Below are 56,205 nucleotides of genomic sequence, written 5' to 3' on the forward strand. Positions count from 1 at the left end.
CAGCCGTTCGACGCCGTCTTTGGACTGAATGACGCCCTGGCCCTGGGCGCGATGCACGAACTGCTGCTCCGCGGGGTCAGGGTGCCCGAGGAAGCGGCCGTGGCCGGGTTCGACGATATCGATGAGGCGCGGTTCTCGTCCCCGTCGCTGACCACTGTTGCTCCCGGCATGAACGAGATCGCCGAGCGGTGCGTGCAGCTGCTGATCGACCGGATCGAGGGGAACGAGAAGGCCGCTTCCGGCGTTCATGTGGAAGCAGAATTTGAACTGAGGATCCGTGCCTCGGCCCCCGCAGCCCGGGTTTCGCAGTTGCCGCAAACGGGTACCTCACCTACACCGACACCGACACCGGCAGCGGAAGGAAAGGTGGACCCATGATTGCCCTGCTCATCATCGACATGCAGAACGCGTATTTCGAAGCGCCGGAACTGGCAGCCCAGCGGGAGCGGCTGGTCGCCTCCTGCAACAGACTGCTGGAGGGCTTCAACTCCAGCGGACACAAAGCGCTGCTGGTTGGCACCGAGCACGAGCGGGACAAGTCAACGTGGACGCTAAGCATGCTGGATGACGACCAGGGCTTCATTTTCCGCGGCAGCAAGCAGGCGGAGGCTGTGCCCGGCCTCGCCACCGACGGCCTGCCGCAGCTGAGCAAGACGCGGGACAGCGCCTTTATTGGCACCAACCTGCTGTCCCGGCTGCGGAACTGGGGCGCCGACGAAGTGGTGCTCGCCGGGGTCTCCACGCACAACTGCATCGCCCAAACCGGAGCGGACGCTTTCGCCCACAACATCCGGGTTACGTACGCGGAAGACGCCATGGCGTCGGAGGACAACCAGGATGCCACGGACATGCTGCGCATCCTGTCCACCACGTATCGCCAGCCAGTCCAGTCGAGCGATGAGATCCTCGCCCGGCTCGGCGGCGGGCTTAGCGGAGGCCGTTGAGGGCCGGTCCTGCCGCTCCTGAGCCGGATCTGCTCTCCTGAAACGTGGTGGAAACGTGCGGCGCCTAGTCTAGGTCCCACGCCGACCCACAGGCCATTGAAGGGATCCTCATGCATCTGCTGCCTCGTGAGCAGGAAAAGCTCATGATCGTGGTCGCCGCCGACCTCGCCCGCAGGCGCCAGGGGCGCGGGCTCAAACTCAACTACCCGGAAGCTGTGGCCATCATCAGCTATGAGCTGATCGAGGGTGCCCGGGACGGCCGCACCGTGGCCGAGCTCATGAGCTACGGCACCACGCTGCTCAGCCGCGACGACGTCATGGAGGGCGTGCCGGAGATGATCCACGATGTCCAGATCGAGGCCACCTTTCCTGATGGCACCAAGCTCGTCACCGTCCACAATCCCATCCGATAGGGGTGCCATGATTCCCGGAGAGTATGTCCTGCGTCCTGAACCGCTGGTGATTAACGCGGGCCGCGAGGCTGTCGACGTCGTTGTCCTCAACACCGGTGACCGTCCCGTGCAGGTGGGCTCGCACTACCACTTCGCGGAGTCGAACCCGGCGCTGGAATTCAACCGCGACGCCGCCTATGGGCGGCGTCTGGACATTCCCGCCGGCACCGCAGCACGGTTCGAACCGGGCGACGGAAAGACTGTCCGGCTGATCAGGCTGGCCGGCAGCCGGGAGGTCTACGGCCTGAGTAACGCGGTGAATGGCAGCCTAGACGATGGCGCTGGCCAGGGCGGCACTGACCCGGACGGGGGAGACCGATGAGTTTCGAGTTGTCCCGCAGGCAGTACGCGGACCTTTACGGTCCGACGACGGGCGACGCCATTCGTCTCGCCGACACGGATCTGTTCCTCGAGATTGAAAGGGACCTCACGAACTACGGCGAGGAAGTGGTCTTCGGCGGCGGCAAGGTCATCCGGGATGGCATGGGCCAGAACGGCCAGGCCACACGTGATGAGGGCGTGCCGGACACCGTCATCACCAACGTGGTGGTGCTGGACTATACCGGCATCTACAAGGCGGACGTCGCACTGAAGGACGGCCACATCTTTCGGATCGGCAAGGCCGGAAACCCGCAGATTGCCGACGGCGTGGACATCGTCATCGGCGCCAGCACAGAGATCATCGCGGGGGAACGCAAGATCCTCACTGCCGGGGGAGTGGACACTCACATCCACTTCATCTCCGCAGACCAGGTGGCCACGGCCCTCTGCAGCGGGGTGACCACCATGGTCGGCGGCGGCACCGGACCGGCCGAAGGCACCAAGGCCACCACCGTCACCCCGGGCAAATGGCACATCCACCGCATGCTGCAGGCCGCCGAGGGTTTTCCCGTCAACATCGGCCTGTTCGGCAAGGGGCACGCTTCCGCCGTCGAGCCGTTGGCCGAGCAGATCCGTGCTGGAGCGGTGGGCCTGAAGGTCCACGAGGACTGGGGTTCCACCACCTCCTCGATCGACACCTCACTGAAGGTGGCGGACGAGTATGACGTCCAGGTGGCCATCCACACGGACACGCTGAACGAGTGCGGCTTCGTGGAGGACACCATCCGGGCTATCGACGGGCGTGTCATCCACACGTTCCACACCGAGGGCGCCGGGGGAGGGCACGCGCCGGACATCATCAAGATCGCCGGCCTGCCGAACGTGCTTCCCGCCTCCACGAACCCCACGCTGCCCTACACACGGAACACCATCGAAGAGCACCTGGACATGCTCATGGTGTGCCACCACCTCAATCCGGACATCCCTGAGGACGTGGCTTTCGCCGATTCCCGCATCCGTGCCGAGACCATCGCGGCGGAGGACGTCCTTCAGGACATGGGCATCTTCGCCATCACCTCCTCCGACTCGCAGGCCATGGGGCGCGTGGGCGAGGTGATCACCCGCACCTGGCAGGTGGCGGACAAGATGAAGAAGCAGCGCGGCGTCCTGACGGACCCTGCCGGTGAAACCCACGGTTCTTCTGACAGCGACAACTTTCGGCTGAAGCGGTACGTGGCGAAGTACACCATCAACCCGGCCGTTGCCCAGGGCATGGCTGATTCCATCGGCTCCGTGGAGGAGGGCAAGTTCGCCGACCTGGTGCTCTGGGACCCGGCCTTCTTCGGCGTGAAGCCCGAGCTGGTCCTCAAGGGAGGCCAGATTGCCTACGCCCTGATGGGCGACGCCAACGCCTCCATCCCCACGCCCCAGCCGCGCACCATGCGGCCCATGTTCGGCGCCCAAGGCAAGGCCCTGCAACAGTCGTCCATCACCTTCCTCTCCCAGGCGGCCATTGACGCCGGTGTGCCGGAGGAGCTGGGCCTGGAGAAGGTCATCCGGCCGGTCTCCGGCATCCGGACGCTGACCAAGGCGGACCTGAAGTACAACGACGCCACGCCGGACATCCAGGTGGACCCGGAAACTTACGCGGTGACTGTGGACGGCGAAGAAATCACCTGCGAACCGTCGGACGTACTGCCCATGGCGCAGCGGTACTTCCTCTTCTAGGAGTTTCAGATGATTATCGAAAAAGTCCTCGGCAACCTTCAGGACCAGCCTGCCGAGTTTTACTCCGGCCTGCACCGCGAGAAGGTGGTGCTGCCCAGCGCCCAGCTCGTTAAGCGGATCCAGCGCGTCACCACCGACCACGGCAATGAGATTGGCATCAGGCTTCCTGCCGGATCGGCCGATCTCCGCGACGGCGACGTGCTGCACGTTGCCGACACCAACATGATCGTCGTTTCCGTGCTGCCCACCGATGTCCTGGTGATCGCACCACGGACCATCCACGAGATGGGGATTGTGGCGCACTCCCTCGGCAACCGGCACCTGCAGGCGCAGTTCTTCGACGCGTCGTCCGAGTACGGCGCCGAGGTCATGGTGTGCCAGTACGACCACACCGTCGAGGACTACCTCAAGCACGTTGGAGTGCCCTACCACTGCCAGGAGCGCGTCATGCCAGTGCCTTTCCGCCATGCTGAACACGCGCACTGACGAGCCCGCTGGTCGAGCTGAACCCGCTGGTCGAGCTGAACCCGCTGGGCGAGCTGAATCCGCTGGTCGAGCTTGTCGAGACCAAGGTGCCGGGGTTTCGACAGGCTCAACCACCGGGGAAGGATCCGCTGGTCGAGCTGAACCCGCTGGTCGAGCTGAACCCGCTGGTCGAGCTTGTCGAGACCAGGGTGCGGGGGTTTCGACCGGCTCAACCACCGGGGAGGGATCCGCTGGTCGAGCTTGTCGAGACCAAGGTGCCGGGGTTTCGACCGGCTCAACCACCGGGGGATATCAGCTGGCGCTTCGGCAGCTTACTGATTCGTCGCTTCCTACTGGGGCTTTTGCGCACTCGTTGGGGTTTGAGACGTATATCGAGCGGGGGGTCGTTCATGATGAGGAGTCCTTTGGGATTTGGCTGACTGCGTTTTTGGGGCAGCAGCTGACTTATTCAGATGCCTTGGCCATTCGGTTCGTCTACGAAGGGATTTCTGTCCTTGAGCTGGATGGGCTGCTTTCTGCGCAGCTTTTGCCGCGGCAGGTTCGGGAGGCCAGCGTCAAGATGGGGAACCGGATGCTGGAGATCGGCGCCGAAGTGTTTCCCTCGCCCGAATTGTCGGCGTACCGGGCGCTGGTGAGCGGGGGCCGGGCCGCCGGCCATCAGCCGCTGGCGTTCGCCGTCGTCGCCCGTTCGCTGGGGGTTCCGCAGGCGGAGGCGACCGCCGCCTACCTTTTCGCCGCCGTCACGTCCCTCACGCAGAACGCCGTCCGGGCCATCCCGCTCGGGCAGAGTGCCGGCCAGCGGGTGCTGCGGAACGCGCACGACGCCGTTGCTGCCGCCGTCGAGCGGGCGGCCCGCCTGACGCCGGACGACTTCGGGGCCGTCAGCCCCGGACTGGAAATTTCGCAGATGAGGCACGAGCGCCAACGTGCCCGCATGTTCATGAGCTAGCAGGAGGACAGCATGACTGAACCAATCAAGATCGGCATCGGCGGCCCCGTCGGCGCCGGAAAGACCCAGCTGGTGGAACGGATCACGCGCCACATGAGCGCAGAGATCTCCATGGCCGCCATCACCAACGACATCTACACGATCGAGGACGCCAAGATCCTGGCCGCCAACGGCATCCTGCCCGAGGACCGCATCATCGGCGTCGAAACCGGCGGCTGCCCGCACACCGCCATCCGCGAGGACACGTCCATGAACACCGCGGCCATCGAGGAGCTCAAGCAGCGGCACCCTGACCTGCAGGTGATCTTCGTGGAATCCGGCGGCGACAACCTCTCTGCCACCTTCAGCCCCGAGTTGGTGGACTTCTCGATCTACATCATCGACGTTGCGCAGGGCGAGAAGATCCCCCGCAAGGCCGGCCAGGGCATGATCAAGTCCGACCTCTTCATCATCAACAAGACAGACCTCGCCCCGCACGTCGGCGCAGACCTCGCCGTCATGGAACGCGACTCCAAGGAATTCCGCGGTGCCAAGCCGTTCTGCTTCACGAACCTCAAAACGGACGAAGGCCTGGAGCACGTCATCGAATGGATCCGGCGCGATGTCCTGATGCTCGACCTGGCGCAGTGAGCACGCCGGACGGTCCGCTGGTCGAGCTTGTCGAGACCGAGAGGCCGGGATTTCGACAAGCTCAATCACCGGCGCCGATGGGGGAGCTTGAGCTTCGCATCGCCGCGCGCGCAGGGAAGTCCTTTGCGTCGCACCAGTATCATCGGGGTGCCTTGCGGGTTTTGCGTCCGCACTATCTGGATGAGTCCGGCCAGGTTTGCTACGTCGTCGTCAATCCTGGCGGAGCGTATTTGGGAGCAGACCTTTACGTCCTGGACGTGGAGGTGGGGGACGGGGCTGACCTGCTGCTCACCACGCAGTCCGCGACGAAGATCTACCGGACTCCGGGATCGTTTGCCGAGCAGCGGATGACCGTCCGGCTGGGGGAGGGTTCGCGGCTGGAGCTGGCGCCGGACCAGGTCATCGCCTACCGGGAGGCCAGCTACCGGCAGAACACGAACATCACGGTGCGGCCGACGTCGAGCCTGGTAATGGCTGAGGTGATCACGCCGGGGTGGTCGCCGGACGGTGCCTCCTTCCGGTACGAGGAGCTGCGGCTCCGCAACGAGATCCACGTGGAGACGGACGGCGGCACCCGGCTGCTCGCCCTCGACAATCTGCTGATCCGCCCGCCGCTCGACGACGTCACCGGCACGGGCTTCATGGAGGGCTACAGCCACCTGGGTTCGCTGGTGGTGGTGGACGCCCGGGTGGACCACGCGCTTGCCGACGAACTGCACCAACTGGCCGAAGAGTTCGACGCCTACACAGGGGTCTCGCTCAGTGCCACAATGGACGGCATCACGGCACTGGTGCTCCGGTCCCTGTCCAACAGCACCGAAAAACTCAATACGCTACTGGGTGGCTGCAGTGGCCTTCTCCGTGAACGCTGGTACGGCCAGGCGCCCCTGAATCTGAGGAAGTACTGATGACTACCTTGACCCAGTTCGCCGCCATGTACCGCGAGCGGGAGCAGTTGCCGCTCGGGACGCGCATACTGGCCACCTTTTCCGCGGTGGGCATCCTGCACCTTGCCGCCGTCGTGCTCCTCGTTGCCGGCACGGCGGCGTCGGGGCAGCCCCTGGCGCTCGGACTGGTGCTTACGGCGTACCTGGCCGGCATCAAGCACAGCTACGACTGGGACCACATCGCCGCGATCGACAACTCTACCCGGAAGTTCGTGGCGCAGAGGCAGGATCCCACCAGTGTGGGATTCGCCTTCAGCCTGGGGCACAGTTCGGTGGTGATCCTGGCCGGGGCCCTGGTGGTTTCGGGGGTGTCGCTGGTGGGCAGGTTCATGACCGAGGGCAGCACCGGAAACCTCGTCCTTGGGCTGATTGGCAGCGGGGTTTCCGGCCTGTTCCTGCTGGCCATGGGGCTCTTCAACGGGTCGGCGTTTCTCGGTGCCGCCCGGTCCTACCGCAGGGTCCGCGGCGGCGGAACTGTGCTGCCGGAGGAGCTGGAAGCCAAGGGCTTTGTGGCCCGCCTTCTGGCCCGGCCGCTGTCAAAGGTGCGGCGGCCCAGGAACGTGTACGTGATCGGCTTCCTGTTCGGGCTCGGTTTTGATACCGCCACTACCATTGGGCTCCTGGTGATGACGACGGCGGCCTCCTTGGCGGGCGTTTCGCCTGCCGCGCTGCTGGCGCTTCCGCTCGCGTTCGCCGCCGCCATGACCCTGTGCGACACGACCAACGGCCTTGCCATGATGCGGATGTACAAGTCGGCCATCCACGATCCCCTGCGCAAACTTGGATTCAACGCCGTCATTACCGGGCTCTCGGCCCTCTCCGCGCTTTTCGTTGCCTTGATAACCCTCGTCGGGTTCTTCAACGCGGCGTTCGGGCTGAAGGACCCGCTCACCGCCTGGCTGGGCGCCATCGATCTGGACGATGCCGGGCTGCTGCTGGTGGCTGCATTCCTGGCGCTGTGGGGTGCGGCGTCGTTGCGCGGGCGCCGGAGGGCCCGGGCCTAGCCGCCCAGCGTCTTCCTAGCCGTCCAGCTTCGCCCGAAGCCCGCCGATGACCACGTCCAGGCCGAAGTCGAAGGCATGCCCAGCGCGTTCCTCCGATGGCCCGGCATTGCCGAGCGCGCGCTTCAGCGTGGGATAGCCCTCCGCCGGCGGGTCCCACACCACGTCCGGCGCCGCGAGGTCCAGGGCCGCGCCGAGGGCGAAGCTGTCGATGGTGGAGATGGCGGCCACGACGTCACGCCCGCGGAATCCCGCGCCCTCCAGGGCCAGGGCCAGGTCCTCGTAGAGGCCGATGGCCGCCGGGTCCATGATGGACTGCAGCACCAGCAGCGGAGCCAGCCGCGGATGGCGGGCAAAGGCGTCCCGGTACGCGCGGATCAGGACACGAAGGGCGGCCTCCCAGTCACTGTGGTCCACGGGAGCGTACGGCTCCTCGGTGATGATCCGGTGGCGCAGCAGTTCCAGGATCTCGTCCCGGCCGCTGACGTGGTTGTAGATGGAGGACTGGCTCACGCCGATCTTTTTAGCCAGCTTCGGAAAGCTGAAGTCGCCGCTCTCATCGACCAGTTCCAGCGCGGCCGTGGTCAGGGCCTCCACGGATATCAGCGGGAGGAGTGGGCGCCCCATGGAATCTCCTGTCTGCAGCATTGGAACATCGGAACCCAGCCTAGTCTCCGGCACCTGAAGCGGGCGCTTCAAACAATCCTATTGTGCTCCGCGCCACACGCCCTCATACTAAAACGAAAGCCTTTCGTTTTGTCGGGCTTTTCAGAAAGGACGGACCAGTGCCGGATACCCAAACCAGACCTCCGGCGTCCTCTGCGGACGGCGCCCTCAAGCGCAATGCCCTGGGCACAGGCGGCATTGCCTTCCTCGTCATTTCGGCGGCAGCGCCGCTGACCGTCATGGCGGGTGTTGCCCCGGTGGCCATCAGCGTCGGCGGCATCGGTGCCCCGGCCGGCTACCTCCTGGCAGGGATCGTGCTTACGCTCTTCGCCGTCGGCTTCATGGCCATGACCCGGCACGTGAAGGCGGCCGGCGGCTTCTACACCTACATTTCGCTGGCCATGGGCAAGACCGTGGGACTTGCCTCGGCCGTCCTGGCGATCGTCTCCTACAACTGCCTCCAGATCGGCGTCTACGGACTCTTCGCCGTCCAGACCCACGACATGCTCATGGTGGTCTTCGGGCTCGAGGTGCCCTGGCCGGCGATTGCCCTGGCCGCCGTGGCCGCCGTCTGGTTCCTCGGCTACCGGGGCATTGACGTCGGCGCCAAAGTGCTCGGGGTGCTCCTCGTGGCCGAGACCGGCATCCTCGCCCTGATGGGGGCGGGCATCCTTGGCAGCGGCGGAGCGCACGGAATCAGCGTGGGCTCCTTCAGCCCGGAGCACGCGTTCGGGCCGGGCGTCCTGGCCATCCTCGGCATCTGCTTCGCCGCATTCATGGGCTTCGAGTCCACCGTGCTGTACCGCTCGGAGGCCCGTGACCCGGACAGGTCGGTGCCCCGGGCCACGTACATCGCCGTCGGCTTCATGTCAGTGTTCTACGCCTTCATCGTCTGGGCCGTGGTGCAGGCCTACGGCGAAGACCGTGCCGTGGAAGCCGCCGGGCAGCTGGCCGGCGGGATGTTCTTCCAAACCATCAACCACTATGTGGGTCCGTGGGCCGAGGTGGCAATGTACTTCCTGATTGTCACCAGCGTCTACGCTTCCCAGCTGGCCTTCCACAACGCGATCAACCGATACGTCTACATGCTGGCGCGCGACGGCGTGCTGCCGAACTTCCTGGGGCAGACCCACCCGAAGTTCAAATCACCGCACCGGGCCGGCCAGCTGCAGACGGTCCTCGCCGCCGTCGTCATCACCGTCTGCGCCCTCCTGAACGCCGATCCGTACCAGCAGCTGCTGATTTGGGTGAACACCCCGGGGATCTTCGGCATCGTCGGACTGCAGGGTCTGGTGTCGGTGGCGGCCTTCCTCTACCTGCGCCGGAACCCCGACGCCGTCACGCACCGGCTGATGGTCCCGCTCAGTTTGGCGTCGGCCATCCTGCTCTTCGGCGTGGTGCTGCTGATCGGGTTCAACATCGAACTGCTCACCTTCGCCGACGCACTGACCAACACCATCCTCATCCTGGTGACGCCCCTCGTCTTTATCGCCGGACTCCTGGCCGCCCGCGGGGTGCGCCGCCACAGGCCGGAAACCTTCGCCCAGATTGGAAGCTTTGAAACCCATGAATCCTGATGTGATCATCCTCGCCGGCACCATCCACACGATGGGCGGTCAGCCCTCCGGGGGCCCGGAGCCGCAGGCCGTTGCCGTCCGGAACGGGGTGATCGCCGCCGTCGGAAGCCGTGCGGATGCGGCCGGGTGGCCTGCCGCGGAGGTCATCGACTTCGGTGACGCCGTGCTGACCCCCGGCCTGGTGGACTGCCACATCCATCCAGTTTTTGGGCTGGAACTGACGCGCGGCTGCGACCTGTCCGGCGCCGCGGACCTGGCTGCGGTGCGCGCACTTCTGCGTGCGGAGACGGCGGCGACGGCGCCCGGCGGGTGGGTGCGCGGCTGGGGCCTGGACCCCAACGTGTTCGGATCCGCTGCCGCACACCGCGGGCTGATTGACGACGCCGTCTCCGGACGGCCGTGCCTTCTGCGCCTGTTTGACGGGCACTCCGCGCTGGCCAGTTCCCAGGCCCTTGAGATCGCGGGAGTCACCGGTCCACGCTCCTTCGACCAGGCCGCAGAGGTGGTCTGCGACGGTAGCGGCAGGCCCACAGGGCTCCTGCTGGAGGCGGCCGCCGTCGAACTCGTTGCCCGGGTGATGCCTGCCGAGTCCTTCGCCGAACGGAAGGTGCGGCTGGCGGAACTGCTCAGGCAGTTCTCACGGTCCGGGCTGACCGGGGCGCACGTGATGGACTGCAACGACGATTCGCTGGAGCTTTACCGGGAGCTCGAAGAAGAGACCGACGGCGGCCTTCCGCTGCGGCTGCGGATCTCGCCGTGGTGCATGCCCGGCAGCGGTGAGCCTGACTGGCGCGGGCTGGCCGGGCAGATCTGTGTCGGCGGACGGCGCTGGGAGGTGGCCGGCATCAAGCTGTTCGTGGACGGCACGATAGACAACGGCACTGCCTGGCTGTTTGAGCCCGATGCCTATGGTGAGTCGGTGGCACCGTTCTGGCCCCGGCCCGAGGAATATGCCGAGGCCGTGCGCTATTTCGCCGGCCGCGGTATTCCTACAGCCACGCACGCAATCGGCGACGCCGGGGTGGCCGCGGTCCTGGACGCCTTCGAGTCCCTGCCTCCGGGCACACCGCCCGGCGTGCACCGGATCGAACACCTCGAGACCGTTCCGGACGAACTGGTCGGAAGGTTCTCCCGTTCCGGCCTGATCGCGAGCATGCAGCCGACCCACTGCACGCACTACTCCCGCGCCGACCACTCGGACAACTGGTCCACCCGGCTCGGCACGGAAAGGGCCAACAACGCCTGGCGGTGCGCAGACCTCCGTGCTGCGGGAACCATCCTGGGGCTCGGCTCCGACTGGCCGATCGCCCCGTTCGAACCGCTGCCCATCCTGGGGGACGCGCAATTACGACGGCGGTCGAACCGCCCGGGTGAGCAGCCGATTGTTCCCGGCCAGGCCCTCACGGCCCGTCAGGCGCTCGAAGGCTACACCTCGCACGCCGCCAGGGCCGCGGGGGAGTGGGACGTCTCCGGCTCCATCACCGTGGGCAAGCGCGCAGACTTCACGGTGTTCGATGTGGATCCGCTGGCGGCTGCGCCAGATGACCTTGCTGTTGCCCGGGTTCTGGCCACATTCCTCGACGGGCAGGCCCAGCACTCGGCGGTGCAGTACTCGGCGGCGCGGAGCGGGAGGTCACCGCTGTCCTAGGCGACAGTTGTCTTACGCCCCAGCTGTCTTAGGCCCGGTCCCTCAGGCGACCGCGGCGGGCGCCAGATCCTCGGGCGTCGCCGCTTCCTCCGGCAGGTCCGCCAGGAGTTCGGCCGCCGTGGGCGGGTTGGCGCCGGGGCGGCGCACTGTGATCGCGGCGGCCTTCGAGGCAGTGCGTCCCAGTGTTTCCAGCACTGCCGGTGCCAGGCCGTCCGCTCCGCGCGCCAGCAGCCCGTAGATCAGCGCCGCCATGTACGAATCCCCGGCGCCGATGGTGTCGGCCACTGCGGACCGGACGGCCGGCACCACCAGCTGCAGCTCCGGAGTGGCCAGCAGCGACCCCTCGGAGCCGCGGGTGACCACCGCTAGCTCCGCACCCAGCTGGAGGATCCGTGCCGCGGTGTCCTCGAGCTGGAGGTCCGGGTACAGCCAGCGGGCATCCTCGTCGCTCAGCTTGACCACGTCGGTGAGCGGGACCAGCTCCTCGAAGATGGTCCGGGCCTCGGCGTGGCTGCCGAGGAGTGCCGGGCGGATATTGGGATCGTAGGTCACCACGCATTCGCGGTGCGACTGCTCCAGGAGGGTCCTGACAGCTGCTGCGCCCGGAGCCAGGAAGGTTGCGATGGAGCCGGTGTGGAGCACCTTGGGAAGGGATGCCGGTGCCACCGGCGGCAGTTCCCAGCGGATGTCGAAGTCGTAGGTGGCGGAGCCGTCTGCAGCCAGCGTTGCCGTGGCCGTCGCCGTCCTGCCCGGTGTCCTCGAACCGGGCAGGAGCGCGACGCCGGCACGCTGCAGGTGCGCCTCGATGGCCCGCCCACGGTCGTCGTCGCCGATCGAGGTGAGGAGCGCGGTCCGGATGCCGAGCCGGCCCAGCCCGTAGGCAACGTTCGACGGCGATCCGCCGGGGTGCTCGACGGTTCCGTCTGCGGACGCAACGACGTCCACCAGCGCTTCACCGATGACGATGACTTCCGGCGTTGCCGCGCGGGCTTCTGAGCTGGCAGAACCTGCGTTCACGGTGCCGGTGTTCGCGGTGCCTGTGCCGGGGGTGGAGGTTGGATTCACGGTGGGGCCTTTCATGGAGCCGTCCGCGGGCCGGCTTCGGCCCGCGGACGGATGTGGAGAGTGCTGCGCTGCTGGTGGTGCTGGTTCTGGATGGAGCGCCCGGTCAGGCCGTGGCGGCGCCCGTCATGATTGCCACGGCGTCGGTCATGCTGTGCGACTGCGGCGTGATGGTCGCCGCGCACTTTCCGAGCCGCTGGATGTGGATCCGGTCCGCCACGTCAAACACATGGGGCATGTTGTGACTGATCAGGATCACCGGAAGGCCCCTGTCGCGCAGGTCGCGGACCAACTGCAGGACCTGGTTCGATTCCCGGACGCCGAGTGCCGCCGTCGGCTCATCGAGGACAACCACCTTGGAGCCGAACGCCGCGGCGCGGGCCACGGCCACAGCCTGGCGCTGGCCGCCGGACAGGTTCTCCACCGGCACTGTCACGTCCTGGAGTGTAGAGATGCCCAGCCGGGTCAGTTCCTCCTTGGCCTTGCGGCGCATGCCCTTGGTGTCCAGGACACGGAAGAGCTTGCCCAGCGGCCCGGCAAGCCGTTCTTCCCGTCCCAGGAACAGGTTGGAGGCGACGTCCAGCGCCGGTGACACCGCCAGGTTCTGGTAGACGGTTTCGATGCCGTGGGCCCGTGCGTCCTGCGGCCGCTTGAAGTGCACGGTCTGCCCGGAGACTTTCAGCTCGCCGGAGTCCGGCACCTCGGCGCCGGTGAGGCACTTGATCAGGGTGGATTTGCCTGCCCCGTTGTCGCCGATGACCGCCAGGACTTCACCCGGGTAAAGGTCCAGGCTGACGCCATCGAGTCCCACAACGCGTCCGAAGGTCTTGACGAGGTTCCTGGCCTGCAGGATCGGTTGCCGCACCGCCGTGCCGGACGGCTGCAATTCAGTGGCGGTCATGATTTAACCTTTCGGATCCACTGGTCGATGGACACAGCGAGGATGATGAGGACGCCCACGGCGAGGGTCTGGTACAGCACGTCGAGTCCCGCCAGGGACAGGCCGTTGCGGAATACGCCCACGATCAGCGCGCCGAGGAGGGATCCCCAGACGGAGCCGCGGCCGCCGAAGAGGCTGGTTCCGCCAATCACGACGGCGGTGATGGAGTCGAGGTTGAGGTCCACACCGGCGTTGGGGCTGGCTGCGTTGGTGCGGCCGATCTGGAGCCAGGCGCCCATGGCCAGGACAGCCCCGGCGGCGAGGTAAACACTCATGAGGACGCGGTTGACGGGAATGCCGGCCAGACGGGCGGCTTCCTTGTCATCCCCGACGGCGTAGACGTGCCGGCCCCAGGCTGTCTTGCCCAGGATGAATGCCACGACGCCGTAGAGCAGGAGCATCATGATCACGCCGGTGGAGATGCGCACGGGGCCTAGCGGGAACGTGCTTCCGGTCCAGGTGAGCAGGCCCGGCATGCTGGAACCGCGGACGGTGGAACCGCCGGAGTACAGCAGCGTGACGGCGATGAAGATGTTCAGGGTTCCGAGCGTGACGATGAACGGCGGAAGTTTGAACCGGGTGACGAGGAAGCCGTTGAGGGCGCCCGCCCCGAGGCCCACCACGAGGCCGGCCAGCAAGGCCAGCGGGCCGGGAATGCCGCTGCCCACGGCCAGTTGCGCCACCACCATGGACGAGAGGATCATGACGGCACCGACGGACAAGTCGATTCCCGCGGTGAGGATGATGAGCGTCTGCGCAATCGCCAGGGTTCCCACCACTGAGACCTGCTGGGTGATGAGCGATAGGTTTTCGAACCGCAGGAACCGGTCGTTGAGGAGCCCGAAGACCACCACCGCCACGAGCAGCACAATCGCCGGGCTGAGCGCTGGGTACCGGTGGAGGATGTTGCGGATGCGGCTGAGCGGGGTCTGGCGGTCGAGGAATTCCCCGGCCAGGTCGGCGTGCCCGGTGGCGGGCGGGCCGGCTGTCTGTTGCTGGGTCATGTTTGCTCCTGTCATGTCCGGTTACTTGCCCCAGCAGATCTGGGAGGCGTCCGACGTCGTGATGCTCTTGACGCCGTCGGCTGCCTTGTCCGTTACCAGCTCCACGCCGGTGTTGAAGAAGTCCAGGCCCTCGGAGTTGGCCGGCTTCTGGCCGGTCTTGGCGAGGTCGACGATCGCCTTGACGCCGAGCTCGGCCATCTTGACCGGGTACTGCTGGGCGGTGGCGCCGATGATGCCGGACTTGACGTTGTCGACGCCGGTGCAGCCGCCGTCCACCGAAACCACCAGGACGTCCTTTTCCTTGCCGGCGGACTTCAGCGCCTCGAAGGCACCCGCAGCTGCCGGTTCGTTGATGGTGTAAACGACGTTGATGTTCGGGTTCTTGGCGAGCAAGGGTCTCCATGGCCGTGCGTCCGCCGTCCTCCGCGCCCTGGGAGGCCTGGCTGCCGACGATTTCGTAATCGCCGCCCTTGCCGCCCGTGTACTTGCCGGTCTTGGCCTCGTCGCCGTTCTTCTTCTTGTCTGCGGTGTCGATGCCGAGCCCGGTGAGGAACCCCTGGTCGCGGTTGTAGTCCACCGAGACCACCTTGTCGTCGAACAGGTCAACCAGCGCGATGGTGGCCTTCTTGCCGTCCAGCTGGGCGGCCGTCCACTTGCCGATCAGTTCACCGGCGGCGAAGTTGTCCGTTGCGAAAGTGATGTCCGCGGCGTCTGCCGGGTCCGGCGGAGTGTCGAGCGCAATGACGAACAGGCCTGCGTCCTTGGCCTTCTTCAGGGCGTCAACCACGGACGGGCCGTTGGGGGTGATCAGAATGCCTTTATCGCCCTTGGAGATGGCGTTTTCGATGGCCTGGATCTGGGTGTCCTCATCGCCGTCGGCCTTGCCTGCCGCGAGCTTCAGATCGACGCCGCCGGCCTCGGCAGCCTTCTTGGCTCCGTCCTGCATGGACACGAAGAAGGGGTTGGACGTGGTCTTTACGATCAGCGAGACGCCGACCTTTTCGGACGAGGAGCCTCCGGTGGCGGAGGTGGCGGTGGAATTTCCGCCGCAGGCGGTGAGGCTGAGCGTGCCGAGGGTCAGGACTGCACCGATGGCGAGCAGGCGGTGGGTGACTGTCCGCGGGGCTTTGGAACTCAACATTGAATCTCCTGGGTTTCAGGGCATCTAGTGTGCCTGACAACGATGTCAGGCCTCATGTAATCAACGTCACAGGGTAGAGTCAAGGCAAATGCAAAGATGAAGGACGGATTTATGACAACGATGTCTAATCGTTACCAGGCTGAGGGGTCAAAGAGCCGGCCCACCATGCGCCACGTCGCGGCGCTGGCGGGCGTGGGGATCAAGACGGTGTCGCGCGTCATGAACGACGAGCCCGGCGTCTCGGAGGCGACAAGGCAGCGTGTACTTGGCGCCTCGCAGCAGCTGAACTACCAGTTGGACATGGCGGCGGGCAGCCTTAGGCGCGCCGGCCGGCAGACGCTTTCCATTGGGCTCCTGCTGCCGAGTGTCGCCAACCCGTTCAGCAGCGAGATCCACCGCGCCATGGAGGACGCCCTGGCGGCCCGCGGAATCGCGGTGTTCGCAGCCAGCCTGGACGACGACGCCGAGCGGGAGAAAGCCCTGGTGACGGCCTTCCTGGGCAGGCGCGTGGACGGAATGGTCCTCACGCCCATCGCCAAGAGCCAGGCATACGTCATTCCCGAACATTCCCGGGACCTGCCCATCGTGTTCATTGACCGCGAGCCCGTGGGCATCGAGGCGGACGCGGTGGTGACGGACAACGCCGTCGGCGCTGCAAAGGCGGCGGCCCACCTGATAGAGCATGGCCACGCCCGGATCGCGTACATGGGTGACCGCACTGACATCCAGACGGCCCGCGAACGGCGCCGCGGGTTCGTCGAGGAACTTGGCCGGGCGGGCATATCCACATCCACGGTCCCTTTCCGCGAAGGGCTTCACGACGAGGAGTCGGCGCGCCTGGCCACCCTGGAGCTGCTCCGGGCCGAAGACCCGCCCACGGCCATTTTCTCGAGCCAGAACCTGGTGACCTTCGGCGTCATGCGAGCCCTAAAGGAACTGGGCATGAACAAGCGCGTCGCCCTCGTGGGCTTCGACGACTTCACCCTGGCGGACATGATGGAACCGGGCGTGACCGTCATTGCGCAGCACCCCGACCGGATCGGAAAACTGGCCGCCGAACGCCTGCTTGCCCGGATCGATGGGGACCACGGCGCCCCGCAGACCTACGTCGTACCCTCGGAACTCATCACGCGCGGGTCCGGTGAGCTGCACCCACCGCGACAAGCAGTCCGCCGTGATGAACCGCCTGCCTGACTAAGACTCATTCACTCAAGACCCACCCCGACAGGAGAACCATGACCAAGACGCTCTACGCCGAATTCACCGTCAAGCCCGGCAGTGAGACCCGGGTTGCCCAGATGATGCGCGAACTCACCGAGCAGGTGCGCAGCGAGCCCGGCAACCAGCTGTTCCTGCCGTACACCCGGGAAAACAATCCCCGGGAGTACTTCGTGTTCGAGGTGTACCAGGATGCGGCAGCCTTCCAGGAACACATCACGGCAGACTACGGCGCCCGGTTCAACGGAGAGCTCGCGGACCACATCGAGGAGGACGGCTCGGTGCTGACCTGGCTGCAGCCGGTCCACTAGGGCCAGATCCAGCGCCGTTTTCCGGCGCGAAGAAGGCCGGTGTCCGCAGGTTCTGCGGACACCGGCCTTCCGTGCGCCTGCCTTCTCCGACGCCCGGCCCTTTACTTTCCGTTCTTGGCCGGCACCTGCGCTGCCTTGAACATGGACTGGCTGAGCGGCGTGACAGACAGCGATTTCAGCCGGGCCGTTCCCCCTTCAGCGAATAGCGCCACCTGGTTGGCGCCCTGTTCCGGGAAGACCTGGTCCGTGATGGTCCGCAGGCCGTCCTGCGCGAATACCTCCACCGAGGACCTGTCGACGTAGATCCGCAGCGTCACGTAGCCGCTGGCATCCACGGCTACCGGTGCGGAGTCAACCGAGGCGAAGAGCGGATGGAAGTCCGTGCTGCCGGAATTGCTCCGGTCGACATACAGTTCTCCTGATGCCTTGTCGTACCCGATGACTGTGGACTTGCTGCCGTTCCCCAGCACCGTGATTCCGGCCTTGGCTGCTGTACCGGGGGCGAAGGTCACGTCGATCCGCTGGACATCGCCGGAGGCTGCAGGCGGCAGCACGTGCGTGCCGGCAGCGATGGTTCGGGCCCGCTTTTCGGCGTAGCTTTCCTTCCCGGCGAGGCCATCCACCTGCTGGACAGCCTTTTGCGTCAGCCGCGGACCGCTGGCCGTCTGCGTCAGGGCAACTTCGCGGGGCAGGGACATGGCGCTGCGCCATGGCGAGGTGGGAATGCTGTTGGCATAGTCCCAGTTGTTCATCCAGCCGAGCATGATGCGCTTGCTCTTCGGCATGTTGTTGAAGGACACGGACGCGTAGTAGTCCCGGCCGTAGTCCAGCCAGTCGTAGGTCTGCACCCGCGGCGTGGCAGGCCGTGGCGAGGCAACAAACTCGTCCGCCAGGATGTGGCCCCAGCCGAAGCGGTTGTTGTCCACCACCCGGATGCTGGCCTGCCGCCCCTTGAACTCGGAAACGTTCCACGACGCCCAGTCCAAAACCTCGCTGTTGGCGCCGGTGGCCGTCCTGACCACCTTGCCGTCCACCACGAGATTGACGGTGGTCTCATCGGAACGGGGCACGGCGGCCTGGTCCGTCAGCATGACATGGTCCAGGGTTAGGTGACCCCAGCCGCCGGTGGCCTGGTCCACGACCCGCAGCTGTGCCTGCTGGCCCGAGAATTCGGCCACGTCCCAGCCCTTCCAGTTCAGGGCGCCGGCGTCGTCACCGGCAAGGCTGCGCACCACGTTCCCGTTCACCAGGAGCTGGACTTCCAGCGTCTGCCCGGAGCCCGCCGTGCGGTGTCCGCCGCCCACCAGCATGCTCATGAAGTTCCGGTTCACCGTGAACGACGGCGACGTCAGGGTTCCCTGCCTGTCGTCGCCGGGCGCTCCTCCCGTATCGAACGTGTTGATCCGCTTGGCGCCGATATAGAAGTCGCCGCCGGAGGTTGCCGGCTGGAACGCCGGTGCCAGATCCCCGGTTCCCGTCCACCCGGCGTCAGCCAGAGTTGAGCCGTCCGCTACCTCAAAGCCGTTGAACAGCAGGTCCCCGGGCGGCGGGGTGTTGTCCAGCTTGTCCGAGACCCGCGGATGCTGTCCGCCGCCCACCAGGAAGTTGAGGTAATCGCTGTCCACGGTGAACTGCGGCGAGTTCATCGAGCCCACCGGCCAGTCGCCGTCGTTGAATGAATTGATCAGGCCGGCGCCGGCAAAGCCGGTGACGCCGTTCTGCCCGGCGAGGGTGCCGGCCGCGGGTGCTCCGGCGAACGGGCCGTCCTTCGAGTTGCCGGGTTCGTTGTTCACCGTCCAGCCGCTGTACGTGCCTTCGTTGAAGCCTGCCAGGGGAGTGCCCGCGGGCAGTGCGTCACTGGCCTTCGTGGTCTCCGACGTGAAGGTGGTGCCGTCGAAATTGCCCACGAAATACTGCCCGGCCGAGCCTCCCGCCACGCCTCCGGGATTGATGTTGACCACCATCACCCATTTGACGTTCGCGGGGTCGCCGTCGACCGCAAGCGGGAACAGGTCGGGACATTCCCAGAGCCCGCCCGTGGCATTCGCGGGGCCGAACTCGCTGAGCTGCGTCCAGTCCTTGAGGTTGCCGGACTTGTACAGCACCACCTTGTGCTCGGTGGCCTCGACGGCGGCCATCACCCAGTAGCCGCCTCCGCCGGGGGAGTCGTACCAAAACACCTTCGGGTCGCGGAAGTTCGCCGAGTTGCGGTTGAGCACCGGGTTGCCGCTGTACTTGGTCCAGGTCTTGCCCTCATCCAGGCTGTAGGCGAGGGATTGCGCCTGCAGCCCCTTGTAGGGCGAGGCGTCCTTATAGGCGCTGGTGAAGATCGCCACCATGGGCGGGTTCTCGGCCGTGCCCAGGCCGGAGGTGTTGTTCTTGTCCACCACGACGCTGCCGGAGAAGATGTCCTGCTGGTCGTCTGTGGGGATGGCCAGCGGCTGCTCGTTCCAGTGCACCAGGTCTGTTGAGGTGGCATGGCCCCAGGACATGTTGCCCCACTGGTTGCCGGACGGATTGTGCTGGTAGTAGAGGTGGTAGACGCCCTTGTAGAACACCATTCCGTTGGGATCATTCATCCAGTTCTGCTGCGGCGTGTAATGGTAAGCCGGCCGGAACTGCTCGTCGCCGGAGCTCCCGGCCGCCGTCGCTGTTCCTGCTCCGCCCAGTACCGCGGCCAGGCTGAGACCTCCCACGGTCAGTGCGGTACATAGCTGTAGTCTTCGGAATTTTCGCTGGTGCATAGTGCTGGTCTCGCCCTTCATCGCGCGTGCCTTCTGCCCTCCCCCTAATTGATGGGCGGGTAGACAACGTTGTCAGTGATTGGAACGCTAGGGGATGTCCACAAGACAAGTCAACGGATTCGACGCCCGCAGATAGTCCTGGTGTGCTAACCGCTTGAACCCTTGTGGGCCTGTGCCCGAGACGCCGCTGCCAGGCCCTGGTTGAGGTGCGCTGGCAAGGCGCCGTTGGCGGCAAGCCGCTGTAGCGGGCGCGCGAGACACCGTTGTCAGTCTCTAGTGAAGGTTGAGCGTCGCAGGCACCGAGCGCAGCCTTCAGTGTCGGAGTTCCCCGGATCACCGTTGCTAGGGTGGAATCATGAAACGCAGCCACCTCGCCATGACCATGATTCCTCTTGTTGTCCTGCTGGCGGGCTGCGCCCAGGCCGGGGAGGCAGCCCAGAACGCGGCGAGCTCGGCGGTGTCCCAGGCTGCCAACGCGGCGGCCGAACAGGTAAAGGGGCAGATCTGCACCATCGTCGAGGACGGCCTGGTCAGCGCCTCGGACAAGGCGGCACTCGCAGGCCTTGTGGCCGGTGCCGAGACCGCTGGCGTGCCAGCCGAAATCGCCGGGCCCCTCAAGGCGATCGCCCAGGCCGGCGACCAGGTTCCCAGCGATTCCGTCGATGATCTTCAGAAGGCCTGTGCTGCCGCTTGAGGCGTGGCCGCGGGAAGATCGTTAGCAGCAGATCACTATCAGGGCAGATCACCGCTCGGCCGATCGCCAGTAAGCACGACACCCGCCCGGGTTTCTGCCCGCGGCGCCCGGGACAGTCAACGCAGCCTGCAATAATCGGAACCAGCAGTTGCGGGGCGCTGAAAACGGCCGGCCGCGACGGGCAGCAGCGTTAGTTTCGGGCCGATTACAGCAGACGAGGCGGATATATGAAGGCTCCCAGCCAGCAGCACGCGACTTCCCCTGAAACATCTTCCCCTGATCCCTCTCCCTCTGAAACACCGGCGGGCACCGGAACGCCGGTAACCAACACGGCGGTCAAGCCCGAGCTGCTGCGCTGGCTGGCGGAGGCCTACGGCGTTGGCACGTCCTACCAGGGGTGGGACGGGCAGCCGCATGATGTAGCGGCCGAAACCTTGATCCGCGTCCTGGCGGCGCTGGGAGTCAACGCCCGCACTGACCAGCTCATCGAGCACGAACTGGCCGAGGCGGAACTGGCGCCCTGGCGCCGGATGCTGCCGCCCGCCGTCGTTGTTCAGGAGGGCACGCCGGAGCAGGTGAGCGTCCATGTCCCGCACGGTTCGCCCGTCCGCATGTGGGCCGTCACCGAGGACGGACGCGAGCTGGAGGCCGTCCAGGAGGACGTCTGGGTGGAACCCCGCGAGGTGGACGGCATACTGACCGGCCGGGCCACCTTCGCCGTGCCTCAAAACACGGGCCTGGGGTGGCATACCCTGCGTGCCGAGGCGGCCGGAGTGGTTGCCGAGGCCACGCTGGTGGTGACTCCCGCCCGGCTTTCCACGGCAGCCGACCTTGAACAACGCAGGGGCTGGGGGCTGGCGACGCAGCTGTACTCCGTCCGTTCCAAGCGGTCCTGGGGTGTGGGCGATTTTGCCGACCTCGCCGAGCTCGCAGCGGTGGCCGGAGCCCGCGGGGCCGACTACGTGCTGGTCAATCCGCTGCATGCGGCCGATCCCGTGCCGCCCCTGGAGCCGTCGCCGTATTCACCGTCGACCCGCCGGTTCTTCAACCCGCTGTACCTGCGGATCGAGGCCATTCCGGAACTGGCGTACCTGAAGCCGAAGAAGCAGTCGCTGGTCCACAGCCTCATGAAGCAGGCGCGGAAGCTGAACAGGGATGCCATCAGGCTTGACCGGGACAAGGTCTACTCCGCCAAGCTGGCCGCACTGGAGCTGATCTTTGGGGTGCGCCGTTCGCCGTCGCGGCAGCTCGCGTTTGAGGACTACTGCCGCCGGGCCGGCGCCGGCCTGGATGACTTCGCCCTTTGGTGCGCGATCCGTGAGGATCTCGACGCCGATGACCCGTTTTGGGCCGACCCAACGGCTGCGCTCGGGTCGCCTTTGGCGGAGAAGCTCAGGGGTGAGCTGGCCGAACGGATTGAGTTCCACCGCTGGCTGCAGTGGCTCTGCGACGAGCAGCTTGAATCCGCGCAGCAGGCGGCGCGCAACGCCGGCATGCGCCTGGGCGTGGTGAACGACCTTGCCGTCGGCGTGGACCTCCAGAGTTCCGATGCCTGGACGCTCCACGGCGTCCTCGCTCCCGGCGTCAGCGTCGGTGCACCGCCGGACATGTACAACCAGCTGGGGCAGGACTGGCACCAGCCGCCATGGCACCCCACCCGACTCGCCGAGGCCGGCTACAAGCCGTTCCGGGAGATGCTCGCAACGGTGCTGCGGCACTCCGGCGGCATCCGGGTGGACCACATCCTCGGCTTCTTCCGGCTCTGGTGGGTGCCGGAAGGGAACTCGCCAGCGGACGGCGCCTACGTCCGTTTCGACCACGACGCCATGATCGGCATCCTCGCTCTGGAGGCGCACCGTGCCGGCGCCGTGGTGATCGGCGAGGACCTGGGCACCTTCGAGCCGTGGGTCCGGGACTACCTCGCGGCCCGGGGCATCCTGGGCACCTCGATCCTGTGGTTTGAGAACGACGGCGACGCCCCGCTGCCGCCCGAACGGTACCGGCTGCAGGCGCTGTCCAGCGTGAACACGCACGACCTGCCGCCCACGGCCGGCTACCTCGCCGGCGACCACGTGACGCTCCGCAACGCGCTGGGGCTGCTGGAGCGTTCCGCGGAGGAGGAGCGCCTGGAGCACAATGCCAAGCTGGAGAAAATGATGGACCTGCTCCGGCAGCGCGGCCTCCTTTCGGCCAGCGACGCCGGCTCCGAGGAGGAGCGCATCGAGGCGCTGCACCGACTGCTCGCGCAGACCCCGTCCGTCCTTCTCGGGGTGGCCCTCGTGGACGCGGTGGGCGAACGGAGGGTTCAGAACCAGCCCGGGACCACCTCGGCCCAGTACCCCAACTGGCAGGTGCCGCTGGCTAACTCCGACGGGGACCCCGTGCTGATTGACAGCCTTGAGGGCGACGACAGGTTCAACTCCCTGCTCGCAGCGGTCGAGGAGGCCATGCGGGCCTGAGCCGGAGTCGCCCTGCGGGCCGTGAGCCCGGGGTTACTGCCCGGCTGGCAGTAGCCCCGGGCAACCTAGCCGGCCGTGATGACATGCGTGGTGTGGTTGTACCGGAAGGTGACCGGGCCGCCGTCGTGGTTCAGCACGATGTTGGAACCGTTCGGAGCGCCATCGTGGCCGTAGTTCTCATCCCAGGAACCGTTGATGGCCGCCTTGAATTCGTACTGCCCTGCCGGAAGGTCCGCCGTGAGTTTCCACAGGCGGTCAGCCGGATCAAAGGCCATGAACGCCGCCTCACACCCCGGCTGCCAATCATCCGGGCAGCCCATCTCGCTGTTCAGGCTTCCCGCCACGGTCACCGATTCGGGCTGTGGTGCGGCACCAACCACCACTGTCCGGAGGCTGCTCACCACGTCTGAGCCGCTGAGTTTTGCCCGGTACTGGACCTCGGTTCCGTCGGCGAGGTTCAGGGCGGCCAGGTCGTCGACCACCGAGTACGAGGGCGATGACGCATCTTCGGAGCCGACGGCTGTCCAGGGCCCGCCCGCCACGCTGCGCTCAAACCGCACCACGTAGCTGGCCTTCTCAGGGTCCGCGGTGGCAACCACTTCCACGTTCCCCTGGACGGTGCTGCCCTCGTCCGGCTGCTGGATGGTCAGCACCGGATCCGGCACCACAGCGGACCGGGAAGCGCTGACGGACGTACGGCCGGCGTTGTTCAGGACGACCGCCCGGTACTCCACGGCAGTGCCGGGGTTCAGCCCCGAGACATCGTGGAACACCCGGTACGGTGCGGTGTCATCGGTGCCCACGCGCCCCCACTTGCCGTCTGGCGTCCTGGCCTCAAAGGTGACCTCGTAGAGCGAGCTGCCGTCGACGTCGGCCGTCACCTGGATGCGGCCGTTATCCCGGGTGGAGGTGGCGGTAGCCGCGGCGGAAACGGGGGCCTGCAGCGCGACGGCGGGCGCCGTCTTCTCGCGGGGGATCCGGCCGGAGGACTGGTAGACGACGGCGGACAGCGGCGGCACCGTGACGGTCAGTTTGCCGTCGGCTGAGGTCTTGGAGTTTTCGGCGGCGTCGCCATAGATGAGGCTGTAATTGCGCTTGGCGATGTACGTGGGCACGGCGGCGGTCTGCGGTTCCTCGCTGTTGTTCAGCGCCACCACGTACTCGCGCTGGTCCTTGGCGTCCGTGCGGGAAAGGGCGTAGATGCCGGGCCCGTTCGAGGCGTACCGGTGCTGGTGGGCGCCGTCGCGCAGGGCAGGGTGCTCCTTGGTCAGCTCCGCGAGTTCACGGATCTTGGTGTAGAGGGGATGCCCGGTGTTGAAGTTGTCGGTGGCGTGCGTGGCGTCCGTGCCGAGCAGGTCGTCGTCGAGGTAGTCGGGCACCTTGCTGGCGAACAGCGTCTGGCGGGCGTCCTGGTCCCCGCCGGGCCCTGTGAAGCCCTGCTCGTCCCCGTAGTAGACCACCGGGTTTCCGCGGGAAAAGTACATGAGCTCATGGGCGAGTTCGTCACGGGCCACGCGTTCGGCGTCGTCCGCGTCCGGGTTGTCGGTGCTGATGAAGCTGCCGATCCGGCCCATGTCGTGGTTCCCCAGGAAAGTGGGCAGCTGGTAGACGTTGGAATCCGCATCGGTGTACCAGTCGTCGGCGGCGAAGAAGGTTTCCAGCTCTTTCGCGGTCTCACTTTTCGAGGCAAAATTCCGCGCCGCATCCTGGAACGGGAAGTCTAGGACCGCCTGCATCCTGTTGCGGGTAGTGAACTGCTCGTGTTGCTCTTGGAAGTATCGAAGACCTCGCCGAACATGAAGAACTCGTCCTTGCCGTAGGCCTTGGCGTAGGCGAGGACGTCGGGCCCGAACTGTTGCCAGAATTCGTCATTGACGTGCTTCATCGTGTCGATGCGGAACCCGTCCACGCCGAAGTCACGGATCCACGTCTCGTAGATGTCCGTCATGCCGGCCACGACCGTCGGGTGTTCGGTGAACAGGTCGTCAAGGCCGAAGAAGTCGCCATAGAAGGAGTTCTCGCCGGCAAAGGTGGTGTCGCCGCGGTTGTGGTAGAGCGTCGGGTCGTTGAGCCACGCCGGAACCTTGAGGTTCTGTTCCGTTGGATCAAGCACGGGCGTGTACGGGAAGGAGGTCCCGGCGTCGAGCTTGGGGAAGTCCGCGCGGCCGGCGAAGTCCCGGTCATCGAAGGCTTCGCCCGAGGCGGTGCGGTACGGCTCCTTGTCTTTGGAGACGTAGCCGGTGCGGGCGCCCTCCTTGTAGCCAATAACGTCCGCGGTGTGGTTGGTGATGATGTCGAAGTACACCTTCATACCGCGCGAGTGCGCCTCGCCGATCAGCGCTTTCAGTTCGGCGTTGGTGCCCAGGTGCGGATCGATCTGGGTGAAGTCCGTGACCCAGTAGCCGTGGTAGCCAGCGGAGTTGTCCTCGGGCTGGACCGCTTTGTTCTTGAAGCTCGGTGTCAACCAGATCGCCGTGGTTCCGAGCCCTTGGATGTAGTCGATCTTGTCCAGCAGGCCGTTCAGGTCTCCGCCGTTGTAGAAGCCCTTGCGGGTGGGGTCGAAGCCGGAGACCATCGGATCCGGCCCCAGGCCGCCCTGGTCGTTGCCGGCGTCGCCGTTGCTGAATCTGTCCGCCATGACGAAGTAGAAGTTCTCGCCGGTGACGGGCGTGCGGAGCGAATGGGCCCCTGTTCCCGGTTTAGTATCCGACGGCGGGCCCGGGGTTTTGGTGGCGGCTGCGGCTTGGGCGGGTGCCTTGGTTGGCAGGGCTGCCTGGGCGGGTACGGCCGACGCAGCCAGCAGGACGAGTGCGCTCGCCGCCGCCAGAGTTGTTCGGGCGGACTTGGTGGGAACGCCGGCGCGGCGCGGGGAATTCAGGCGGGGGACGGTGAGCATGTTGGACCTTCCGCAAAGCAACGCTGCTTGTCCGGGTGGGGATGCCCGGAATCCGTTGGGTGCCGACTCCTCCAAGGCAAGCCCATCCACCCGCCAGCTCCTGTGATGGAGCCGTATTGACGATGACTAATCTTGTATTGGTTTTGTCGATTGCCGTTTAGCTTGCCACAATCAGGGCCGTGGGGGAACCCGCCACGAGGCGGTGAAGGGGGCCCTGCGGAAGGCCGGTCTTGGAGTCCAGGCGGAAGGTGGTGATGTCGTGGGAGCGCTCATGGGCTACGTGAAGCCATTCGCCGTGGACGAGGTGGTGACGGGGCCAGTCGCCGCCACTGGAGAAGTCGCAGACCGGGCTAAGCAGACTGCCCTCCGCCGATGGCGTCAGTTCCAGCACGCTGATGCGGTTGGATCCCCGTACGCCGACGTAGGCGAAGCGCCCGTCCGCCGACAAGGCAATTTCGGCCGCAGAGTCCCCGTCCTTGGCGCCGTCGGAGGTAGCGGGACCCTGGCTGACCAGTTCGAGCTTTCCTGATGACGAGGCGGCCCGGGCCGCAAAGACCTCGATGGAATACTCGGAGACCACGAACACCGTTCCATCGGGGTGCTGCACCAGGTGGCGGGGACCGCTGTCCTTCGGAAGCACCACCTCGTGGTCCAGCGCCAGGCCCGTCGCGGGGACGTGGTTCCACACGCGGAGGAGGTCGTGGCCGAGGTCGGTGGTCATGATGCGGCCGTCTGCCAGTACCAGGCTGGCGTGGGCCCGGCTGGGGCGATCGTCCTGGTGCGGATCGCTGGATGGTGCCGCCGGAAGGCGGCGGGCGATGCCGCCGTCGTCCGCCAGTTCGTAGAGCAACACTTGGCCGTCGCCCCAGCAGGCAACGATCAGGAACTTGCCCTGCGGATCGACGGTGACGTGGCAGGCAGCTTCGCCTGCCGGCCAGGGCTTGCCGACGGCTTCGAGGCCGAACTCTCCTCGCCGCCGGTACGCCTGAACGGTTTTGGCGTTCTCGCCGACGGCATAAACCATGGGCAGTGACCGGTGCGCGGCAACGAACGACGGCGAGTCCGCCTTTGCGGCGGTACCGCGCCAGGTGAGCGTCCCTTCAGCGTTGGCCGAGACCGCCCCGATGCCGGCCCCGTGGCCGCTGCTGTCCGCAGTGTAGGAGCCGGTCCAGATGAGCGTGTGGTTTTCGCTGTGGGTCATCGTTCCATCCTGCCAATAATTGCCGGATTCGGCGTCGGATAACATGGATTTTTGCAGGCCCGGTTTGGGCACTGCACACGTTTGTAAATACGGGAGGTGAGAACAATTCACGCAATGCCAGCTTGGGTTCTTCCTGCCCGCCGCCGTACGGACCGCCAAGGCTAGTCGGACGTATGCACGGAGCGCCCATCATTCAACCGAAGGACGCATCCATGCCTGTTCAATCATCGTTTTCCCGCTCCACCGTCATCGGCAGGCTGCGCGCCGCGGGCTGTGTTTTTGCCGAAGACGAAGCGGACCTCCTCCTTTCCGCAGGCCTCGCCACCCATGAGCTGATCAATGCCATACAGCGGCGAGTCGAGGGGTTTCCGCTCGAGCATATTCTCGGCTGGGCAGAGTTTTGCGGCCTGCGGATCAGGGTCGGGGCCGGAGTATTTGTGCCGCGGCGCCGGACGGAGCTGCTGGTCCGCGAGGCAGCTGCACTCCTTGGCGTCGCGGGGGCAGAGCGATTGCCCTCCACCCCGCCAATTGTTGTTGACCTGTGCTGCGGCTCCGGAGCCGTAGGCACCGCATTGGCGGCAATGGTCCCGGGGATTGAGGTGCACGCTTCCGACCTCGACCCTGCCGCTGTGCGTTGTGCCCGCCTCAACGTCCTGCCAGTAGGCGGAGTTGTCCATGAGGGTGACCTGTACGCGGCGCTGCCTGCCCTGCTCCGAGGCACCGTTGACATGCTGGCGGTCAATGCGCCGTATGTACCCACTGCTTCCATCAGCAGCATGCCTCATGAGGCCCGAGTTCACGAGCCACGAGTGTCGCTCGACGGAGGGCCCGACGGCCTCGACATCCAGCGTCGGGTGATCGCGGAAGCGGGTGTCTGGCTCAGGCAGGGAGGGCATCTTCTTATCGAAACGAGCGGGCTGCAGGCTCCGCAAACAGCCGCGGCCATGGTCAGTGGGGGCTTGAACCCTCGAATCGCCAGGTCAGCCGAAATGGACGCGACAGCGGTGATTGGGAAGCTGCTGTAGCTCTGGAGGCGGCTGACACTCAGGGAGCGCCGCTGTTACTTCCGGCGCCCCAGCTCTGGCAACGGCAACCGCCACAATGGCAGGGCCCAGTTCGGAGACCCAATAAATGCAACGGGATAGCGGCCAGTGCCGGCCCCAAATCGAGGCGTCGTTACACGTCCGGGTCTGCCATTCGCCTCATGTTTTGTGGTGGTGGTTTTGTCGGGGTTGTTGGCGGGGATCGATGTGGGGTGGCGGGATGAACCAGGGGGTCCCGTTTTTGACGTGGATTTTCCACTGTTCCTTGTGGATCAGATGGTGGTGGTGGGTGCAGAGGAGGACGCCGTTGTCGGTGCCGGTGGGTCCGCCGCGGGACCAGTAGGTGATGTGGTGGGCTTCGCACCAGGGTGCGGGGATGGTGCAGTTGGGGAAGGCGCAGCCTTGGTCGCGGGCGGTGAGGGCTTTGCGGATGTGGGGCGGGAAGATCCGGGTGGTGCGGCCGATGTCGAGGATGCGTCCTTCGGAGCCGAGGAGGACGGGGATGATGTCGGCGTCGCAGGCGATTTTGCGGATGGTGGAGGCGGTGATGGGGCCGGTGTAGGTGAAGGTTCCGCTGCCGGTGGCCGTGCCGGAGAGGGGACTGTCGCGCCAGTTGATGCCGGGCCGGTTGATGCCAGGGAGGGCGGTGACGGGCTGCCGGGTGTTCGGGTGGGTGCCCGGCCCGGGTTGGGGTTCGCTGGTCTGCCGGGGGGTGTTTGTTGGCCGGGTGCTGTCTGTGGGCCGGGTGCCGGGGCGGTTTCCGTTGGTGACCATGGCTTGGGGGCGGAGTCCTCCGGTGGCGGGCAGGGTGCCGGCGGTGAGGGCTGCCTTGCAGCCGCCGACGAGGCCGTCGAGGCGTTGTTGGGCGAGGGTGCGGCGGTCCAGATCAGGTGCCGGGGTGGGGGCGTTGAACACGGCGTCCAGGTCGGCAGGGGCGCTGTCACTGTTGGCTGTGCTGTCAGTGTTGTCGCCGCTGTCAGGGCCTGTTTCCTCGTTGCCGCTGTCCTCGTTGACGGTGCCTTCTCCGCTGCTGTGGCTCGCGCAGGCAGTGGTGTTGGGTGTGGTGGTGCGGGGGTTGGTGGCGGTGTTCATGACGGTGGTGAGGACTTCGTATTGGTCGGTGGTGGCGCGGATTTCGAGGTGGTGGAGGCCGCCGCGTTTGTGGTGGAGGAAGACGCCTTGGCGGTGGCGGAGGTTTTCTTCGCTGGGTTCGGTGCCGTCCTGGTCGAGGGCGTCGATCCAGCGGTGGGCGATGCGGGTGAGGAAGTCGTGGTCGTTTTCGATCGCTGTCAGGGTGAGGTTGTGTTCCATCTGGGCGATGGTGTCGGGGTCGGGGATGTGGCGGACTTTGTCCAGGGCGGTGGTGATGATGGTTCCGGCGCGGGAGGCGATGATCCTGGCGGTGAGGGCGGCGGCGGTTTCTTCGTGTGCCGGTGGCATGGGCCGTCCGGTGAGGCCGGTGCGGGGGAGGGTGGCGCCGGCGAGGGCGAGGCGGCGGCGGGCTTCGGTGGAACTGATCTGGAGCCGGGTGCGGAGGAACTCGGCGGTGTTACGGGCCCCGTCATCGGCCGCGGACCACGTCACCGCACGCGCGCGGACCGCTGGCGTGGCGACAGCGGGTCCGGGTCCGGTGCCCCAGCCGGTGGTCCAGCCTGGCCGTGCGGCTGGCGGTCTCGGCGGCGTTGATGGCCTCGGTCCGCGTCCGGTCCACCGCGTCGGCGGCCTGGAGCTGGAGGTATTCGACCCGGCGGGAGAGTTCCTCGGCGAGCTCTGCGAAATCGGCCGCGTCGAGGAAGTTGGCTCCGGCCAGCTCGTCCGGTGCCGCAGTGGTCGCAGTGTCCAGCAGCGCCAGGGCCGCCTTCAAGTCAGGAGTGGCCGGCGCTGGCGACCCCAGCTCAGTAGCTGCCAGGTCAGGTGATACCGGGCCGGGAGTTCCCGAGCCAAGCGTCGCAGAACCGGCGGCCGGAACACTGCGAAGCCCGCGACCGCGCAGCAGAGCAGCCGCACTCAAGCCGGAGGCGTCAGTCCCGGCTGCGGTATCCGCTCGATGCTCCCCAATGGCTTCCATAGGAAAACTATCTCAACGGGCTCTGACATTTTTAGGGGTGACCGGGGGCACACCTGCGCCACTAAGCGCGCGGCAGCACCGCCGTCGGACGAAGATGTGTCTGCAACGGCGGTGCCGGATCCGGCAGAAGCCGGTCGCCCGGAAGCGGGGATGATATGCAGCAGGGCAGCACCCAGGCCGGGCACTGCTGCCCGGCCTGGCATACCGTCCGCGCCTTCCCTGATGGCTTCCATGGGAAAACATTGTCAAAGGGCTCTGACATTTTTAGTTCTTACCCACACCGCCCAGGATGCAGGCTCAAGCAGCCAACCCTGAAGCTACTGCTTGTTCGGATTTACATTCGTGGCGGCCCCGCCGGGAGCCGCTCCGCCCTCGTCGGACCAGTCCTGACTCGTGCTGTCGTTGAGCGCCGGACCGGATTCAACATCGGAGGTTCCGAGGTTTACCGTCTCCGGATGCGTGCTGTGGGCGGGCACGTGCCCGCTGTCTGCCGATGTACCGGCTGCAGACGCAGTGCCGGCAGAAGCGGTGCCAGCGTCACCCGACTTCGATGCATCGCGGTGGATGGCTGAGCCGAGCACGGTTCCTGCCCGGCGCGCGGCTTCCGCTAGTTGGTCACTTACCTCAGGGGCCTTGTCCTTGACGGCTTCGGTTGCTGCCGTGACCTTGTCCTGGACCGGCTTGCTGTCCCAGATGCCTGCAGCTCGTGCTTTGAGCTTGTCGTACGCTGCCCGGCCGGACCTGGATCCGAGCACATAGCCTGCAGCGATTCCGGCGCCGAAGAGAAGTTTGGATTTCATGATGATCTCCTACTCTTGAGGGGGATCTGTACGATTTGGTTCGGCCCGTAGGGCCTGGGGTAGGAAACCGGCCCCGGGAGCTTTCCCGGAGCCGGTTCCGGCACTGCCGTATCTAGCGGGCCGAGCGCTTGGTAATCATGCCGTAAACCAGCAGCACGATAAGTGCGCCTCCGATCGCCAGCAGCCAGGTGGACAGCGAGAAGAACTCGTTGATACCGACATTAAAGAGCGCGCTGCCGATGAAGCCGCCGAGAATTGCACCAACCACACCAAGCAGAAGCGTGATGAAAATGCCGCCGCCCTGCCGGCCGGGGAGGATGGCCTTAGCAATGGCTCCGGCAATGAGGCCAAGAATCAGAAATGCGAAAAAACCCATCTTTTATCGTTCCTTCTTCATCTAGAGGAGTTACCCGGATTGCCGGGTACGCTTCGTCCTTCTGCTCAATACTAAACATGCTTACTATTTATTCGCCAGTCGCTATCCGTGGGAGGCTACCGGCAGCACAGGCCGGGAGCAGGGCGCTAGTGGCCCTGGACGTCGGGATTTACCCCGGCCTCGGGGCCTTCATCGAGGGTGCTAATGGCATTCAGGTCCTCCTCATCCAGAGCGAAGTCGAAGACGTCGATGTTCTCCTTCATCCGCTGGGGATCGGAGGACTTGGGGATGGCCACCAACCCCTGCTGTACGTGCCAGCGCAACACCACTTGGCTCACCGTTTTGCCGTGTTTGCCGGCGATTCGTGTCAGGACGGGCGCGGACAGGAGCCCCGACCCCGCACCTAGCGGGCTGTACGATTCTGTTGCGATCCCGTGCCGCTCGTTGTAGGCGCAGTCCGCGGAGCGGGTTACCGAGGGGTTGAGTTGGATCTGGTTGACGGCCGGCACCACGTCGGTCTCCCACATGAGCTTTTCCAGATGAGCGGGCTTGAAGTTCGATACGCCGATCGACCGGACTTTCCCTTCGACCTGCAGCCGCTCAAAGGTCTTCCAGGTGGAGATGAATTCTCCGCGGCGGGGGAGCGGCCAGTGGATCAGCAGCAAGTCCACATAGTCCAGGTTAAGCCGCTTCAGCGAGCCCTCAAGGCCTGCTGCAGCCAGATCCCCGCCCTGGAATTCGCCGTCCAGTTTGGTGGTGATGAAAAACTCCGTCCGGTCCAGGCCGCTGGCACGGATCCCGGATCCGACGCCGGCCTCGTTCCCGTAACGCACGGCGGTATCGATATGCCGGTACCCGGCTTCCGCAGCCCGTACGACGGCGTCACTCACCTCCCGGTCGTTCAGCGGCCAGGTGCCAAGGCCGATCTGAGGTATCCGGTTGCCGTCATTCAGCTCGATGACTGGTGCTTGTGCCATGCGGAAGAGTCTTTCCTATCGGGGGCAGTTTGCCCAGACCCCGTTTGCTGCCTTGCGGGTCCATTCTTGCTATCTTCCGAGGTCAGCGCATGGATGCTCCTGGACCTCCTGTTGTTACGATGAGCGCAAGGAGGCATATGCAGGTCTTGCTCGGTAGGCGCGCTCTGGTGGACGTAGCCGTTGCCATGGCTGGTTTCCTCGTGTCCGGCAGCTGGATCCTGACCGCTGCAGGTGCTGAAGCAACGTACTTCCTTGGCGCTATAGGTGCCGGACTGGCGGTGGTGGGAAATGCCGCGGCCTCTGTCCTCCTCCGCAGGCCCCGGCTGACCACGGCCGCGGACCGCGTTACCCTGATTCGCGCTGTGTTGATTTCGTGCTGCGCGGCGATAACGGTTCCAGCGTTGTTCGGCGGAACCGGGTCCGGCGTGCCGATGGTCCTGCTGGGTGCGGCCGCTTTCCTTCTTGACGCGGTGGACGGGGCCGTTGCGCGGCGATTTGCCTGCGAGAGCCCGGCGGGAGGTCGGCTGGATGTCCAGACCGATGCGGCGCTGGTCCTCGTGCTGTCGTGCGCGGCTGTACCCACCGTCGGTCCCTGGGTCCTGGCCATCGGACTCATGTGGTACGTCTTCGTCGCCGCCGGATGGTTCCGGCCTCAACTTAAACGAACGCTGCCGGTTAAGAGGCTGCGCAAGGTTATTGGTGCGTACCAGCCCTTCGCCTTGCTGCTGGCGCTCATGCCGGGGGTGCCCGGTGGAATCGGCACCGCTGCCGTTGTCCTGGCGTTTGTGGCGCTGGTGACTTCGTTTGGCCGGGACGTCGTCGAACTGGAGCAAGGCCACCGGAAGTGGACCGGCCGGAACTCCAGCACCGAACTGGTCAACTGACGGCGGCTGAACTGACTCTTCCGGCACTTCTCGCAGGGCTTGGTGCTCTGGACTAACCACGGCCCCGCTGGTAATCCTTGGAGTGCCCGGCAGGAGAAATATCCTTGCCCTTCCAAAAGCTAAGGATCCATACCATGAGCGAAACGCCCACCGATCCGGAGCAGGACCCGACCGAGCAGCACGAGGGTGGTTCGCCAGAAGGCTTCCCCTTCGACCCCAACCAAGACCCGCCCCGGGAGGAACCCGCAGTTCCTCACCAGGACAACCCCGGACCGCCCACCGGCCCGGACGGCGAACCTGACGAGCCGGCGCTGGAGGATCCCCAGCGGCCGCCCACTCGGTAGCACCTGCTGACGCGCCCGCGCGGCTCGCTCCGCGGGGCGGGTCTGTGCTGATGCCCAGCCGAAGCTCTGGATTCTATTCATTCGCCCATTGGGCCAGTGTGGTGCGGTTCATAGCCTTGGAGGAGGAACTTCTACCAGCCCTCCGACCCAAGGATGACATTCGACGATGAAACGCATCGCACTGCTTCGGGAACGCCAGACACCCTCCGCTTCGACCGGAACCCACTGCCCGGCGTCGGGAATGTGGGCCCCTGCTGACTCGCCGGACGAGGCGCACGCCTTCTTTGAAGGACAGGTATTTCCCGCGTTCCAGGGGATTCCCACCGTGTGGCGCCGGAGAGCTGCCGGCCAAGATTAAGCAAGTGATGCGGCGCCGGCTGAACCTCAGCCGGCGCCGCATGACTGGTTCCGCTACCGCCCGGTCAGTCCCTGGTATCGCTCAGTCAGTCCCGCTCCAGGCGGAACCCGAGCTTGAGGGTGACCTGCCAGTCCGCCACCTGGCCGTTCTCGAGGTGGCCGCGGACCTCCTTGACTTCGAACCAGTCCAGGTTGCGCAGCGTCTTCGCCGCGTCGGAAATGCCGTTGCGGACGGCCGCGTCGACGCCTTCGGTCGAGGTTCCGACAATTTCAGAAATGCTGTAGGTGTTATTAGACAACTTCGCTCCTCGTGATCGCCATCGATACCCGGCTGCGGGCCGTTCCTGCAGAGTATCGGACGCGGCGCCCGGGGACTAGGCTTCCAGCACGTAGCTTCTGAGGTCGCTCAGGGTCTGCTGCATGTGGGCGTCCATGGCATTGCGTGCCTGCTGTGGGTCGCGGGCAGCCAGGGCCTCGTAGATGTTCTGGTGGTGCCCGATCGCATGCTCCTGGATATCCGGCACCTTCGAGGTTTCGGTCCGTCCCTTTTCGAGAACGCGGTGCAGCGGTTCAAAGAGGACGGCCACAAAGACGTTCTCAGACGCTTGCAGTATCTGGTCATGGAAAGCCAGGTCGGCGGCAACAAAGCCTGCCACATCATTGCTCTGGTGTGCCTTCCGCATGTCCGCCACGCAGTCCCGAAGGCCTTCGAGCTCGGCATCGGTAATGCGGTGTGCCGCCAGCTCGCAGGCACCCGTTTCCAGCATCCGGCGCAACTCGATCAGCTGGACCGCGGCGGCCGGGCCGTTCTGCCCCTCGGAGGCGGCCCGCAGCACTGCCTCCAGTGACGACCAGCGGTTGAGCGGGTTCACGAACGTGCCGCGGCCCCTTTCCACACTAAGGATGCGCTGCGCCTCGAGGGTCTTCATCGCCTCCCGCACTGTCATGCGGCTGACATCGTGCCGTGCGCTGAGTTCCAGTTCTCCCGGCACGCTGCTGCCGGGCGGAAACTCGCCGGAGATGATGCGGTCAAGGAGTTCGTCGGCGACGACGCCCACCAATGATTTGCGTGCCATTTGTTCCGTTCAGCGTGTGCGGCCTTTGCAGCCTGAGATGTCTGCACAAAGTGTACTTGCGCACGTGCTGTGCGTTATGCCACACTAGCATCAAACGACAGATGTCTGACATCTGACAAAGTCATCCACAAGACAGTTTCGACACAACGGAGTGCACAGTGCCCCTCGAATCCGACGTTCTGGCCGCCTTTCCCGCCGAACTCCAGATCCCTGCCCGGCAGGTGGCCGACGCTGTTGCGGCCACGGTTGCCACGTCCCCGCGCGTCCTCGTGGTGCTCGACGACGATCCCACCGGCACGCAGTCAGTGGCGGATCTTCCAGTGCTCACCCGCTGGGAAGTCGAGGACTTCCAGTGGGCTCTCCATCAGGGTAAGCCCGCCGTGTACGTGCTGACGAACACCCGCAGCCTCGACCCGGCAGAAGCGGCTGAACGCAATGAAGAGGTGGTGCGCAACGCCCTTGCCGCTGCCCGCAACAGCGAAGGAGAGGTCAAGCTCGGCTTTGTGAGCCGCAGCGACTCGACCCTCCGCGGACACTTCCCCCTGGAACCGGACGTCATTGCCGCGACGGTGGCGGCGGAAAGTGGCGAGGCAACGGACGGCGTCGTAATGGTTCCCGCATTTCCCGACGCCGGCCGCATCACCATTGGCGGCGTGCACTACACGCGCGGCCCGGAGGCCGGCCAGCTGGTCCCCGTTGCCGAGACGGAATTCGCCAAGGACGCCACCTTCGGGTTCGCCAATTCCGAGATGGCCAAGTACGTGGAAGAGAAGTCGCAGGGCCGGTTTTCCGCAGATTCCGTGATTGTGCTGGACCTGAACATCATCCGCGCCGGTTCCGCCACCGGGCAGGCAGAGGTGTCGGCCAAGGCAATTGCTGACGCGATCGAGCCGGCCACGCAGTCCACCCCCATCGTGGTGGACATTGTCACGGAAAACGACATGCGCGCCCTGGCCCTTGGCCTGGAGGAGGCCGAGCGCCGCGGCAAGAAGCTGCTGTACCGGGTCGGCCCGCCGTTCATGCGCGCCCGGATCGGCCAGGACATCAGGCCTGAACTCAGCGGCGAGGAAGCGTACGCGGGCAACACCCCGTCCGAAGCAGGCGGCCTGATCGTCGTCGGCTCCCACGTGGGCGTGACCACCCGGCAGCTCAAGGTGCTCACCGACCGGCACAGCAGTGCACGCATCATGGAGATCGACGTCGAAAAGCTTCTCGGTGAGGAGGCAGCCGCGTACCTCGACCAGACGGTGGACACCGTCGTGGAGGCGCTGCGCGGCGGCGACGTAATCGTCCACACGAGCCGCCTGCTCATCAAGAGCGATGACCCGGCCGAAAGCCTGCGTATTGCGCGCACCGTGTCCGCCGCCGTCGTCGCCGTGGTGAACCGGACGCTGAAAACCTTCCCGCCTCGGTTTGTCATCGCCAAGGGCGGTATCACGTCCTCGGATGTGGCGGCGCACGGGCTGGAGATCCGGCATGCGATCGTCCGCGGGCCCATGCTGCCGGGCATCGTGAGCCTGTGGGAGCCGGTTGACGGCCCGGCCAAGGGGATCCCGTACATCGTTTTTGCCGGCAATGTCGGTGATGACGAGTCGCTCGCCCAGGTCACCAGCAAGCTCAGCAACACGTTCTAGTCCCCACCGGCTTCCCGGCTTCCCGCAACAATGCCACTTTCACTGGAGAACACCATGACCTCGAATTACACAGTCACCGTCCTCGGACTGGGCGCCATGGGTCTGCCCATGGCCACCCGCCTCGCCAGCCAGCTGACCGTCCACGGGTTCGACATCGCCGAACCGCGCCTGCGCCTCGCCGAGGAATCCGGCGTGAAGACCTTCGCCTCCGCACGGGACGCCGCCCAGGATACTGACGCCCTGCTGCTGGCAGTGCGCAACAGCGAACAGCTCGATGACGTCCTGTTCGGCGGGAACGGCGTGGCCTCGGTGCTGAAGCCGGGCGCCGTCGTTATCCTGACCAGCACCGTGGGCACGGAGGCCATTCCGTCCACCGTCGCCCGCCTGGCCGAGTTCGGCGTCGGGCTCGTGGACGCCCCGCTGTCCGGCGGTCCGAAGCGTGCAGGCGAAGGCGACCTGCTGATCGTCGTCGGAGCCGAACCTAAGGCACTGGAATCGGCGCGTCCGGTCCTGGAACTGCTCGCCTCCACCCTGACCGTCGTCGGCGACAAGCCCGGTGACGGGCAGGCGCTCAAGACCGTCAACCAGCTGCTGTGCGGCATCCACATCGCAGCAGCCGCCGAGGCAATGGCATTGGCCGATGCCCTGGGCCTGGATCAGGCAAAGACCCTGGCCGCCCTCGAGGCCGGCGCCGCGGGCTCCTTCATGCTGTCCAACCGCGGCCCGCGGATCCTGGAGGCCTACACCGAGGAAGGCGCCGAGGTGCTCAGCCGCCTGGACATCTTCGTCAAGGACATGGGCATCGTGGGCAAGGCCACCCGCAGTGCTGGCCTGGCGACCCCCGTTGCCGCCGCCGCCGAGCAGCTGTACCTGCTGGGCCAGGCCCACGGGCTGGCCGCCGCTGACGACTCCGCCGTCATCAAGGTAGTTGCCCCCACCAAGCGCACTGCCGGGGAAGGCTGATGCGGGTCCAACTCGATGAGCTGGTGGTTTCCGCCCTCCAACAGGGGGCGGCTGTGCCGGCGTTCACCTGCTACGACTTCACCACGGCCCTGGCGGTGGTGAGCGCCGCAGAGGACGCAAAGCGCGGCGTCATCCTGCTGGTGGCGCCCAAGACCGCCGCCACAGCCAACGGACTGAGGCTCATCTCCGCGCTCCGGGGACTGGCGGATGCCGCGTCCGTGCCGGTTGCCGTGCAGCTCGACCACGCCTCCGACCTTGAGGTCATAACCGCCGCCGTCGCGGCCGGTGCGGACTCCGTCCTGGCCGACGGCTCGGCGTTGCCGTATGAAGAGAACATCGCCTTGGTGAATGCAGTGCGGTCCGCGCTCGAGGCCGAGGGCCATGCCGGCGTGGTCTTGGAGGCTGAACTCGGCGGCCTGGCCGGCGACGAGGACAAGGCGTTCGGCGCTGAGGGTGACGGAGCGGGCAACGAGGTTGCCGGGCTCACCGACTCCGCCCAGGTGGAGCACTTCGTGGTACGGACAGGCGCGCAGCTGCTCGCCGTGGCCGTGGGCAACGTCCACGGTAAGTACAAGGGCGAGCCGCGGCTGCGCTGGGATGTTTTGCAGGACATTGCAGTGCGGACGCACATCCCGCTGGTGCTCCACGGCGCATCCGGCATTCCGGCGGACGACTTGGCCAAGGCTCCCGCCATGAACGTGGGCAAGGTCAACTTCAACACTGAACTCCGCACCGGCGTCCTCGCCACGCTCGAGGAACAGCTTCCCGCGCACCGGGCCGACGGCGAAAACCTCCAGGGGCTGCTGGCACGGTGGAACGCCGCCGCAAAGGACTTCAGCGCCGGCACGCTCGCGACTCTCAGCCGCTGACCTTGGAGTTTTTGTACACGTATCGCGAGTTCGAGGGCCTTTTGGGGCCAATAAGTGTACAAAAACTCCAGGCCGCCACATGAGGGTCAAGTTGGCGCACAATGGAAACTACAACGACGTAAGCGAGTTCCATTGGTGGGGGCGCCATGAAGAATTCCACGCAGCCGGGGGCGGGGACGGACATTGCCGTGCCCGGCCGCGACCTGGCCATCGATATGGCCCGCTTCATTTGCCTCGTCCTTGTGGTGGTGGGTCACTGCATGATGACCAGCCCGGTGCTGCACCCCGACGGCACCGTCACCACGGAAAACACCCTGGCCGAGCAGGACTGGTTCGAGCCGGTCATCTGGGTCTTCATGGTGATGCCGCTGTTCTTCGTGGCCGGAGGTATCACCGGGGCGCAGTCCTGGCGGCGCATGCAGGCCCGGGGCGGCAGCGGCTTTGAGTTCGCCCAGTCCCGGCTGCTGCGCCTGGTCCGCCCGGCGGCGGCCCTGCTCGCGGTAATGTTCGTGGGCCTGTGGGGTGCGCTGCTGGCCGGTGTGGATCCGCAGGTGGTGCAACTGCTGGCCAGCGGGGCCGGCATGCCGCTGTGGTTCCTGGCAGCCTATCTGGCGGCCCAGCTGAACATTCCGCTCCTGGTGAGGCTGCACCGGCGTGCCCCGTGGCTGACTCTGCTGGGCCTGGTGGCGCTCGTGGTGACGGTTGACTGCTTCCGCGGGGCTTTCCCGACGCTCGCTTACATCAACATGGTGTTCGTTTGGTGCGCCGCGCAGCAACTCGGGTTCTTTATGGCGGACGGCTGGCTGGACCGGTGGAGCAGGTCGCAGCTGGCGGGGCTGATCGCCGCGAGCAATCTGCTGATGGTCGTGCTGGTGGTGCTGGGCCTGTACCGGGACAACATGCTGGTGAATCTTAATCCGCCCAACCTCAGCCTGTTCCTGCTGGGTGTCTCGCAGGCGGCGGTGCTGCAGCTTTCCCGGCCCCTGCTGAACGCCGTAGCGGCCGTGCGCTGGATCCGTGCCGTGATGGCCGTCGCCGGCCGGCATGCCATGACGGTCTACCTTTGGCACCTGCCGCTGCTGGCTGCCATGACCGGGCTGCTCCTGCTGACCGACTTTCCTAAGCCCGCCTCGGGCAGCGCGGAATGGTGGTGGTCACGCCCGCTCGTTTTCCTCGGGGTGGTCCTCCTCCTGCTGCCCGCGGTCGGCCTGTTCGGGCGGCTTGAGGAACGGCCGACGCCGGCCATGCACTCGAGCGGCCGGGCGCCAGCCGCCGTGGTGACCGCCGTCGTCGTCGTTTTCGTCCCGGTGGCAGACGCCGCCGTCAACGGCCTGACGCTGGGACTCCTGGGCGGCGGTGCCGCCTGCTTCGTCCTGGCCGTGCTGTTGCTGGGGCGCGTTCCCGCGCGCGGAATTCGACCATTGCCAGCACAGCCATTAAGTGCCAATGTCGAACCATGACCGAGAACACGACAGCCACCGAGGACCAATTCACCCCGGACGTCACCACCTTCCGGAACGATGCACTCCACCGCTACGAACTACACGTGGGCGGGAAGCTGGCGGTGGAAGTCAGGTTCGAAGACCAGCCAGGGCACGTGGACTTCATCCACACCGAGACGTCGGAGCAGTTCCAGGGCCACGGTCTGGCCAAGGTGCTGATCCATTTTGCCCTCGACGATGTTGTGGCGTCGGGCAAGCGGATCATCCCGCACTGCCCGTTTACTGCCCGCTACCTGCGCAAACACGAGATATACACGCAGTGCATCGACTGGCCTGAGGCGGACGCGCCCAAGCTACTCGGCACCTGAAGCGCCCTCACGGGAGGTCCCCATATGCCGTGAACCGCGGTACTTGTGACCGCGGGGACATTTCCGTACGATCGGGCAGGGCTATGCAGTTGGCCTTCAGACTCTCTTTTTGGGGATCTCTTTGAACCAACAAACTGCGTGTGCCGCGGCGATGACTGACGCGGCGATGAACGAAGAAGCTATGCCTAGAGACGTAGCGGCCGGTCCCATGACGGATGAAGAACTGTGCGGTCTTCTGGACGGATACCTGAACGAAGCCGTGGACCCGGCTGGAACCCTCGCGTCGATTCCGGATGCCCAGTTGGCCCGCCTGGCGGACGGGCTGTACCGGCATTTGGACACGCCCAGCCCTGCTTTCGGCGCGCGCTTCTGGTATGTCCAGGTCACCGAGGAGCTCCGGCTGCGCCCCCTTGGCCCGTCCCGCTCGGCCGCCATCGGTCCGGCCGGCCCGGTGGCAAGTGAGGTCCCCGCCGGGTAGGTGCGGGAGCTCAAGTGTCCGTTCGCGCTGGGTGGGGATTACGACGGCGGGGGCTGCTTTGCGCGGTTCCGTTGCCATTGCGCCGCGTGCCAAAAAAGCAGGCCGAGGACTCCGACCAGGCCGCCGAAAAGGATCTGCGGTGCGAACGTGATCCACATGTAGCTGACGGGCATGACCTGCGGCTGGGTACCTGAATTCAGTGATTCCTGCGCGAGCGTGAAGACTCCGAAAGGCGACACCAGCAGGATCGCCACGAGAACCCACAATGCCGCTATGAATGGGTTCACGGCCAGGCGGCTTCGCTGCCCGAAGTCCGCCGCCTCGTAGGGTGCGAAACCTGGTTGATCCGGTCCGACGGTTGGCTGCCCCGGTCCAGCGCCCCGTTGTCCCGGCCCAAAGCCCGGCTGCCCAAATTCTTGCCGACCCTGGCCTGCCATTGAAGGGCCGAGCCGGCTGTCACCGGCGGGCGTCATACGCCCGTATCCGGTGGGATTTCCCTGCGGATCGACTTCCCGAAAATTTATCGGATCATGCTCACTGCCGGACATGTCCCCCTGCTTCCTGCTGCGGTCTACGCCTCGTGCCAGAAACTCTACTCCGCCCGTCCGGCCTTGTGCCCGGTGGCGCCCGCCCTGCCGCGGATTGGCATTATGTGCCGTTCGGCTGCGCCGGGAAAGTCAATGACCCCGGATAACGAAGAAAATCCCTGGATACGAGTGGCTGGCAGAAATTACATCACAGTAGTTTGACTAAAAGGTTCACCTAAGTAAGGCTGTCCTTGCTTGGTATCCGATGCTGGTGCCTGGTGCATATCCCACGAAAGAAGGATGACCTATGACGCTGCTGCCCGACGTGGACGAGCCACGCGCGGACTTCGTTGCCGGAGCCGGACCGTGCGCCGAAAACACGTCTGACCCGAACACGTCGGACCAGAACGTGGCTGCCGTGAACCGGCCCGCCGTGGACTTCGGGTCTGGCGTGGAACTCGCCCTCGCCGCCAGCAATCAGCTGTTCAACGCACGGAATGCCCCGCGCTACGTGGCCCAGGTGCTGCAGGGCGTCAACGCCGTGGCCACCAAACTCGAGCGGACCTCGCAGCCGTTCACCGGCGTCGGCCCGGCCGAGATGAAGCGCCGCGTGGAGGCAGTGGACCTGGAGCGGCCGCTGCCGGACACTGCGGCTGCCCTCGAGGAGCTGCAGCACACCTACCTGCGCGACGCCGTGTACTTCCATGACGCGAAGTACGCCGCGCACCTGAACTGCCCGGTGGTCATTCCCGCCCTCGTGGGGGAGGCCGTGCTCTCGGCCGTGAACTCGTCAATGGACACGTGGGACCAGAGCGCAGGCGCCACCATGATCGAGCGCCGCCTCATCGACTGGACCGCCGAGCGCCTCGGCCTGGGGAACGAGGCCGACGGCGTGTTCACGTCCGGGGGCAGCCAGTCCAACCTGCAGGCACTGCTCATTGCCCGCAACCATGCGGTGGCCCGGCTGCGGCAGGATCCGGCGAACGAGGGGCTGCGCCTGCCGCCGCTGCTGGAGAAGCTGCGGATCTTCACGTCAGTGGACAGCCATTTCAGCATCCAGAAGTCGGCCTCCATGCTGGGACTGGGGTTCGACGCCGTCGTATCCGTCGACTGCGCGGCGGACCACCGGATGGATCCGGCAGCCCTGGCCAGTGCGCTGGCTACAGCCTACGACGACGGCCTGCTTCCCATGGCGGTTGTGGGTACCGCCGGGACCACAGACTTCGGCGCCGTGGATCCGCTGGCCGAGCTGGCTGCCCTGGCCGGAGCCTACGGCGCATGGTTCCACGTTGACGCCGCGTACGGCGGCGGGCTCATGGTCTCCAACCGCCACCGCCATCTCCTGGAGGGCATCCGGCTGGCCGACTCCGTTACGGTGGACTTCCACAAGACCTTCTTCCAGCCGGTCAGCTCCAGCGCGCTGTTGGTCCGCGAGGGTGCAATGCTGCGCCACGTCACCTACTATGCCGACTACCTCAACCCGGAAACCGCGGCGCGCGCCGAGATCCCCAACCAGGTGGACAAGAGCATCCAGACCACGCGCCGGTTCGACGCCCTCAAGCTGTGGCTCACGCTCCGGATCATGGGCGCCGCTGCCGTTGGCGCGCTGCTCGACGAGGCGATCGACCTGGCAGCCCGGGTGGGCTCCATGCTCGCGGCAGATAACGACTTCGAGCTGGCGGCCGAACCCCAGCTGAGCACGCTGGTTTTCCGGTACCGGCCGGTCCTGGCTGATGGAACCAGGCTTTCGGAGGACGCAGCCGATGAGCTGAATCCGGCCATCCGCGCAGCCGTGTTCGCGTCTGGCCAGGCTGTCGTGGCGGGCACCAAGGTCGCCGGAAGGCACTACCTGAAGTTCACGCTCCTCAACGCCGAGGCAACGCTCGAGGACATCAGTGAGATCATCGGCCTGCTTCGAAGCGCTGGCAAAAGTCTGCTGGATGCCGATCTCCCGGGTGCCGGCTCCGCACGCTCGGAGGCGCACGCATGAGCATGCCGTCGTTTAGCACCTCAGGCACAGACCGCGTTTACGACTTCGCCGGGATCGGCGTCGGGCCCTTCAACCTGGGGCTCGCCGCGCTGAGCGAACCCATCGAGGGCTTGGACGGCGTGTTCCTGGAGCGCCGCGAATCCTTCGACTGGCACCCCGGCATGATGCTGGAGCCCGCCCATCTGCAGGTGCCGTTCATGGCGGACCTCGTGACCCTGGCGGATCCGACGTCACCGTACTCGTTCCTGAATTTCCTCAAGCAGACCGGGCGGCTCTACCGTTTCTACATCCGCGAAAGCTTCTACCCGCTGCGGGCCGAGTACAACCAGTACTGCCAGTGGGTTGCCGGCCAGTTGCGTTCGGTCCGGTTTGGCACGGACGTCACCGAAGTGACGTACGACGGCGGCGTGTACACGCTTTCGGTGGACGGCCCGGCGGGTCCGGAGGTACTTCGTGCGCGCCGGCTGGTGCTTGGCACCGGAACATCGCCCTACATCCCGGAGGCGTGCCGCGGGATTCTGGGGGCCGGGGGACCGGTGCTGCACAACGCGGACTACCTGGCGCGCAAGAGCGAACTCCAGCAGCAGCGCAGCATCACGATCGTCGGCAGCGGGCAGAGCGCGGCGGAGATCTATTTCGAACTGCTTCAGGACATCGACGTGCACGGGTACCAGCTCAACTGGGTCACCCGCTCGGGCAGGTTCTTCCCGCTGGAGTACACCAAGCTCACGCTGGAGATGACCTCGCCGGAGTACGTTGACTATTTCCACGGTCTCCCGCAGGACCGGCGCGACTTCCTCATCAGCAGCCAGAAGAACCTCTACAAGGGCATCAACTCCGAGCTCATCGACGCGATCTACGACCTCCTGTACACCAAGAGCCTCTCCGGCATGGTGGACACCCGGCTGCTCACGCATTCGACCGTGACCGGTGCCGGCTGGAACGCCTCCACCGGCTCCCACACCTTGGCGCTGTCCCACAGCGAGCAGGGCACGGACTACTCGCTGGAGACGGAGGCGGTGGTCCTGGCCACTGGATACGCTTACCGCGAGCCGGCGTTCCTGTCCGGCGTGCAGGGGCGCATTGCCCGGGACGGCGCCGGAAGGTTCGCCGTGCAGCGCAACTACAGCACCGGCGTCGAACCCGGCGAAATCTTCGTGCAGAACGCGGAACTCCACACCCACGGTTTCGTCACGCCGGACCTCGGGATGGCCGCCTACCGTAACTCGTGCATCCTCCGGGACATTTTGGGCCGCGAGGTCTATCCGGTGGAGCGCAGCATTGCCTTTCAGGAGTTCGGCGTGCCCGCGGAGGTTGTGCCAGTAGATGTACCTTCGCCCGCTGAAGTGACTGCACAGGCGGAGGTGCCCGCATGAGCTTCACGTTCCGCTGCCTCGACGCGGTTGCCGACGCGCCACTCATCCACAGCTGGGTCACCCGCCCGTACGCCTCCTTCTGGGGGATGCTGAACGCGACGGTCGGGGACGTCGTGGAGGAGTATTCCAAAATCCAGTCCAGCGGACACCACCACGCGCTGCTGGGGATCGACGACGACGTTCCTGCCTTCCTGATGGAGGAGTACCTGCCGGATTCGTCGCCGCTCAACGGCGCCTACGCCGTCCGGCCGGGCGATATCGGCATGCACCTGCTGGTTGCCCCGCCGCAGGGGACGCCGCGCAACGGGTTCACTGCCGACGTCATGGAGTCCGTCCTGGACCGGCTCTTCCAAAAGCCCGGCGTGGAGCGGGTGGTAGTGGAGCCCGACGCCCGCAACACCAAGATCCACGTCCTCAACGCGCGGCTGGGCTTTGAGCCTGCCGGCGAGGTGAACCTTCCGGACAAGCAGGCCCTCCTGAGCTTCTGCACGCGCGAGTCATTCCACTCCGCCCGCGCCGCCCGTTCGTCAACCCCGAAACGCCAATCAACCCAGGAGGCATCACTGTGACCACTCTTGAAACTCTGACCACCCTTGAACGTGAATCTGCCCTCACCGCCGGAAATGCGTCACCCCATCTCACACCCGAACGATGGGCTGCTGCCAACAGGCACCTGGTCCGCAAGGCGCTCGCCGAGTTCGCGCACGAGCGGATCCTGGTTCCGGAGCCGGTGGGTGAGAATGACAGGAACGGTGACGGCGGGTACCGGGTCCGGAGCGATGACGGCAGCGTTGAATACCGCTTCGCCGCCCGGATCCTGCAGCTGGACCACTGGTCCGTCGATGCGGACTCCATTACCTGCAGCCGCGACGGGCAGGACGCCCCGCTGGATGCCCTGCGGTTCATCACCGAATTCTCCGGCACGCTGGGCATCCGCCAGGAGATGCTCCCCGTTTACCTCGAGGAGATCAGCAGCACGCTTGCCAGCCATGCGTTCAAGCAGTGGAAGGGCCAGCCGACGTCGGCCGAACTGGCAGCCGGCGTGACCCGCGGAGCGGACGTTGCCACGGACTTCCAGACGATTGAACGCAGCATGACCGAGGGGCACCCGTGCTTTGTGGCCAACAACGGCCGGCTGGGCTTCGGAATCGGTGACTACCGTGCCTTCGCCCCGGAGGCTGGAGCCGCGGTGCAGCTGGAATGGATCGCGGTGCACCGCAGCAAAGCGGTTTTCACGTCCAGCGAAGGCCTGAATTACGCTGCCCATCTTGAATCCGAACTGGGGGCGGGCGCGCTGGCTTACTTCGACGCCGAGCTCGGCGTACTCGGCCTCGACCCGGCCCAGTACTTCCTGATGCCGGTGCACCCGTGGCAGTGGGAGAACAAGCTGACGGTCACGTTCGCGGCCGAAATAGCCCAGCGGCACATTGTCCACCTCGGAACGGGGACCGACAGCTACCAGGCGCAGCAGTCCATCCGCACGTTTTTCAACACGACGGCACCGGAGAAGACGTACGTGAAGACAGCCATGTCGGTTCTTAACATGGGGTTCATGCGCGGGCTGTCGCCGCAGTACATGAAGGCAACGCCGGCGATCAATGACTGGCTCCAGGACCTGATCGCCGGTGACGACGCACTGCAGGGCCGGGGGCTCGCCATGATCCGCGAAGTGGCGGCCGTCGGCTACCACAACGGCTATTACGAGGCAGCCGCTGCGAAGGGCTCGCCGTACCGCAAGATGCTGTCCGCGCTGTGGCGGGAGAGCCCGCTGCCGCTGCTCAAGGACGGGCAGCAGCTGGCCACCATGGCCTCGCTTCTGCACGTTGACGCCGCGGGCAAACCCATGGTGTCCGCGCTGATCGAGCAGTCCGGCCTGGAGCCGGGGGCGTGGCTGCGGCAGTACTTCGAGGCCTACCTCATGCCGCTGGTGCACTGCCTGTACCGCTACGAGCTTGCCTTCATGCCCCACGGAGAGAACGTGATCCTGGTCCTCGAGAACGGCGTGCCGGTCCGCGCCGTCATGAAGGACATCGCGGAGGAGATTGTGGTGATGGGGGACAGGGTTGACCTGCCCGAAGCGGTGTCCCGGATCAAGGCGGACATTCCCGACGGCGACAAGGTCCTGTCCATCTTCACCGATGTGTTCGACTGCATCTTCCGCTTCCTCGCCGCCCTCATGGAGGAAGACGGCCTACTCAGCGGCGATGAGTTCTGGCGCACGGTGGCAGCAGCGGTTCGCGACTACCAGGGTGAGCACCCGGAACTGGCAGACCAGTTTGCCCGTCACGATCTGTTCGCCCCGGACTTCGAGCTGTCCTGCCTGAACCGGCTGCAGCTGCGCAATAACCAGGAGATGCTCGATCTGGGGGACCCGTCCGGGGGCCTGCAGAAGGCGGGAAGGCTCGCGAACCCGCTGGCCACCTTCGCCTAGTCCGGGGCTAGGCTGTTGGCATGACGCCCAACACCGCCAGACCCACTGCCCTCGTCACCGGTGCCACCGCCGGACTGGGCGCGGAATTCGCCCGCCAGCTTGCCGAACAGGGGAACAACCTCGTGCTAGTGGCCCGCGACACGGCACGGCTGCAGGCCACCGCGGACGAGCTGCAGCGGCGGTACGGAACCACGGCTGAGGTGCTGGCCGCGGACCTGACCGATGACGGCGGCGTGGCCGCCGTCGTCGGACGTCTTTCCGACCCCTCACGGCCGGTGGACATGCTGGTGAACAACGCCGGAATCGGGCTGCTGCACAACTTCGACGAGAACCCGATCGAGGATGAGAAGAAGCACCTGAGGCTGCACGTGGAGACTGCCATGGAGCTCAGCCACGCCGCCCTCCAGGGCATGCTGGCCCGCGGCTCCGGCCGAATAATCAACGTTGCCAGCGTGGCGGCTTTCCTGCCGCGCGGTTCCTACTCGGCGGCGAAGGCCTGGCTGCTCAGCTTCAGCCGCTGGGCGAACCTCGCCTACTCACCCCGCGGCGTGACGGTGACCGCCGTCTGCCCCGGTTTTGTCCACACCGAGTTCCATGACCGGATGGGGATGGACAAGTCCGTGGCCCCGGGCTGGACGTGGCTGCGGCCGGGGCGCGTGGTCCGCGAAGCGCTGGCGGACAATGAGCGCGGCAAGGCTGTTTCCATCCCTACCAAGCGCTACAAAGTGCTGGCCGCCGTCGCCCGCGTGGTGCCGGACAGGTTTACGGCCGGGCCGCCGCGCCGGCCGCAGGAGCCGGGCGTCGGTTCCGCCGCGAGCGGATAAGCACCACCACGAGGATTCCGACGCCGGCCCCCACCACCGTTTCGACGGCGCGTTCGATGATCAGCACTTGTGGGTCGGCCGGCGCCGCCAGCTGGGTCATCAGCAGGATGACCGGAGTGAACCAGACCATGGCCAGCCCGTAGTGCCGGGTCATGAACAGCTCGGTGCCGAACTGGAAGACGATTACCAGCAGCGCCAGCACCGCGGCCTCCGCTCCGGGGAAAAAGTGCAGCGGAGCCCAGGGGCCCGGCAGAAGTACGACGGCGACCAGCACCAGCCCCAGGAACGTCCCCATGATCCTGTGGATGCCGCGGTGGACGCTGCTGGGCAGGTCCGCGCCGGCGAGGGGAACCGCGGCGGCCGCCATCGCCCAGTGCGGGTGGCCGCTTCCGGTCAGGACGCCGATGGTGCCGGCGGCACCGACAGCGAGCACGTAGCGGGCGGCATGGACCGCCGCGTGGCGCCGGAAGGTTCCGTGGAGGCGGACTGCAGGACGCGCCGCGCCAGGGTGCCAGGCCCTGCCGCGGACCCAGCCGCCGAATCCCACCAGCAAGGAGAACGCCGCGGCGCTGCCGGCGATAAGCAGCGCAACATACCAGGGCACGGCGGTGGGAACGGATGCGCTGGCGCCCAGGGCGAGGATCCCGAAGAAGGGGCCGTTGGGCCGCAGCCGCACCTTGTCAGAATAGACAGACCCCACGCCCGCCAGCAGGGCTTCGACGCCCACGAGCCACCAGGAGTGCAGGCCGTTGGCGGACAGGACCACGCCCACGGTCACGCCAGAAAGCAGGACCAGTGCCGCCTGGAATTGGTGCTTGAGCCGGAGCTGGTGCGGCTCGGAGCGCCCGTACATGCCGGTCAGTGCGCCGAACACGGCATAGATGGTGAGCTCCGGCCGGCCGAGGAGCAACAGGACGAGGGAGGGGACGGCCACGCTGATGGCCACGCGCCATGCCGAGAGGTGGTCGTTATTGGCGGGGCCCAGGCTGTGCAGCTGCCGCAGGTGGTGCACCACAGACTGCACCGGCACGACCCCTTTCACCCTACGAAGGTAGCACCGCCGCAAAGTTCTCACCGCGTGCTGCGTCACAAAGTGAGACGAGCAACAGGCCGGGCAGCGCGAAAGCCCGCCCGGCATGCCCCAGAGGTGGGGAATGCCGGACGGGCCTTCATCAGCGTCAGCCTTTTGCGCCGTCAGGCGCCGGCGGGCACCTTATTCAGTTCGTCGTCGAGTTCCTCGTCCAGATCACTTTCCTTACCCAAATCCCTGTTCAGTTCATCGGCGGTCTCGAACGGCAGCTCGTCGAGGTCGATCAGCGGGTTCTCGTCCTGGGTGGCCACCAGTTCACGGGCCTCCGCCGGGGTGTCCACGCTGGGCATGGAGCCGGGCAGCGGGCGCTGGGCAGATTCCTTGAGGAAGTAGATGGCCACGGCCCCAACGGCCGAGGTGGCCATCAGGTAGTAGGCAGGCATCATGTCGTTGCCGGTGGCGCTTATCAGGGCAGCCACGATGAACGGCGTTGTGCCGCCGAAGATTGCCACGGAGAAGTTGTAGGCAATGCCCATGGCGCCGTAGCGGCTGGCCGTGGGGAACTGCGCCGGCAGTGCCGAGGCGAGGTTCGCAACGTAGAAGGCCACGGGGAACGCGATCAGCGACAGGCCGGCCAGGGTTGACCAGATGCTGCCGATGCCGATCAGCATGAAGGCCGGGGCAGCCAGGATCACGGTGCTGACGGCGCCGATCCAGAGAACCGGGCGGCGGCCGATGCGGTCCGAGAGCTTGCCCGTCAGCGGAATGCAAAGGCTCATGACCACGAGGACGGGGATGGTGAGCAGCGTGCCGTGGACGGGGTCGTAGCCCTTGGACTCGGTGAGGTAGGTGGGCATGTAGGAGGTCAGCGCGTAGCCGGCGGTGTTGGCCGCGGCCACGAGGATCATCGCAACGATGATGGAGCGCCAGTAGGCCTTGACGATTCCTACCGGGCCCTTTGCTGCAGCCTCATCACCGGCGGCAGCGTCCTTGGCGAGTTCCTCCTGGGCGTCCAGGGTGGCCTGGAACTGCGGGGACTCTTCAATCTTGCTTCGGAAGTACACGGCAATCAGGCCCAGGGGACCGGCGATCAGGAACGGCAGGCGCCAGCCCCAATCCTCCATTGCGGCCTGGCCCAGCGTCAGCTGCAGCACGGACACCAGCGCGGCGCCCAGGGCGAAGCCGAGGTAGCTGCCCATGTCCAGGAAGCTGGCGAAGAAGCCGCGGCGTTTGTCCGGCGAGTACTCGCTCACAAAAGTGGTGGCACCGGCGTATTCGCCGCCGGTGGAGAAGCCCTGCACGAGCTTGAGGACCACCAGGAGGGCCGCTGCCCACATGCCGATCTGTGCGTAGCCGGGCAGCAGGCCGACGGCGAAGGTGCTCGCCGCCATCAGCATCAGCGTGGCCGCGAGGACTTTCTGGCGGCCCACCTTGTCGCCAAGCCAGCCGAACACGACGCCGCCGAGCGGGCGGGCGATGAAGGTGGCAGCGAACGTGCCCAGGAGGAACAGCGTCTGCACGCTCTTGTCGGCCTCCGGCAGGAACACCGGACCCATGGTGGTGATGAGGTAGCCGAATACGCCGACGTCGTACCACTCCATGGTGTTGCCCACGATGGTGCCGCCGAGGGCCTTCTTGAGCATGGGCTGGTCTACGACGTTAACGTCGGATACCTTGAGCCGGCGCCGCGCGAGCAGCTTTGGTTTCTTCGCACTCTGGGGTGCGGCCTGGTCGGTTCCGCTGGCGTTCCTGGCGCCTGCTGAAGAGTCGGTCGTGCTTCGGTCTGTGGGCATTTGGGCAACTCCTGTGGAGGTCATTTGCTTGCGACTTATAGCTGCCCCGCTCCGGGCAGGCCTTCAATTTTACGTGATTTCCATGGGTTTCGAGAGTTCGGTGCCGTATGATCGCCCGGTTTAGGGGGCAAAACGGCGTTGAAGTCAGATTTGTTTTGGCCAATCTGGCCCCGCCATCCTGCGGATTTTCCGCGGCCCGGGCGATCGTTATCACCTTTTTCTGGAACAGGGCTCTTCGGACCCCATTTCGCCCGGATTCCGGCGCTCCTGGCGCCCCGATTCCGGCGCTGCTCGGCGACGTGCAACAACCGCCGATTGAACCGTTCAACCGCGGTACTCGTCTGATTGGTTAGGTCCAGGTTTAGGACCCGGGACGGTGGACCGGGAGGCCGGGACTGAGAGTTCATAACTTCCAGACGGTTTATATGACTTCCAGACAGGGTGTTCGCCATGGACTACGAGATCAGCGGTCTGCCGATGCATGTGTTGCTCGTCCACGCCACGGTGGTCTTCGTTCCGTTGGCGGCCCTTTGCACGCTGCTCAGCCTTCTCTGGCCCGCCGCCCGACGGCGTTTGGGGATCGTCACGCCGCTGGTCGCCCTGTTGGCGCTTGTCCTGGTGCCGGTCACTGTGGCGGCCGGCGCCTGGCTGCTGGACCGTGTTGATGCCACGCCGCGGATCAATGCCCATATGCAGCTTGCCGGGATGCTCCTGCCGTGGGTGGTGGGTGTGTTCCTTGTTGCCCTCGCCCAGTGGCTGTGGTTCCGGTACGGCGCCACACAGGCAGAGGGGATGAGGCGGCGAATGGGCGCCGCCGGGTCCCGCATCGCGGGGATTGTCGCCGTCGTGGTCGCCCTGGTGCTTTGCGGCGGTGCGGTGGCCACTGTGGCGCTGATCGGGGAGTCGGGGTCCAGAGCGGTATGGGAAGGATCCTTCCGGACCGGGGCCGAGGACTAAGAAGATCTCTTCCCGGGCGGCGTGTTTCTGCCTAAGGTGGACCCATGGGAACACTGATCTTCGAGTAATGGACGCGCCATGGCGGCACCAGTCCACTGTCGACCAGTCCACTGTTGGGCAGTTCACTGTTGGCCGCCGTGCCCGGCATTCACCGCCGCAACTAACTCCGCCTGTTCAGGTTTCTGCCTTCGCAATGCTTCTTCGCTGAAGCAGGGCTTCTTCGCTATCCGGTAACGGCGGAATTACGGATCTAAATATGGGGAACACTTCATTTCATCGCGGAAGGGAAGAACAAATGGCCGACTCCCACAACGGAAGCAGCATCAAGCCGGATGTCGCTGCGCATCTGGCGGAATCAATGGACACGCCGGCGCTGCCTACTCCCGAGACCCTGGCCGTAACCGCGGCAATGGGCGGGGCAAAGCAGTGGCCGGATGGCAACGGCAAACGGCGCCACCCCAAGGAACACGGCGCAAGCCCCGGCCGCGTGGGACAGGGCGCTGCTGTGACAGCAATCCACCGGACCGGCCGTCCGCAGATGCCGCACTCGTCCTGACCAGCCGAAAATACGAACCGCCTGGCGACGCCCGAAATTCGTGCGTCGCCAGGTATTTTCATGTGGCGACTCAGACAATCAGGGCTGGTTCTTCAGGACTGCGGGGATTCCATCACCACCTCCACCGGTTCCTTGTCCAGCCGCCAGCCGCGCCACACCGGGTGGCGAAGCTTGCCGCTCCCGGTCCACTCACCGAAGGTCACCTCACCCACCAGGGCCGGGTTTACCCAGCGCGCGTCCGCCGCGTCGGCCGAAGGAACGTTATCGAACGGCGGCGTCTCCTGCGCCAGCCCCTCCATCTTTTTCCGGAGCTCCTCGAGTTCACGCATGCTAAAACCACTTCCCACGCGGCCCACATACCGCAGCGTCTTGCCGTCCGGAATGCCCACCAGCAGTGATCCCACGGTGTTGGACCGGTCGCCCTTGCCGGGCCGCCAGCCGCCCACCACCACTTCCTGGGTCTGTTCGATCTTGAGCTTGATCCACGTATGGGTCCGTTGCCCGCTCACATAGCGGCTGTCCGCGCGCTTGGCCATCACGCCTTCCAAACCCAGCTCGCGGGCGCTTTCCAGAATGTGCTCCACCTTCTCGTCCAGGGTCTCCGACAGTTCCACCGGGCACTCGCCGGGCTCGAGGAAGTCGGCGAGACGTTCCCGCCGCTTCCTCAGGGGCAGCCTGCGCAGGTCGTCGCCGTCGTCGGCCAGCAGGTCAAAGAGCATCATCCGTACCGGGATGGTGGCACGGGCCCGCTTCACGTCGCCCGGCCTGGTCAGCTTCATCCTTCCCTGCAGGAGCCCGAAGTCGGGCCGCCCGGAAGGCCCGACGGCGAAGATCTCGCCGTCCGCGATGAAGTCCTGCGGGGGCCAGCAGCTCCTGTCCGTGAATTCGGGATAGCTGGCCGACATGTCGTTGCCGTTCCGGCTCAGGAGCCTGATTCGATCACCGTCCGCCACCACGAGCGCACGGATCCCGTCCCACTTGAGTTCGAAGAGCCAGTCGCTGCCATGCAGGTCCGCCAGAGTGCCCGCCGAGGCGAGCATGGGGGCCGGCTCCTCCTGGAGGGAGCTGCCGCGGGATGCTGCCGGCTTGGAAGCCGCTGCGCGGGCCGGACTGGCCGGTACCGTGGGGCTCGCCGCCTCTTTGGTGCCGCCCGGCTTTTTCCGTGTTCCCGGAACCCTGTCCATCAGATGGATGAGCCACTGCGACTCCTCCCCGTGGCCCTTTCCGGTATGGATCAGGGCGAACCTCCTGGTGCCCCCAAGCCCGCCGCCCTCACGGCCCGTCAGTGTGGCAATGACTTCCTTGCCGTTGACCCATTTTTCTAGCTCATAGACACCCTTGTCCCAGATGCTGACGCTGCCCGCCCCGTACTCGCCCTTGGGGATGTCGCCCTCAAAATCGGCATAGTCCATGGGGTGGTCTTCGGTCTGTACCGCCAGGTGATTCTTGTCCCCTGACTCCGGCACGCCCTTCGGCAGCGCCCAGGAGACAAGCACGCCCTCGTGCTCCAGCCGGAAGTCGAAGTGGAGCCGGCTGGCATGGTGCTCCTGGATGACGAAGATCTCCTTGCCCGCCCGTGCCGCGACGCCGTTGGCCTTTGCCGCGTGGTGCTCTTCCGCGGTGAACGGTTCCGGTGTTTTGCCCTGATCGCGCAGGGAACGGTACTTGTTCAGCCGGGGATCCGCGTGCCCGCCGCCGCGCGGTCCGGCGGTTTTCGTGGGTGCGGGGTCCGGGTGGGCTGTGTTCGCGTTGCCGGCGCCGTCAGCTCGGCCAGCGCCGGCGTGGCCTGGGCCAGGGTGCCCGGCGGCCGCACTGACCGGGGCGAAGGGATCCTTGCCGGCCGCCACCCGGCGCATGACCTCCTCGTAGTCCAGGTGCTTGAGCGACGGCGAACTCAACTCCCGCCAGGTCCGCGGAGCCGCCACTGTGGGGTGCAGGCGCCCGCGGAGCGAATAAGGAACGATGGTGGTCTTCGCGGCGTTGTTCTGGCTCCAGTCCACCAGGACCTTTCCCGTCCTGAGGGTCTTCTTCATGTCGCTGACCGCCAGGTCCGGGTGGTCGGCCTCCAGCGCCCGGGCCAGTTCACGGGCGAAGGCGGAAACCTCATCCGAGGTCTGTGTCCCGTTCAGGACGGCATACAGATGGATCCCCTTGCTGCCGCTGGTGACGGGAATGGGATCAAGTCCCACGTCCTGCAGGATGGTCCGCGCCAGTTTGGCCACCTCCACGCATTCGGGCAGTCCCGCGCCTTCCCCGGGATCGAGGTCCAGGACCAACCGGTCGGGAGGCAGGGCACTGCCGTGGGAGTCCACCGTCCACTGCGGCACGTGGATCTCCAGCGAGGCGATCTGTGCCAGCCACGTGAGGGTGGCCGGATCATTGACCAGCGGATAGTAATTGGTGTTGGTCTTGTGCGTTATGGCGGCGCGGGGCACCCAGCCCGGGGCGGACTCGTCCAGGTTCTTCTGGAAAAACATCTCGCCGGGCTGGTCGGCGGTTCCTACTCCGTGCACCCACCTCTTGCGGGTTGCCGGGCGGTTCCTGGCAGCCGGGATCAGCACCGGGGCCACAGCGGCGTAATAGGCGATGACGTCCGCCTTGGTGGTGCCGGTGGCGGGATACATCACCTTGTCGAGGTTCGTCAGGGTCAGTTCGCGGCCGCCGACCCGCACGCGTTCCTTACCGCCGGCCATGGGGCTTCACCTCCGGCCCTGTGTGCTGTTGACTTGTCCCATGAGAGCCATTTGGAAAGGCGCCATCGCGTTCGGGCTGGTCAACGTCCCGGTGAAGGTCTACAGCGCCACCGAGGACCATGACATCAGCCTCCATCAGGTGCACAACGCCGACGGCGGCCGGATCCGCTACCAGCGCCGCTGTGAGGTCTGCAGCGAGGTCGTTGACTACTCCGACATCGAGAAGGCGTACGAGGCCGACGGCCGGACGGTGATCCTCACCAAGGAGGAGCTCAAGGCAATTCCCGCGGAGAACAGCCACGAGATCGAAGTGGTGCAGTTTGTGCCCTCGGACCAGCTTGACCCGATCATGTTCGAAAAGAGCTATTACCTGGAGCCGGACTCCAAGTCGCCCAAGGCCTACATGCTGCTGCGCCGGGCCTTGGAGGATACCGAGCGCGTGGCCGTGGTGCAGTTCGCGCTGCGGGACAAGACCCGGCTGGGTGCCTTGCGGATCCGCGACGACGTTCTGATGCTCCAGGCGCTGCTGTGGGCGGACGAAGTCCGGGAAGCAGCGTTTCCGTCCCTGGACACGTCCATGCGCATCTCCGCGCAGGAACGCGAGATGTCCGCCGCGCTGGTGGAGTCCATGGCGTCCGACTTCGAGCCCGAGCAGTTCACCGATGACTACCAGGCACAGCTTCGGCAGCTTATCGAGGCGAAGCTGGAAAAGGGCGACGCGCTGGACACGGAGGAGACGTTCGGTGCCGAGGCCGAGGGTGGCAACGGCGAAGTGATCGACCTGATGGAGGCCCTGAAGCGCAGCCTCGACAAGAAGCGCGGGGGAGGGGCGGCCGCACCGGAGTCGCCTGAAGAGGAGTCGGCTGACGACGAGCCGGCTGAACCCGCCAAGCGCGGCGGTCGCAGCACCAGCGGCGGCAGGGCCGGCAGCGGCCGGAGCAGCGCCGCCAAAAAAGACGCTGCGGATTCCGACGCCGAAACTGCCAAGAGCGGTACAGCCAGGACCCGGAGCAAGACCGCCGGCGCCGCCAAGACCGGCACGGCGTCGAAGACCAGCACTGCTTCTAAGGCCGGCACTGCTTCTAAGACCAGCACTGCTTCCAAGTCCGGTACTGCGTCGAAGACAGGCACCGCGGCCAAGTCCACGGCGAAGACCGCGCGGAAAGGCGCCTGAAAGGGCGGGCGCCCCGCCGCGCGGCTGCACGTGCACCCGCCTAGGAATTCCTGAGCGCAGAGACGAGTTCGCTCTTTTTCTTGCCTGAATACCCTTTGAGGCCGATTTCCTTGGCTTTGGCCTTGAGCTGATCAACGGTCCAGTCCTCGTAGTCGC

Annotated in this window: 52 protein-coding genes and 2 pseudogenes (2 of these 54 running past the window's edge); 34 read left to right on the forward strand and 20 right to left on the reverse strand. The window is 66.0% G+C overall.

All coding sequences use genetic code 11. The features are described from left to right. The 10 genes from QFZ33_RS02630 to QFZ33_RS02675 all read left to right on the forward strand — a co-directional run. A protein-coding gene (locus tag QFZ33_RS02630; protein WP_307024604.1) for a LacI family DNA-binding transcriptional regulator crosses the window boundary here: on the forward strand, positions 1–378 show its final stretch. Its footprint begins 714 nt before the window's first position; 378 of the gene's 1,092 nt are visible here — the last part of the coding sequence; its start codon lies beyond the left edge, outside the window; it ends in the stop codon at positions 376–378. Then, a complete protein-coding gene (locus QFZ33_RS02635) occupies positions 375–944 on the forward strand; it encodes a cysteine hydrolase family protein (protein WP_307024605.1) in 570 nt (189 codons plus the stop codon). The genes QFZ33_RS02630 and QFZ33_RS02635 overlap by 4 nt, the downstream gene beginning before the upstream one ends. Positions 945–1,054: 110 nt before the next feature. After that, entirely contained in the window at positions 1,055–1,357 is a 303-nt protein-coding gene (locus QFZ33_RS02640) for an urease subunit gamma (RefSeq protein ID WP_214857918.1), read from the forward strand. 7 nt (positions 1,358–1,364) lie between these two features. Further along, a complete protein-coding gene (locus QFZ33_RS02645; protein ID WP_307024607.1) occupies positions 1,365–1,718 on the forward strand; it encodes an urease subunit beta in 354 nt (117 codons plus the stop codon). Next, entirely contained in the window at positions 1,715–3,445 is a 1,731-nt protein-coding gene (ureC, locus tag QFZ33_RS02650; protein ID WP_307024609.1) for an urease subunit alpha, read from the forward strand. The genes QFZ33_RS02645 and ureC overlap by 4 nt, the downstream gene beginning before the upstream one ends. Positions 3,446–3,454: 9 nt before the next feature. Next, positions 3,455–3,931: an urease accessory protein UreE gene (gene ureE / locus QFZ33_RS02655; RefSeq protein ID WP_307024610.1), complete on the forward strand. Its 477-nt coding sequence runs from the start codon at positions 3,455–3,457 to the stop codon at positions 3,929–3,931. A 295-nt stretch (positions 3,932–4,226) separates the two neighbouring features. After that, a complete protein-coding gene (locus tag QFZ33_RS02660) occupies positions 4,227–4,880 on the forward strand; it encodes an urease accessory protein UreF (RefSeq protein ID WP_307031621.1) in 654 nt (217 codons plus the stop codon). A 12-nt stretch (positions 4,881–4,892) separates the two neighbouring features. Continuing rightward, complete coding sequence (ureG, locus tag QFZ33_RS02665; RefSeq protein WP_307024612.1) at positions 4,893–5,510, forward strand: urease accessory protein UreG; 618 nt, start codon at positions 4,893–4,895, stop codon at positions 5,508–5,510. A gap of 77 nt (positions 5,511–5,587) precedes the next feature. Further along, complete coding sequence (locus tag QFZ33_RS02670; protein ID WP_307031623.1) at positions 5,588–6,418, forward strand: urease accessory protein UreD; 831 nt, start codon at positions 5,588–5,590, stop codon at positions 6,416–6,418. Further along, positions 6,418–7,461, forward strand: coding sequence for a HoxN/HupN/NixA family nickel/cobalt transporter (locus tag QFZ33_RS02675; protein WP_307024614.1), 1,044 nt, complete (start codon positions 6,418–6,420; stop codon positions 7,459–7,461). The genes QFZ33_RS02670 and QFZ33_RS02675 overlap by 1 nt, the downstream gene beginning before the upstream one ends. 15 nt (positions 7,462–7,476) lie before the next feature. Here the strand turns inward: QFZ33_RS02675 and QFZ33_RS02680 are convergent, their stop codons facing one another. Further along, the gene (locus QFZ33_RS02680) at positions 7,477–8,085 is read right to left on the reverse strand and encodes a TetR/AcrR family transcriptional regulator (protein ID WP_307024615.1); all 609 of its coding nucleotides are present in this window, start codon (positions 8,083–8,085) and stop codon (positions 7,477–7,479) included. Between the two features lie 158 nt (positions 8,086–8,243). Between QFZ33_RS02680 and QFZ33_RS02685 the strand changes: the two genes are divergently transcribed. Continuing rightward, positions 8,244–9,701, forward strand: a complete 1,458-nt coding sequence (locus QFZ33_RS02685; protein ID WP_307024617.1) for an APC family permease — start codon at positions 8,244–8,246, stop codon at positions 9,699–9,701. Next, positions 9,691–11,349, forward strand: coding sequence for an amidohydrolase (locus QFZ33_RS02690; protein ID WP_307024619.1), 1,659 nt, complete (start codon positions 9,691–9,693; stop codon positions 11,347–11,349). The genes QFZ33_RS02685 and QFZ33_RS02690 overlap by 11 nt, the downstream gene beginning before the upstream one ends. A 42-nt stretch (positions 11,350–11,391) precedes the next feature. On the opposite strand, the gene QFZ33_RS02695 is transcribed toward QFZ33_RS02690, so the two are convergent. The 4 genes and pseudogenes from QFZ33_RS02695 to QFZ33_RS02710 all read right to left on the reverse strand — a co-directional run bounded on the left by QFZ33_RS02695 (position 11,392) and on the right by QFZ33_RS02710 (position 15,496). Then, on the reverse strand, positions 11,392–12,366 hold the full coding sequence (locus QFZ33_RS02695) for a carbohydrate kinase family protein (protein WP_307031625.1): 975 nt from the start codon (positions 12,364–12,366) through the stop codon (positions 11,392–11,394). A gap of 151 nt (positions 12,367–12,517) precedes the next feature. Next, positions 12,518–13,312, reverse strand: a complete 795-nt coding sequence (locus QFZ33_RS02700) for an ATP-binding cassette domain-containing protein (protein ID WP_307024621.1) — start codon at positions 13,310–13,312, stop codon at positions 12,518–12,520. Beyond that, entirely contained in the window at positions 13,309–14,355 is a 1,047-nt protein-coding gene (locus QFZ33_RS02705) for an ABC transporter permease (RefSeq protein WP_307024623.1), read from the reverse strand. The genes QFZ33_RS02700 and QFZ33_RS02705 overlap by 4 nt, the downstream gene beginning before the upstream one ends. Before the next feature lie 21 nt (positions 14,356–14,376). Further along, a pseudogene (locus tag QFZ33_RS02710) lies at positions 14,377–15,496 on the reverse strand (substrate-binding domain-containing protein). Between the two features lie 165 nt (positions 15,497–15,661). On the opposite strand from QFZ33_RS02710, the gene QFZ33_RS02715 reads away from it, so the two are divergent. Both QFZ33_RS02715 and QFZ33_RS02720 read left to right on the forward strand, forming a co-directional pair. Continuing rightward, the gene (locus tag QFZ33_RS02715; RefSeq protein WP_307031627.1) at positions 15,662–16,690 is read left to right on the forward strand and encodes a LacI family DNA-binding transcriptional regulator; all 1,029 of its coding nucleotides are present in this window, start codon (positions 15,662–15,664) and stop codon (positions 16,688–16,690) included. A 41-nt stretch (positions 16,691–16,731) separates the two neighbouring features. Then, complete coding sequence (locus tag QFZ33_RS02720; RefSeq protein WP_307024625.1) at positions 16,732–17,025, forward strand: putative quinol monooxygenase; 294 nt, start codon at positions 16,732–16,734, stop codon at positions 17,023–17,025. A 101-nt stretch (positions 17,026–17,126) separates the two neighbouring features. Here the strand turns inward: QFZ33_RS02720 and QFZ33_RS02725 are convergent, their stop codons facing one another. After that, positions 17,127–19,769 carry a GH32 C-terminal domain-containing protein gene (locus QFZ33_RS02725; RefSeq protein WP_373427328.1) on the reverse strand — a complete coding sequence of 881 codons (2,643 nt, stop codon included), beginning with the start codon at positions 19,767–19,769 and terminating at the stop codon, positions 17,127–17,129. 355 nt (positions 19,770–20,124) lie between these two features. Here QFZ33_RS02725 and QFZ33_RS02730 point away from each other — a divergent pair, with 355 nt between their 5' ends. Both QFZ33_RS02730 and malQ read left to right on the forward strand, forming a co-directional pair. Continuing rightward, positions 20,125–20,463 carry a hypothetical protein gene (locus QFZ33_RS02730; protein ID WP_307024629.1) on the forward strand — a complete coding sequence of 113 codons (339 nt, stop codon included), beginning with the start codon at positions 20,125–20,127 and terminating at the stop codon, positions 20,461–20,463. Between the two features lie 227 nt (positions 20,464–20,690). Then, positions 20,691–22,922, forward strand: a complete 2,232-nt coding sequence (malQ, locus tag QFZ33_RS02735; RefSeq protein ID WP_307024631.1) for a 4-alpha-glucanotransferase — start codon at positions 20,691–20,693, stop codon at positions 22,920–22,922. Positions 22,923–22,987: 65 nt separating this feature from the next. Here malQ and QFZ33_RS02740 read toward each other — a convergent pair. Both QFZ33_RS02740 and QFZ33_RS02745 read right to left on the reverse strand, forming a co-directional pair. Further along, positions 22,988–25,818: pseudogene (locus QFZ33_RS02740) on the reverse strand (alpha-amylase family glycosyl hydrolase). A 157-nt stretch (positions 25,819–25,975) separates the two neighbouring features. Beyond that, on the reverse strand, positions 25,976–27,019 hold the full coding sequence (locus QFZ33_RS02745; RefSeq protein WP_307024633.1) for a lactonase family protein: 1,044 nt from the start codon (positions 27,017–27,019) through the stop codon (positions 25,976–25,978). A gap of 212 nt (positions 27,020–27,231) precedes the next feature. On the opposite strand from QFZ33_RS02745, the gene QFZ33_RS02750 reads away from it, so the two are divergent. Next, entirely contained in the window at positions 27,232–28,044 is an 813-nt protein-coding gene (locus tag QFZ33_RS02750) for a putative protein N(5)-glutamine methyltransferase (RefSeq protein WP_307024635.1), read from the forward strand. A gap of 177 nt (positions 28,045–28,221) precedes the next feature. On the opposite strand, the gene QFZ33_RS02755 is transcribed toward QFZ33_RS02750, so the two are convergent. The 5 genes from QFZ33_RS02755 to QFZ33_RS02775 form a co-directional block, all read right to left on the reverse strand. Further along, on the reverse strand, positions 28,222–29,646 hold the full coding sequence (locus QFZ33_RS02755; RefSeq protein WP_307024636.1) for an HNH endonuclease signature motif containing protein: 1,425 nt from the start codon (positions 29,644–29,646) through the stop codon (positions 28,222–28,224). Continuing rightward, positions 29,624–30,130, reverse strand: coding sequence for a hypothetical protein (locus QFZ33_RS02760; RefSeq protein ID WP_307024638.1), 507 nt, complete (start codon positions 30,128–30,130; stop codon positions 29,624–29,626). Before QFZ33_RS02760 ends, QFZ33_RS02755 begins: the two co-directional genes overlap by 23 nt. Positions 30,131–30,447: 317 nt before the next feature. Then, positions 30,448–30,930, reverse strand: a complete 483-nt coding sequence (locus tag QFZ33_RS02765) for a hypothetical protein (RefSeq protein ID WP_307024639.1) — start codon at positions 30,928–30,930, stop codon at positions 30,448–30,450. Between the two features lie 112 nt (positions 30,931–31,042). Beyond that, the gene (locus tag QFZ33_RS02770; protein WP_102972847.1) at positions 31,043–31,306 is read right to left on the reverse strand and encodes a GlsB/YeaQ/YmgE family stress response membrane protein; all 264 of its coding nucleotides are present in this window, start codon (positions 31,304–31,306) and stop codon (positions 31,043–31,045) included. A gap of 146 nt (positions 31,307–31,452) precedes the next feature. Beyond that, positions 31,453–32,283, reverse strand: coding sequence for an aldo/keto reductase (locus QFZ33_RS02775; RefSeq protein ID WP_307024642.1), 831 nt, complete (start codon positions 32,281–32,283; stop codon positions 31,453–31,455). A 167-nt stretch (positions 32,284–32,450) separates the two neighbouring features. Between QFZ33_RS02775 and QFZ33_RS02780 the strand changes: the two genes are divergently transcribed. The 3 genes from QFZ33_RS02780 (at position 32,451) to QFZ33_RS02790 (ending at position 33,869) form a co-directional block, all read left to right on the forward strand. After that, entirely contained in the window at positions 32,451–33,167 is a 717-nt protein-coding gene (locus QFZ33_RS02780; protein ID WP_307024644.1) for a CDP-alcohol phosphatidyltransferase family protein, read from the forward strand. Positions 33,168–33,301: 134 nt separating this feature from the next. Beyond that, positions 33,302–33,511: a hypothetical protein gene (locus QFZ33_RS02785; RefSeq protein WP_307024646.1), complete on the forward strand. Its 210-nt coding sequence runs from the start codon at positions 33,302–33,304 to the stop codon at positions 33,509–33,511. Positions 33,512–33,677: 166 nt separating this feature from the next. Next, the gene (locus tag QFZ33_RS02790; protein WP_307024648.1) at positions 33,678–33,869 is read left to right on the forward strand and encodes a hypothetical protein; all 192 of its coding nucleotides are present in this window, start codon (positions 33,678–33,680) and stop codon (positions 33,867–33,869) included. An 85-nt stretch (positions 33,870–33,954) separates the two neighbouring features. Here the strand turns inward: QFZ33_RS02790 and QFZ33_RS02795 are convergent, their stop codons facing one another. Together QFZ33_RS02795 and QFZ33_RS02800 are read right to left on the reverse strand one after the other, a co-directional pair. Then, positions 33,955–34,167: a dodecin gene (locus QFZ33_RS02795; RefSeq protein WP_102972852.1), complete on the reverse strand. Its 213-nt coding sequence runs from the start codon at positions 34,165–34,167 to the stop codon at positions 33,955–33,957. 75 nt (positions 34,168–34,242) lie between these two features. Then, positions 34,243–34,944 carry a FadR/GntR family transcriptional regulator gene (locus QFZ33_RS02800; protein ID WP_307024650.1) on the reverse strand — a complete coding sequence of 234 codons (702 nt, stop codon included), beginning with the start codon at positions 34,942–34,944 and terminating at the stop codon, positions 34,243–34,245. A 158-nt stretch (positions 34,945–35,102) separates the two neighbouring features. Between QFZ33_RS02800 and QFZ33_RS02805 the strand changes: the two genes are divergently transcribed. The 6 genes from QFZ33_RS02805 to QFZ33_RS02830 all read left to right on the forward strand — a co-directional run bounded on the left by QFZ33_RS02805 (position 35,103) and on the right by QFZ33_RS02830 (position 40,698). Further along, positions 35,103–36,578 carry a four-carbon acid sugar kinase family protein gene (locus QFZ33_RS02805; RefSeq protein WP_307024652.1) on the forward strand — a complete coding sequence of 492 codons (1,476 nt, stop codon included), beginning with the start codon at positions 35,103–35,105 and terminating at the stop codon, positions 36,576–36,578. Between the two features lie 54 nt (positions 36,579–36,632). Next, entirely contained in the window at positions 36,633–37,541 is a 909-nt protein-coding gene (locus QFZ33_RS02810; RefSeq protein WP_307024654.1) for an NAD(P)-dependent oxidoreductase, read from the forward strand. Continuing rightward, positions 37,541–38,410 carry a class II fructose-bisphosphate aldolase gene (locus tag QFZ33_RS02815; RefSeq protein WP_307024656.1) on the forward strand — a complete coding sequence of 290 codons (870 nt, stop codon included), beginning with the start codon at positions 37,541–37,543 and terminating at the stop codon, positions 38,408–38,410. Before QFZ33_RS02810 ends, QFZ33_RS02815 begins: the two co-directional genes overlap by 1 nt. 146 nt (positions 38,411–38,556) lie before the next feature. After that, positions 38,557–39,870 carry an acyltransferase family protein gene (locus QFZ33_RS02820; protein ID WP_307024658.1) on the forward strand — a complete coding sequence of 438 codons (1,314 nt, stop codon included), beginning with the start codon at positions 38,557–38,559 and terminating at the stop codon, positions 39,868–39,870. Further along, a complete protein-coding gene (locus tag QFZ33_RS02825) occupies positions 39,867–40,220 on the forward strand; it encodes a GNAT family N-acetyltransferase (protein WP_307024660.1) in 354 nt (117 codons plus the stop codon). Before QFZ33_RS02820 ends, QFZ33_RS02825 begins: the two co-directional genes overlap by 4 nt. A 181-nt stretch (positions 40,221–40,401) precedes the next feature. Beyond that, on the forward strand, positions 40,402–40,698 hold the full coding sequence (locus tag QFZ33_RS02830; RefSeq protein ID WP_307024661.1) for a hypothetical protein: 297 nt from the start codon (positions 40,402–40,404) through the stop codon (positions 40,696–40,698). A 38-nt stretch (positions 40,699–40,736) separates the two neighbouring features. On the opposite strand, the gene QFZ33_RS02835 is transcribed toward QFZ33_RS02830, so the two are convergent. Next, on the reverse strand, positions 40,737–40,985 hold the full coding sequence (locus QFZ33_RS02835; protein WP_307024663.1) for a hypothetical protein: 249 nt from the start codon (positions 40,983–40,985) through the stop codon (positions 40,737–40,739). Between the two features lie 547 nt (positions 40,986–41,532). Here QFZ33_RS02835 and QFZ33_RS02840 point away from each other — a divergent pair. From QFZ33_RS02840 to QFZ33_RS02860, 5 genes are read left to right on the forward strand one after another with little or no spacing between them, the layout of a single operon-like run. Then, complete coding sequence (locus tag QFZ33_RS02840) at positions 41,533–43,215, forward strand: pyridoxal phosphate-dependent decarboxylase family protein (RefSeq protein ID WP_307024665.1); 1,683 nt, start codon at positions 41,533–41,535, stop codon at positions 43,213–43,215. Beyond that, positions 43,212–44,591, forward strand: coding sequence for a lysine N(6)-hydroxylase/L-ornithine N(5)-oxygenase family protein (locus QFZ33_RS02845; protein WP_307024667.1), 1,380 nt, complete (start codon positions 43,212–43,214; stop codon positions 44,589–44,591). The genes QFZ33_RS02840 and QFZ33_RS02845 overlap by 4 nt, the downstream gene beginning before the upstream one ends. Beyond that, entirely contained in the window at positions 44,588–45,160 is a 573-nt protein-coding gene (locus tag QFZ33_RS02850) for a GNAT family N-acetyltransferase (RefSeq protein ID WP_307024669.1), read from the forward strand. Before QFZ33_RS02845 ends, QFZ33_RS02850 begins: the two co-directional genes overlap by 4 nt. Before the next feature lie 14 nt (positions 45,161–45,174). Further along, positions 45,175–47,022 carry an IucA/IucC family protein gene (locus QFZ33_RS02855; RefSeq protein ID WP_307031629.1) on the forward strand — a complete coding sequence of 616 codons (1,848 nt, stop codon included), beginning with the start codon at positions 45,175–45,177 and terminating at the stop codon, positions 47,020–47,022. Between the two features lie 20 nt (positions 47,023–47,042). Beyond that, complete coding sequence (locus QFZ33_RS02860; RefSeq protein WP_307024671.1) at positions 47,043–47,846, forward strand: SDR family NAD(P)-dependent oxidoreductase; 804 nt, start codon at positions 47,043–47,045, stop codon at positions 47,844–47,846. Here the strand turns inward: QFZ33_RS02860 and QFZ33_RS02865 are convergent. Continuing rightward, the gene (locus tag QFZ33_RS02865) at positions 47,785–48,870 is read right to left on the reverse strand and encodes an FUSC family protein (protein WP_307031631.1); all 1,086 of its coding nucleotides are present in this window, start codon (positions 48,868–48,870) and stop codon (positions 47,785–47,787) included. The two genes, QFZ33_RS02860 and QFZ33_RS02865, sit on opposite strands and share 62 nt — an antisense overlap. 170 nt (positions 48,871–49,040) lie before the next feature. Then, on the reverse strand, positions 49,041–50,669 hold the full coding sequence (locus QFZ33_RS02870) for an MFS transporter (RefSeq protein WP_307024673.1): 1,629 nt from the start codon (positions 50,667–50,669) through the stop codon (positions 49,041–49,043). Positions 50,670–51,119: 450 nt separating this feature from the next. On the opposite strand from QFZ33_RS02870, the gene QFZ33_RS02875 reads away from it, so the two are divergent. Next, on the forward strand, positions 51,120–51,626 hold the full coding sequence (locus QFZ33_RS02875) for a DUF2231 domain-containing protein (protein ID WP_307024675.1): 507 nt from the start codon (positions 51,120–51,122) through the stop codon (positions 51,624–51,626). A 295-nt stretch (positions 51,627–51,921) separates the two neighbouring features. After that, positions 51,922–52,182 (forward strand): hypothetical protein, encoded by a 261-nt coding sequence (locus QFZ33_RS02880; protein ID WP_307024677.1) that lies wholly within the window; start codon positions 51,922–51,924, stop codon positions 52,180–52,182. 92 nt (positions 52,183–52,274) lie between these two features. Here the strand turns inward: QFZ33_RS02880 and QFZ33_RS02885 are convergent, their stop codons facing one another. Continuing rightward, positions 52,275–54,875 (reverse strand): ATP-dependent DNA ligase, encoded by a 2,601-nt coding sequence (locus QFZ33_RS02885; RefSeq protein WP_307024679.1) that lies wholly within the window; start codon positions 54,873–54,875, stop codon positions 52,275–52,277. A gap of 40 nt (positions 54,876–54,915) precedes the next feature. On the opposite strand from QFZ33_RS02885, the gene ku reads away from it, so the two are divergent. After that, positions 54,916–56,049, forward strand: coding sequence for a non-homologous end joining protein Ku (ku, locus tag QFZ33_RS02890; RefSeq protein WP_307024681.1), 1,134 nt, complete (start codon positions 54,916–54,918; stop codon positions 56,047–56,049). 40 nt (positions 56,050–56,089) lie between these two features. Here ku and QFZ33_RS02895 read toward each other — a convergent pair whose 3' ends face one another. Further along, positions 56,090–56,205, reverse strand: the 3' portion of a protein-coding gene (locus QFZ33_RS02895; RefSeq protein WP_307024683.1) for a DUF7218 family protein. The gene runs 151 nt beyond the window's last position; only the last 116 of its 267 coding nucleotides appear in the window; the start codon falls outside the window, past its right edge; it ends in the stop codon at positions 56,090–56,092.

Source organism: Arthrobacter globiformis (assembly GCF_030815865.1).
In the GTDB taxonomy this organism is placed as follows: Bacteria; Actinomycetota; Actinomycetes; order Actinomycetales; family Micrococcaceae; genus Arthrobacter; species Arthrobacter globiformis_B.

Bases quoted from the DNA above. Each gene is read 5' to 3' on its own strand.
- QFZ33_RS02850 (WP_307024669.1), top strand. From the start codon at position 44,588: ATGAGCTTCACGTTCCGCTGCCTCGACGCGGTTGCCGACGCGCCACTC.
- QFZ33_RS02645 (WP_307024607.1), top strand. From the start codon at position 1,365: ATGATTCCCGGAGAGTATGTCCTGCGTCCTGAACCGCTGGTGATTAAC.
- ureC (WP_307024609.1), top strand. From the start codon at position 1,715: ATGAGTTTCGAGTTGTCCCGCAGGCAGTACGCGGACCTTTACGGTCCG.
- QFZ33_RS02825 (WP_307024660.1), top strand. From the start codon at position 39,867: ATGACCGAGAACACGACAGCCACCGAGGACCAATTCACCCCGGACGTC.
- QFZ33_RS02875 (WP_307024675.1), top strand. From the start codon at position 51,120: ATGGACTACGAGATCAGCGGTCTGCCGATGCATGTGTTGCTCGTCCAC.
- QFZ33_RS02715 (WP_307031627.1), top strand. From the start codon at position 15,662: ATGCGCCACGTCGCGGCGCTGGCGGGCGTGGGGATCAAGACGGTGTCG.
- QFZ33_RS02720 (WP_307024625.1), top strand. From the start codon at position 16,732: ATGACCAAGACGCTCTACGCCGAATTCACCGTCAAGCCCGGCAGTGAG.
- QFZ33_RS02870 (WP_307024673.1), bottom strand. From the start codon at position 50,669: ATGCCCACAGACCGAAGCACGACCGACTCTTCAGCAGGCGCCAGGAAC.
- QFZ33_RS02830 (WP_307024661.1), top strand. From the start codon at position 40,402: ATGCCTAGAGACGTAGCGGCCGGTCCCATGACGGATGAAGAACTGTGC.
- QFZ33_RS02815 (WP_307024656.1), top strand. From the start codon at position 37,541: ATGCGGGTCCAACTCGATGAGCTGGTGGTTTCCGCCCTCCAACAGGGG.
- QFZ33_RS02680 (WP_307024615.1), bottom strand. From the start codon at position 8,085: ATGGGGCGCCCACTCCTCCCGCTGATATCCGTGGAGGCCCTGACCACG.
- QFZ33_RS02670 (WP_307031623.1), top strand. From the start codon at position 5,588: ATGGGGGAGCTTGAGCTTCGCATCGCCGCGCGCGCAGGGAAGTCCTTT.
- QFZ33_RS02885 (WP_307024679.1), bottom strand. From the start codon at position 54,875: ATGGCCGGCGGTAAGGAACGCGTGCGGGTCGGCGGCCGCGAACTGACC.
- QFZ33_RS02860 (WP_307024671.1), top strand. From the start codon at position 47,043: ATGACGCCCAACACCGCCAGACCCACTGCCCTCGTCACCGGTGCCACC.
- QFZ33_RS02810 (WP_307024654.1), top strand. From the start codon at position 36,633: ATGACCTCGAATTACACAGTCACCGTCCTCGGACTGGGCGCCATGGGT.
- QFZ33_RS02700 (WP_307024621.1), bottom strand. From the start codon at position 13,312: ATGACCGCCACTGAATTGCAGCCGTCCGGCACGGCGGTGCGGCAACCG.
- QFZ33_RS02635 (WP_307024605.1), top strand. From the start codon at position 375: ATGATTGCCCTGCTCATCATCGACATGCAGAACGCGTATTTCGAAGCG.
- QFZ33_RS02765 (WP_307024639.1), bottom strand. From the start codon at position 30,930: ATGAAATCCAAACTTCTCTTCGGCGCCGGAATCGCTGCAGGCTATGTG.
- QFZ33_RS02785 (WP_307024646.1), top strand. From the start codon at position 33,302: ATGAGCGAAACGCCCACCGATCCGGAGCAGGACCCGACCGAGCAGCAC.
- QFZ33_RS02640 (WP_214857918.1), top strand. From the start codon at position 1,055: ATGCATCTGCTGCCTCGTGAGCAGGAAAAGCTCATGATCGTGGTCGCC.
- QFZ33_RS02840 (WP_307024665.1), top strand. From the start codon at position 41,533: ATGACGCTGCTGCCCGACGTGGACGAGCCACGCGCGGACTTCGTTGCC.
- QFZ33_RS02845 (WP_307024667.1), top strand. From the start codon at position 43,212: ATGAGCATGCCGTCGTTTAGCACCTCAGGCACAGACCGCGTTTACGAC.
- malQ (WP_307024631.1), top strand. From the start codon at position 20,691: ATGAAGGCTCCCAGCCAGCAGCACGCGACTTCCCCTGAAACATCTTCC.
- QFZ33_RS02760 (WP_307024638.1), bottom strand. From the start codon at position 30,130: ATGGAAGCCATTGGGGAGCATCGAGCGGATACCGCAGCCGGGACTGAC.
- QFZ33_RS02800 (WP_307024650.1), bottom strand. From the start codon at position 34,944: ATGGCACGCAAATCATTGGTGGGCGTCGTCGCCGACGAACTCCTTGAC.
- ureG (WP_307024612.1), top strand. From the start codon at position 4,893: ATGACTGAACCAATCAAGATCGGCATCGGCGGCCCCGTCGGCGCCGGA.
- QFZ33_RS02820 (WP_307024658.1), top strand. From the start codon at position 38,557: ATGAAGAATTCCACGCAGCCGGGGGCGGGGACGGACATTGCCGTGCCC.
- ku (WP_307024681.1), top strand. From the start codon at position 54,916: ATGAGAGCCATTTGGAAAGGCGCCATCGCGTTCGGGCTGGTCAACGTC.
- ureE (WP_307024610.1), top strand. From the start codon at position 3,455: ATGATTATCGAAAAAGTCCTCGGCAACCTTCAGGACCAGCCTGCCGAG.
- QFZ33_RS02725 (WP_373427328.1), bottom strand. From the start codon at position 19,769: ATGCACCAGCGAAAATTCCGAAGACTACAGCTATGTACCGCACTGACC.
- QFZ33_RS02745 (WP_307024633.1), bottom strand. From the start codon at position 27,019: ATGACCCACAGCGAAAACCACACGCTCATCTGGACCGGCTCCTACACT.
- QFZ33_RS02880 (WP_307024677.1), top strand. From the start codon at position 51,922: ATGGCCGACTCCCACAACGGAAGCAGCATCAAGCCGGATGTCGCTGCG.
- QFZ33_RS02730 (WP_307024629.1), top strand. From the start codon at position 20,125: ATGAAACGCAGCCACCTCGCCATGACCATGATTCCTCTTGTTGTCCTG.
- QFZ33_RS02705 (WP_307024623.1), bottom strand. From the start codon at position 14,355: ATGACCCAGCAACAGACAGCCGGCCCGCCCGCCACCGGGCACGCCGAC.
- QFZ33_RS02770 (WP_102972847.1), bottom strand. From the start codon at position 31,306: ATGGGTTTTTTCGCATTTCTGATTCTTGGCCTCATTGCCGGAGCCATT.
- QFZ33_RS02775 (WP_307024642.1), bottom strand. From the start codon at position 32,283: ATGGCACAAGCACCAGTCATCGAGCTGAATGACGGCAACCGGATACCT.
- QFZ33_RS02750 (WP_307024635.1), top strand. From the start codon at position 27,232: ATGCCTGTTCAATCATCGTTTTCCCGCTCCACCGTCATCGGCAGGCTG.
- QFZ33_RS02675 (WP_307024614.1), top strand. From the start codon at position 6,418: ATGACTACCTTGACCCAGTTCGCCGCCATGTACCGCGAGCGGGAGCAG.
- QFZ33_RS02690 (WP_307024619.1), top strand. From the start codon at position 9,691: ATGAATCCTGATGTGATCATCCTCGCCGGCACCATCCACACGATGGGC.
- QFZ33_RS02790 (WP_307024648.1), top strand. From the start codon at position 33,678: ATGAAACGCATCGCACTGCTTCGGGAACGCCAGACACCCTCCGCTTCG.